43 protein-coding genes and 1 pseudogene (1 of these 44 only partly in view) are annotated in these 57,671 nt (G+C 40.9%); 22 read left to right on the top strand and 22 right to left on the bottom strand.

The window, feature by feature from the left end; translation table 11 throughout:
- Positions 1–149 carry the 5' portion of a glycosyltransferase family 2 protein gene (locus HMPREF0106_RS19650; protein WP_009039129.1) on the bottom strand. 853 nt of this gene lie to the left of the window's left edge, so only the first 149 of its 1,002 coding nucleotides appear in the window; the start codon lies at positions 147–149; the stop codon falls past the left edge of the window.
- 171 nt (positions 150–320) lie between these two features.
- On the opposite strand from HMPREF0106_RS19650, the gene HMPREF0106_RS19655 reads away from it, so the two are divergent.
- Positions 321–1,442, top strand: a complete 1,122-nt coding sequence (locus HMPREF0106_RS19655; RefSeq protein WP_032851059.1) for a glycosyltransferase — start codon at positions 321–323, stop codon at positions 1,440–1,442.
- 7 nt (positions 1,443–1,449) lie between these two features.
- Here the strand turns inward: HMPREF0106_RS19655 and HMPREF0106_RS19660 are convergent, their stop codons facing one another.
- Together HMPREF0106_RS19660 and HMPREF0106_RS19665 are read right to left on the bottom strand one after the other, a co-directional pair.
- Entirely contained in the window at positions 1,450–2,547 is a 1,098-nt protein-coding gene (locus tag HMPREF0106_RS19660) for a glycoside hydrolase family 99-like domain-containing protein (protein WP_009039127.1), read from the bottom strand.
- Between the two features lie 25 nt (positions 2,548–2,572).
- Positions 2,573–3,556, bottom strand: a complete 984-nt coding sequence (locus tag HMPREF0106_RS19665; RefSeq protein ID WP_009039126.1) for a glycosyltransferase family 2 protein — start codon at positions 3,554–3,556, stop codon at positions 2,573–2,575.
- A 196-nt stretch (positions 3,557–3,752) separates the two neighbouring features.
- Between HMPREF0106_RS19665 and HMPREF0106_RS19670 the strand changes: the two genes are divergently transcribed.
- From HMPREF0106_RS19670 to HMPREF0106_RS19695, 6 genes are read left to right on the top strand one after another with little or no spacing between them, the layout of a single operon-like run.
- Entirely contained in the window at positions 3,753–4,562 is an 810-nt protein-coding gene (locus HMPREF0106_RS19670; protein ID WP_009039125.1) for a glycosyltransferase family 2 protein, read from the top strand.
- Between the two features lies 1 nt (position 4,563).
- Entirely contained in the window at positions 4,564–5,613 is a 1,050-nt protein-coding gene (locus HMPREF0106_RS19675) for a pyridoxal phosphate-dependent aminotransferase (RefSeq protein ID WP_004298294.1), read from the top strand.
- The gene (locus HMPREF0106_RS19680) at positions 5,610–6,341 is read left to right on the top strand and encodes an NTP transferase domain-containing protein (protein WP_009039124.1); all 732 of its coding nucleotides are present in this window, start codon (positions 5,610–5,612) and stop codon (positions 6,339–6,341) included. The genes HMPREF0106_RS19675 and HMPREF0106_RS19680 overlap by 4 nt, the downstream gene beginning before the upstream one ends.
- 16 nt (positions 6,342–6,357) lie before the next feature.
- Positions 6,358–7,170, top strand: coding sequence for a phosphorylcholine transferase LicD (locus tag HMPREF0106_RS19685; RefSeq protein WP_009039123.1), 813 nt, complete (start codon positions 6,358–6,360; stop codon positions 7,168–7,170).
- A gap of 29 nt (positions 7,171–7,199) precedes the next feature.
- Complete coding sequence (locus tag HMPREF0106_RS19690) at positions 7,200–8,333, top strand: glycosyltransferase family 4 protein (protein WP_008641786.1); 1,134 nt, start codon at positions 7,200–7,202, stop codon at positions 8,331–8,333.
- Positions 8,330–9,142 carry an FkbM family methyltransferase gene (locus HMPREF0106_RS19695; RefSeq protein WP_009039122.1) on the top strand — a complete coding sequence of 271 codons (813 nt, stop codon included), beginning with the start codon at positions 8,330–8,332 and terminating at the stop codon, positions 9,140–9,142. The genes HMPREF0106_RS19690 and HMPREF0106_RS19695 overlap by 4 nt, the downstream gene beginning before the upstream one ends.
- Here HMPREF0106_RS19695 and HMPREF0106_RS19700 read toward each other — a convergent pair whose 3' ends face one another.
- Positions 9,143–10,054, bottom strand: a complete 912-nt coding sequence (locus HMPREF0106_RS19700; RefSeq protein WP_009039121.1) for a lipopolysaccharide kinase InaA family protein — start codon at positions 10,052–10,054, stop codon at positions 9,143–9,145. It lies immediately after the preceding gene.
- A 231-nt stretch (positions 10,055–10,285) separates the two neighbouring features.
- Between HMPREF0106_RS19700 and HMPREF0106_RS19705 the strand changes: the two genes are divergently transcribed.
- Positions 10,286–11,344, top strand: a complete 1,059-nt coding sequence (locus HMPREF0106_RS19705; RefSeq protein WP_009039120.1) for a glycosyltransferase family 9 protein — start codon at positions 10,286–10,288, stop codon at positions 11,342–11,344.
- On the opposite strand, the gene HMPREF0106_RS19710 is transcribed toward HMPREF0106_RS19705, so the two are convergent.
- The 3 genes from HMPREF0106_RS19710 to HMPREF0106_RS19720 are packed head-to-tail and all read right to left on the bottom strand — an operon-like array spanning position 11,327 to position 14,103.
- Positions 11,327–12,403 (bottom strand): glycosyltransferase family 4 protein, encoded by a 1,077-nt coding sequence (locus tag HMPREF0106_RS19710; RefSeq protein WP_032851058.1) that lies wholly within the window; start codon positions 12,401–12,403, stop codon positions 11,327–11,329. The genes HMPREF0106_RS19705 and HMPREF0106_RS19710 overlap by 18 nt on opposite strands.
- A gap of 59 nt (positions 12,404–12,462) precedes the next feature.
- Positions 12,463–13,494, bottom strand: coding sequence for a glycosyltransferase family 9 protein (locus HMPREF0106_RS19715; RefSeq protein WP_009039118.1), 1,032 nt, complete (start codon positions 13,492–13,494; stop codon positions 12,463–12,465).
- Positions 13,495–13,497: 3 nt separating this feature from the next.
- Entirely contained in the window at positions 13,498–14,103 is a 606-nt protein-coding gene (locus HMPREF0106_RS19720) for a DUF4254 domain-containing protein (protein WP_004315555.1), read from the bottom strand.
- Positions 14,104–14,219: 116 nt separating this feature from the next.
- Here HMPREF0106_RS19720 and pdxB point away from each other — a divergent pair, with 116 nt between their 5' ends.
- A complete protein-coding gene (pdxB, locus tag HMPREF0106_RS19725; protein ID WP_032851051.1) occupies positions 14,220–15,260 on the top strand; it encodes a 4-phosphoerythronate dehydrogenase PdxB in 1,041 nt (346 codons plus the stop codon).
- 108 nt (positions 15,261–15,368) lie between these two features.
- Here pdxB and purN read toward each other — a convergent pair whose 3' ends face one another.
- Positions 15,369–15,995, bottom strand: a complete 627-nt coding sequence (gene purN / locus HMPREF0106_RS19730; protein WP_032851049.1) for a phosphoribosylglycinamide formyltransferase — start codon at positions 15,993–15,995, stop codon at positions 15,369–15,371.
- 98 nt (positions 15,996–16,093) lie between these two features.
- Between purN and HMPREF0106_RS19735 the strand changes: the two genes are divergently transcribed.
- The 3 genes from HMPREF0106_RS19735 to rnc are packed head-to-tail and all read left to right on the top strand — an operon-like array spanning position 16,094 to position 18,641.
- Positions 16,094–16,330: an acyl carrier protein gene (locus HMPREF0106_RS19735; protein ID WP_002558672.1), complete on the top strand. Its 237-nt coding sequence runs from the start codon at positions 16,094–16,096 to the stop codon at positions 16,328–16,330.
- A gap of 15 nt (positions 16,331–16,345) precedes the next feature.
- A complete protein-coding gene (gene fabF / locus HMPREF0106_RS19740) occupies positions 16,346–17,608 on the top strand; it encodes a beta-ketoacyl-ACP synthase II (RefSeq protein WP_004315552.1) in 1,263 nt (420 codons plus the stop codon).
- Positions 17,574–18,641: a ribonuclease III gene (gene rnc / locus HMPREF0106_RS19745; RefSeq protein WP_008997624.1), complete on the top strand. Its 1,068-nt coding sequence runs from the start codon at positions 17,574–17,576 to the stop codon at positions 18,639–18,641. The genes fabF and rnc overlap by 35 nt, the downstream gene beginning before the upstream one ends.
- Here rnc and HMPREF0106_RS19750 read toward each other — a convergent pair.
- On the bottom strand, positions 18,583–19,593 hold the full coding sequence (locus HMPREF0106_RS19750) for an ATP-dependent 6-phosphofructokinase (protein ID WP_004315551.1): 1,011 nt from the start codon (positions 19,591–19,593) through the stop codon (positions 18,583–18,585). The two genes, rnc and HMPREF0106_RS19750, sit on opposite strands and share 59 nt — an antisense overlap.
- 137 nt (positions 19,594–19,730) lie before the next feature.
- Here HMPREF0106_RS19750 and HMPREF0106_RS19755 point away from each other — a divergent pair, with 137 nt between their 5' ends.
- Positions 19,731–21,257, top strand: a complete 1,527-nt coding sequence (locus HMPREF0106_RS19755) for a GH3 auxin-responsive promoter family protein (RefSeq protein WP_009039115.1) — start codon at positions 19,731–19,733, stop codon at positions 21,255–21,257.
- A gap of 243 nt (positions 21,258–21,500) precedes the next feature.
- Here the strand turns inward: HMPREF0106_RS19755 and mnmA are convergent, their stop codons facing one another.
- Positions 21,501–22,640 carry a tRNA 2-thiouridine(34) synthase MnmA gene (gene mnmA / locus HMPREF0106_RS19760; RefSeq protein WP_009039114.1) on the bottom strand — a complete coding sequence of 380 codons (1,140 nt, stop codon included), beginning with the start codon at positions 22,638–22,640 and terminating at the stop codon, positions 21,501–21,503.
- A gap of 53 nt (positions 22,641–22,693) precedes the next feature.
- Here mnmA and HMPREF0106_RS19765 point away from each other — a divergent pair, with 53 nt between their 5' ends.
- The 5 genes from HMPREF0106_RS19765 to cysS all read left to right on the top strand — a co-directional run bounded on the left by HMPREF0106_RS19765 (position 22,694) and on the right by cysS (position 33,162).
- Positions 22,694–25,534, top strand: a complete 2,841-nt coding sequence (locus HMPREF0106_RS19765; protein WP_009039113.1) for a DEAD/DEAH box helicase — start codon at positions 22,694–22,696, stop codon at positions 25,532–25,534.
- A 145-nt stretch (positions 25,535–25,679) separates the two neighbouring features.
- Positions 25,680–28,286, top strand: coding sequence for a DUF4955 domain-containing protein (locus HMPREF0106_RS19770; RefSeq protein WP_008024001.1), 2,607 nt, complete (start codon positions 25,680–25,682; stop codon positions 28,284–28,286).
- A gap of 21 nt (positions 28,287–28,307) precedes the next feature.
- Positions 28,308–30,305: a PL29 family lyase N-terminal domain-containing protein gene (locus HMPREF0106_RS19775; RefSeq protein ID WP_009039112.1), complete on the top strand. Its 1,998-nt coding sequence runs from the start codon at positions 28,308–28,310 to the stop codon at positions 30,303–30,305.
- A 332-nt stretch (positions 30,306–30,637) separates the two neighbouring features.
- The gene (locus tag HMPREF0106_RS19780) at positions 30,638–31,450 is read left to right on the top strand and encodes a Cof-type HAD-IIB family hydrolase (RefSeq protein WP_009039111.1); all 813 of its coding nucleotides are present in this window, start codon (positions 30,638–30,640) and stop codon (positions 31,448–31,450) included.
- 230 nt (positions 31,451–31,680) lie between these two features.
- Positions 31,681–33,162, top strand: coding sequence for a cysteine--tRNA ligase (gene cysS / locus HMPREF0106_RS19785; protein WP_008023995.1), 1,482 nt, complete (start codon positions 31,681–31,683; stop codon positions 33,160–33,162).
- 139 nt (positions 33,163–33,301) lie between these two features.
- Here cysS and HMPREF0106_RS19790 read toward each other — a convergent pair whose 3' ends face one another.
- The 9 genes from HMPREF0106_RS19790 to HMPREF0106_RS19830 form a co-directional block, all read right to left on the bottom strand.
- Entirely contained in the window at positions 33,302–36,163 is a 2,862-nt protein-coding gene (locus HMPREF0106_RS19790; protein WP_009039110.1) for a chondroitinase family polysaccharide lyase, read from the bottom strand.
- A 113-nt stretch (positions 36,164–36,276) separates the two neighbouring features.
- Complete coding sequence (locus HMPREF0106_RS19795; RefSeq protein ID WP_009039109.1) at positions 36,277–37,827, bottom strand: sulfatase; 1,551 nt, start codon at positions 37,825–37,827, stop codon at positions 36,277–36,279.
- Between the two features lie 152 nt (positions 37,828–37,979).
- Complete coding sequence (locus HMPREF0106_RS19800; RefSeq protein ID WP_004308000.1) at positions 37,980–39,182, bottom strand: glycoside hydrolase family 88 protein; 1,203 nt, start codon at positions 39,180–39,182, stop codon at positions 37,980–37,982.
- A 282-nt stretch (positions 39,183–39,464) separates the two neighbouring features.
- Positions 39,465–41,273: a glycoside hydrolase family 2 protein gene (locus HMPREF0106_RS19805; protein ID WP_004307998.1), complete on the bottom strand. Its 1,809-nt coding sequence runs from the start codon at positions 41,271–41,273 to the stop codon at positions 39,465–39,467.
- A 39-nt stretch (positions 41,274–41,312) separates the two neighbouring features.
- A complete protein-coding gene (locus tag HMPREF0106_RS19810) occupies positions 41,313–42,389 on the bottom strand; it encodes a metallophosphoesterase (protein ID WP_008641764.1) in 1,077 nt (358 codons plus the stop codon).
- A 3-nt stretch (positions 42,390–42,392) separates the two neighbouring features.
- Positions 42,393–43,478, bottom strand: coding sequence for a family 43 glycosylhydrolase (locus HMPREF0106_RS19815; RefSeq protein ID WP_004307466.1), 1,086 nt, complete (start codon positions 43,476–43,478; stop codon positions 42,393–42,395).
- Between the two features lie 26 nt (positions 43,479–43,504).
- Positions 43,505–45,337 (bottom strand): RagB/SusD family nutrient uptake outer membrane protein, encoded by a 1,833-nt coding sequence (locus HMPREF0106_RS19820; RefSeq protein WP_009039107.1) that lies wholly within the window; start codon positions 45,335–45,337, stop codon positions 43,505–43,507.
- Between the two features lie 20 nt (positions 45,338–45,357).
- Positions 45,358–48,858, bottom strand: a complete 3,501-nt coding sequence (locus tag HMPREF0106_RS19825) for a TonB-dependent receptor (RefSeq protein ID WP_009039106.1) — start codon at positions 48,856–48,858, stop codon at positions 45,358–45,360.
- Positions 48,859–48,915: 57 nt separating this feature from the next.
- Positions 48,916–50,640 (bottom strand): hypothetical protein, encoded by a 1,725-nt coding sequence (locus HMPREF0106_RS19830; RefSeq protein ID WP_008776096.1) that lies wholly within the window; start codon positions 50,638–50,640, stop codon positions 48,916–48,918.
- Between the two features lie 397 nt (positions 50,641–51,037).
- Here HMPREF0106_RS19830 and HMPREF0106_RS19835 point away from each other — a divergent pair, with 397 nt between their 5' ends.
- The 3 genes from HMPREF0106_RS19835 (at position 51,038) to HMPREF0106_RS19845 (ending at position 53,171) form a co-directional block, all read left to right on the top strand.
- The gene (locus HMPREF0106_RS19835; protein ID WP_004310927.1) at positions 51,038–51,634 is read left to right on the top strand and encodes an RNA polymerase sigma-70 factor; all 597 of its coding nucleotides are present in this window, start codon (positions 51,038–51,040) and stop codon (positions 51,632–51,634) included.
- 101 nt (positions 51,635–51,735) lie between these two features.
- Positions 51,736–52,728, top strand: coding sequence for a FecR family protein (locus HMPREF0106_RS19840; RefSeq protein ID WP_004310926.1), 993 nt, complete (start codon positions 51,736–51,738; stop codon positions 52,726–52,728).
- 32 nt (positions 52,729–52,760) lie between these two features.
- Positions 52,761–53,171 carry a PaaI family thioesterase gene (locus HMPREF0106_RS19845; RefSeq protein ID WP_004298330.1) on the top strand — a complete coding sequence of 137 codons (411 nt, stop codon included), beginning with the start codon at positions 52,761–52,763 and terminating at the stop codon, positions 53,169–53,171.
- Between the two features lie 169 nt (positions 53,172–53,340).
- On the opposite strand, the gene HMPREF0106_RS19850 is transcribed toward HMPREF0106_RS19845, so the two are convergent.
- Together HMPREF0106_RS19850 and HMPREF0106_RS19855 are read right to left on the bottom strand one after the other, a co-directional pair.
- On the bottom strand, positions 53,341–54,216 hold the full coding sequence (locus HMPREF0106_RS19850; protein WP_009039105.1) for a DUF3108 domain-containing protein: 876 nt from the start codon (positions 54,214–54,216) through the stop codon (positions 53,341–53,343).
- The gene (locus tag HMPREF0106_RS19855; protein ID WP_004298332.1) at positions 54,161–56,077 is read right to left on the bottom strand and encodes an Ig-like domain-containing protein; all 1,917 of its coding nucleotides are present in this window, start codon (positions 56,075–56,077) and stop codon (positions 54,161–54,163) included. The genes HMPREF0106_RS19850 and HMPREF0106_RS19855 overlap by 56 nt, the downstream gene beginning before the upstream one ends.
- A gap of 337 nt (positions 56,078–56,414) precedes the next feature.
- On the opposite strand from HMPREF0106_RS19855, the gene HMPREF0106_RS19860 reads away from it, so the two are divergent.
- Positions 56,415–57,026 (top strand): DsbA family protein, encoded by a 612-nt coding sequence (locus tag HMPREF0106_RS19860; protein WP_004324286.1) that lies wholly within the window; start codon positions 56,415–56,417, stop codon positions 57,024–57,026.
- 457 nt (positions 57,027–57,483) lie between these two features.
- Here the strand turns inward: HMPREF0106_RS19860 and HMPREF0106_RS27685 are convergent.
- Positions 57,484–57,671 (bottom strand): annotated as a pseudogene (locus HMPREF0106_RS27685) (IS110 family transposase); the annotation flags it as partial.

The following is a 57,671-nucleotide window of genomic DNA, read 5'->3' as shown; positions in this document are numbered from 1 at the left end:
TCAGCGGAGTTATCTGATGACAAATTCTCCACTAATATGATTTCAATTGATTTTAAAGATTGATTGCGAACAGACTCTACACATTTACGCAAATAGCCTGCAGTATTATGTACAGGAATAATAACACTTATCAAATAATTATTCTCCATGCAAAAATTATCTATTAATGAATACAACAAAGATAGATATAAAATCAGTCTCAATGTACTTTTTTACTAATTTTTATAAAAACGCATCGTCTCCTATTTTTTATGATTATCTTTGTTCTAGAAACGAAAAACTTATTAGAAATATTTCACTTCATAAAAAGCATACCCACAATGACAAAAATTCTATTTGATATCATTTCAATCCAAGGTTGCATAAATGGAGGTGCCGAATTTACCTTTAGAGTACTTGAGGAGCTCATTAAACTAAAAAACATCCAAGTTATAGGTTTATATGATTCAAACCTCTCTTTTATTGAAAGAGAATTCATTTACTATCAGAAAAACCTACATAAAGTTATAAACATCAGAGATTTCAAAGATATAAATAGCATTATAGAGCAAGAACATATAGACTCATTTTTCATCGGTATAGCACAGCGTTATTCCAACTACTCACTCGAAAATATTAAATGCAAAACAACAATTACCATTCATGACATCGGCGATATTGAAAGTTACGACAATAAAATATCATTTATATGGAAAAAGGAAAAACGCTTTTATTTAAAACTATTTCCAAAGAAAGACAAAAAATCACCATTTGATAATTATCATACTTTAATTCACTTCTGCGAACAAAGCAATGTTAATATCATCACAGTTTCCGATTACTCCAAGAACAGTATTTTATATTATTTTCCTCAATTATCATCTAAGAATATAGCTGTCCTATATCCTCCGATGAGAAATATTCCTATCAAAAATAATATAGAAAATGAAGACTTAAAAAAATTTCTACTCACTCATAAGCCTTATTTCCTATTACTAAATATCCATCGTAAAGATAAAAATGCCAAATTCGTATTAGACGTATTCCAACGTTTCCTTATAGATGAGGACTTCCACCTTGTAACCACAGGGGGGGGAGAAAAACTTTTTCCACAGCACATCAATCTTCCACTATTATCCTCATCAGACTTAGGGAACACCTATAAACATGCGTATGCCTTAATATTTCCATCACTCCAAGAAGGATTTGGTTATCCGCCTTTAGAAGCTATGGGGTATCAGGTCCCAGTTCTTTCATCTAATGTATGCTCAATGCCATCGATTTTATCCAATAGCGCATTAATGTTTTCTCCTTTTTATAAAAATGATCTTTTTATGAAACTGAAAAGCCTCAAAGACAATTACCAAGACTACAAAGAACTAGCAATTATTAGATATCAAGCTATCACTCAAAAACAACAATCGGACTTTGAATTACTAATAAATATGATTACAAATATATGATACAATATCATTCATTTGCAATGGTTTGGACTACTTTTTTAGTTTCTTCCAGATAACGAAGTCCCCATTTTAAGTCGGGTTCCAAGTGATTACCTTCTGCCCATTCATTCCAAGCATTAACAAAAACAAAATTTTCGTCTTTACTATAAGGCACAAATTTATTCATAACCGAATATAGCCACTCACCGTATTTCTCTGGAGTACTCTTATCTAAAATAAACATTTTCTGCTTTCTTCGGGAAGTATTATCCCACATCGGAGTAACCCCTGGATACATCTTATAATTAGAGAATGGAGTTTTGCATGCATAATCTACATATTCAGAATAATCAATTTTTTTCTTCTTACATGTATTAAAAAGATGACGATTTATATTATAAGCAAACTTCCTCAATGGGTTCCTCTTCCTTTGAAAATCATTCATTTGATGAGTGAAAGGTTGAAACTCTACAGCAGCATCAAAACCATCTTGAAGATATTCCTCACCATAACAATCCATAGTTTCAACACGACATAAATATAATTCAACTCCTTTATTAGCAGCTTCTTCCCGCCATACCCGAATGGTCTCTTTCATATTTGGGAAAAGCATGGAACGATAAATCAAAAACACAGGCTTACCATCCACTCTTATATACCGAGAATCACTAAAAACATTCTCTAACAGATAACGAATATGTGCACGATCATCCTCTTCTGAGTAATTCTGGGCAATCAAAACATGCCGACTTCCACCATCCCATGCCCTAGTCCAGTTCTCATTAGCCCAACAAAGCATAAATGGGAAATCAGGTTTACCAGAAGATAGTATTTCTTTTAATGGCCTTTCCATTAATTGACGACCATTAAACCAATAATGATAATAACAAAAACCATTAACTCCGTATGTTCTAGCCATATCAGCTTGCTGCTCACGAACTTCTGGAATACGCAAATCATAGAAACCTAAATCTGCGGGTAAATGCGGTTGATAATGACCACGATAAAGAGGTTTAGCCTTAACTACATTTCTCCACTCAGTAAATCCTTTGCCCCACCATTCGTCATTTTCTGAAAATGGATGATATTGCGGCAAATAAAATGCTATAATTCTTTTGTCAACCATATCTTTCTTTACACGTTACAATTAATTACAACCTCTCTCTATCTCTTGTTGGTTGCCATGGATTCAAAAAACTCATGTATTTATTAAACCGTTCCCATCTATATGTCCACACACTTGTTCCAAAACATCCTTTCAGCTTTTCAAACAACAACAATCTCATTTTCGGTTCAACTTTTGCACGCTTTACATTTTTATAAAGCATTCCATGCCGCATCAAACGCTTATAACACTCTATTGGATAAGAAAATGATTCAACATAATGTACTACTTGAATATCTTCAAGAATCGCATTACCTGAAGCGTTACCCTCAACAGTTGTACTTGTTGAATGCAATCGAAACAGGTTTAGCTTTTCATACAACTCAACAACACTCCCTTGTCTCGCCATCTCTATCCAAAAAAGCCAATCACCACTATATCGCATTGAAAAGCAAGACAAGTCTTTTATTTGCTCAAAACATTGTTTACGAAAAACAACGCCACTAGCATTGTAAATATAATTGCGCCAATAAAGATTATGTTTTATATAATCTTCACCATTAAAGACACCCATATTGCAAGGGCGACGCAATTGTTTTGAAGTCCAACGGTCAAAATCTGTAGATAGTTTATTCCCGTTCTCGTCTATACAGTATGAACCTAAAAAACAGAAAGAAGCATGAGGATATTGATTCAAAACAGAAACAGCTTTCTCCAAAAAAGAAGCATCAGCTGCATCATCACTCTCGGCAATCCATATATATTTTCCACGAGACAAACTTATTCCTTTTTGCCATTGAGCAAAAGGACTCCCTGTATTGACTGAATTAATCTCCAAATGAGCAACACGAGAATTTGTTTTATAATGATTTAAAATAGACACACTATCATCGGTTGAAGCATCATCCAATAATATAATCTCATAATCCGTATATGTTTGTGCCAATACCGACTCAATACGTTGTTGTAAAAAACGAGCATAGTTATAATTAGGGATGATTACGCTAACTTCCACCGGATGATTTTCCATTACAAATACACTATTTATCTTAGTTATTATAACAAACTGATAGCAAAGATACAGATATTATTCTTAAAAAAGACGCTAACCCTCTAATGTTTAGCAAAAAAGCCTTTAACGCTTGTCACAACCAAATAAAATGTATACATTTGTAGAATTTTAGTACAAGCCCCCTTAACTATTTAACTAACTTAGTAATAATTATATGAATAAACCAATGGCGAGCAACATAAGTACATCGCTAATTATATCCACCTATAATAGAAGCGACGCATTAGAATTATGCGTTAAAAGCGTGCTACGTCAATCTCTCCTTCCTGATGAAATTATCATTGCTGATGATGGTTCTAAAGAAGACACAAGAGAGCTAATTCATCAATTGGCTGCTTCCTCCGAAGTTCCCATTATTCATGTCTGGCATGAGGATCTAGGCTTCAGACTAGCCTCCATCCGCAACAAAGCTATTGCGAAAGCATCTAAAGAATATATTATACAAATTGACGGAGATATCGTCTTACACAAAGATTTCGTCAAAGATCATGTACGTTTTGCCAAAAGAGGTAGTTTCGTAACTGGTAGCCGTGTATTAATCCGGGAAGGCTTAACGAGAAAAATGTTAGCAGAAAAAAACTGCATCATTTCCATTCACGACAAAGGTACTAAAAATACAATCAACGGAGTACATTTACCTTGGTTGAGTCCACTACTTCAACATTATCGTCAATGGGATGTTTCTTACTCGAGAGGATGCAATATGGCTTTTTGGAAAGAGGATTTGTTAAAAGTCAATGGGTACAATGAAGCTATAACCGGATGGGGAAGTGAAGATCATGAATTAGTATGCCGTCTTATCAACAGCGGTGTACGCAAGCGTACCATCAAATTTGCGGGAATCGTGTTCCATCTTCATCATGAACTACACGGAACAGATAATCTAAACAACAACCGCAGTATTTTGAACGAAACAAAAGTCAGGAAACTAACCTGGTGCGATAAAGGAATCATACAAAACTAATATGGAAAAGAATTTGAACTTTTTAGATCGAAACGAATTTAACTACAGTCCATCAAAAGAAGTAGTAGAAGCTTTAAAAAACTTCGATATAAATAAACTTTGTTTTTATACCCGCATTTATGATGAAGGAAAGAAAAGTATATTATCTGTTTTCTTATCCGAATTATATGATATAGATGAAACACAAGTCCTGCTAGGCTACGGCGGAGAAGATATCCTGAAGCAAGCCGTTCATTACTTCCTGACTCAAGAAGATGGAAACAAAACGATGTTGATTCCCAAGTTCTCATGGTGGTATTATAAATCAATTGCAGATGAGGTGAATGGCCATACTTTGCAATATCCTCTTTACGAAGACGGAAACACTTTTAAATATGACTTTGAGACGCTGAAAGATATGATTCAGAAAGAGAATCCGAAGATTCTTTTACTGGCTTCTCCCAATAACCCTACCGGCAACGGTTTAACTCCGAAAGAACTGGATGAACTGCTTGCAGAAGTACCCAGCCAAACAGTGGTACTGATAGACGAGGCATACGCTTCTTTTGTTTCAACTGATACCAGTTATATCAAAAAACTGGTTAATAAATATCCGAATTTGATTATTTCCCGTACCTTATCTAAATTTTATGGATTGCCCGGTTTACGTATGGGATTCGGATTTATGAGTAAGGAACTGGAAAAATTCAGCAGATATAGCAATAAATATCTGGGATACAACCGAATATCCGAAGATATCGCCATTGCAGCTCTTAAATCGGACGCACACTACCGCAATATCGCCAAACTGATGAACGAAGACCGTGAGCGCTACGAAAAGGAAATCGGCGTGTTACCCGGATTCAAAGTATATGAATCGGTTGCCAATTTCATTTTAATCAAATACCCGATAGAGCTAAAAGAGGCTTTACAAAAGGCTTTTGCCGAACAGAGTTATAAAGTGAAGTTTATGAATGAACCGGATATCAACACTCATTTGCGTATCACATTGGGACGTCCAGAGCAAAACCGGATCGTTATAGATACAATTAAAGAAATCGCCTCCAAATGAAAGCAGTAATATTAGCCGCAGGAATAGCGTCACGCTTACGCCCGCTGACCGATACAACGCCCAAATGCCTCCTCAAGATAGGAGAACGATGCCTACTGGAAAGGGCTTTTGATGCTCTGATACAAAATGGATTCAACGAATTCATTATCGTCACGGGGTATCGCCAGCAACAAATCGTTGATTTTCTGCAGGCACGTTATCCAGTCCAAAATATTACTTTCATCTATAATGACAGATATGAATCAACCAACAATATCTATTCATTATGGCTTACCCGACCGTATACAGACGGGGAAGAAATATTGTTATTAGACAGCGACATTGTTTTTGATCCTCAAATTGTAGAAAAACTGCTTCACTCGGATAAGGACGACATATTGGCACTGAATCGCCATGAGCTTGGAGCGGAAGAAATAAAAGTTATCGTAGACGATGCACAAAAGGTTGTTGAAATCAGCAAAGTCTGTTCTATATCCGATGCTATCGGAGAGTCTATCGGTATCGAAAAGATGTCAGCTGAATACACCAAAGCTCTATTCCGGGAACTGGACATTATGATTACCACTGAAGGACTGGACAATATATTCTACGAACGGGCTTTTGAGCGACTGATTCCGCAAGGATATAGCTTTTACGTCATGGATACCACCGAGTTCTTCTCGGCCGAACTGGACACCGTAGAGGACTTTCAACAGGCACAGAAGCTGATTCCAGCCAGTCTTTATTAATCAAATTCATATAGAAATGGCAAATTACGATATCCGCCCTCTACAGCTTCGCATATTAAAGAATTTATTAGCTGTTGACAAAGTTTGCAAAGAACATAATCTGCGATATTACATCATGGCAGGCACCATGCTGGGAGCCGTCCGCCACAAAGGATTTATCCCTTGGGATGATGATCTGGATATCGGCATGCCAAGAGCCGATTATGATTTATTAATGGCTAATGCCAAAGAATGGTTACCGAAACCATACGAAGCTGTATGTGCTGAAAACGACAAGGAATATCCTCTTCCATTCGCAAAAGTACAGGATGCCGATACCACTCTAATTGAACGTATGCATCTCAAATATTTGGGAGGCGTATATATTGATATATTCCCACTGGACGGAGTTCCGGAGAGCCGCATGGCGCAAAGAATGCATTTTGCAAAGTACGAATTCTACAAACGTGTACTTTATCTGATTCATCGCGATCCATACAAGCATGGAAAAGGCCCCAGTTCATGGATACCGCTATTATGCAGAAAGCTTTTTACCCTTACCGGAGCACAGGAAAGTATCAGGAAAGTAATGAAAAAGTATGATTTCGACCAATCCACATTGGTCTGTGATTATGATGACGGAATGAAAGGAATCATGTCTAAAGATATTCTGGGTACCCCTACTCCAATCTTATTTGAAAATGAAGAAGTATGGGGAGTACAGAAATACGATGTCTATCTGTCACAGAAATACGGAGATTACATGACCATACCTAAACAAAGTGGGCAAAGACAACACAATTTCCATTATTTAGACCTGAATAAACCTTATCGGGAGTTTGAAGTCTAACTATAATCACATAAAGGTAAGAAGTAGAAATGAGAATAGGTTTTGACGGAAAACGTGCAGTACAGAATTTCACCGGTTTGGGTAATTATAGCCGCTATATAGTGGATATTCTATGCCAATTCTATCCGGAGAATGAATATGTATTGTATGCCCCTAAGAAACGGGAAAATAAAAGGCTGAACAAATTAACGAAGCAATATCGGCAACTACAGCTTTCTTACCCCACTACTTCTTTCTGGAAAAAGTTAAGTTCGTTATGGCGAGTGTTGGGAGTCACCCGCCAATTGGAAAAAGAAAGAATTGATATTTTTCACGGACTTAGCAATGAATTACCCCTGAATATCCATAAAAGTAAGGTAAAAAGTATCGTAACAATCCACGATTTGATATTTCTGCGATACCCACAATACTATCATTCGATCGACAGGAATATATATACATACAAATTCCGCAAAGCCTGCGAAAATGCGGATAGAATCATTGCTATCAGCGAATGTACCAAACGTGATATTATTGAGTATTTCGGGATTCCTGCCGATAAGATAGAAGTTGTTTATCAGGGATGTGATACTTCATTCACGCACCCTGTAACAGAAGAGAAAAAAAGAGAAGTCCGAGCTAAATATCAGCTACCGGAACACTATATCCTCAACGTAGGAAGTATTGAAGAACGAAAGAATGCCCTTTCGGCGGTACAAGCACTGACGATGCTTCCTGAACAAATTCATCTTGTCATTGTAGGACGCCATACAGAATACACTGATAAGATTGAACGTTTTATTAAGGAGAATAAGCTGGAAGAAAGAGTGCACATCATCAGCAATGTTCCTTTTGATGATCTGCCGACTTTTTATCAGCTAGCTGAAATTTTTGTATATCCTTCACGCTTTGAAGGCTTTGGCATCCCCATTATAGAAGCTTTATACTCCGGAATTCCGGTAGTAGCCGCAACAGGTTCTTGCCTGGAAGAAGCCGGAGGTCCCGACTCAATCTATATACATCCCGACGATATCAAAGGAATGGCCAATGCTTTCAAACAGATATACTCTGACCCTGAAAGAAAGAAAGTAATGATTGAAAAAGGGCAAATATTTGCCAAAAGATTCTCTGAAGAAAAGCAAGCGGAAGAGATCTTAAACATCTACAAGAAATTAATGAGATGAACATACTTAAACACACAATAAAGAAATTTATATATGGCACTCTCCCATATTATTTCATGAAAGGATATAAGCCCGGCTCTCCTTATCTGAAATACTATGAATATATTAAAGAACATGGATATTCAAGACACCTGTATGAATTCAAAGATGAATATGCAAATATGCCCGTTGACGTACAGAAAGACGAGGAGAAAGGTTTATACTATGTTCAAAAAGAAGAGAAACGGCTCTATTTCAGAAAGAGCACTCCGGCCAGGAAAATTCAAAAATATTACAGGGCTTTGAGCATGGAACAAGACAGGCGTTCACCGCACCATTACTTCAACAGCGTTAAAGAAGTGACAGGAAAGGTATTTGTGGATGTTGGTTGCGCCGAAGGATATTCTTCATTGGAAATCATCGAAGAAGCTAAACATGTTTACCTGTTTGAACAGGACGAACAATGGTTGGAGGCCATCAGAGCGACCTTTGAGCCATGGCAAGATAAAGTTACGATTGTCCAAAAGTATGTAAGCGACCATAACTCTTCAAGAGAACAAACCCTGGATGACTTCTTCAACAATCAAACGGATGAGCATCTATTTCTAAAAATGGATATCGAAGGAGCTGAACGGCATGCATTGGCCGGATGCAAGAACTTATTTCAGAATTGCCAGAAGTTGGATTTTGCAATTTGCACATACCATCTACATGATGACGAAGCAGTCATTTCTGCATTTTTGGATAAGCATAACTGCACATATACCAATCAGAAAGGTTTTTTCAGGCATAAAATCCGCAGTGTAGTCATGCGCGGAAGTAAGAGTTAATCATTGATAATCAGCAGAAAGCAATTCGCAATAGTCATACTTACACAAGTATGTATCATAAATGCGCTTTTCTTTTTTCAATAAGAAACGTGAGATATGCGGTTCCCAGGAAAAGAACTTACGTACGGAACGGTACAAACGGAAGAATAAAATCAGGGATACGATATGCCTTTCTTGTTCTTTTCGCGCCGCACGACGATAAATATAATGAGTAAAGAACTGATCGCTATAACGAAGAGCCAGACTGACAGTAGATTCTACATCCCATCCCCTCAAAGAAGCGTATTCTGTCATTATATAAGTCAGCACTTCACGAGAGATGCATAAACGACACATATTACGGCACACAGTATCACAATCAATATCCGATAGTAACTGCATGCGATTCACGTCGACCAGGGAAAAACTATATTCATTCGCATCATTCTGATGGATCAATATATTGCCGGGCGAATAGTCCAAATGCAGGATACCTGCCTGATGCAAAGCAGCCGTGTAGCGCGCAAAAGCAGAAAGTTTATCTTCATTTCCTTCCACTTTCCCATCCATCAGGGAACGGACTGTTTCGCCACCATCATAACAACAAATGTAATAGCTATGTGAAAGAAGGCCACTCTGGAATTGTTCGATCATAGCAACTGGCTCCGGAGTGTCAAAGCCATGTTGTTGAATTTCCATAGAGTAAATATAGGAACGCTCTGCTTTTGATTGCCGGAAAAACGAATATACAACACGATTGATGATGTGAGGCTTCTTAAAGCTCTTCACCACAACATCAATGCTGCCTAAGCCAATTCGTTTTAAAACATTACGCCCATCGTACACCACATCTCCTTTTTCCTGGAAGGACCTTGGAATTTCTTCTATCTCCTTCTGCAGATGCGCGTACTTGGGATTTACAATCACTCTCATTACACTCTCCTATATAATACTAATTACAAAGATGGAGCAAAGATAAAGAAATTAAGGCATATTCCGACTATATTTTTTTCTTTTCTCACAAAGATTGGCTAACTCTCTATACATATAAGTACTGTTGCGAACAACTTTAGTCGTTTTTTCTTTTTTCTTTTCATTTATATTTAGACATAAATGCTTTTTTTTAGCTATGTTTGCACGATAAAAAGCATAAAGAAGTCAAGCATGAAACCAATCAAAAAAATTCTGATTATTCGATTTAGACAAATAGGGGACTCTATTCTGGCTGTTGCATTGTGCAGTACGCTGAAAAAAAGTTTTCCCGATGCAGAAATACACTTTGTGCTGAATAAAAATATAGCATCGCTCTATGAGGGTCACCCGGACATAGATAAGGTTATTACATTTGACAAGAATGAGAATAAACCATTCACTGCTTATATAAAAAAAGTATGGCAAGTGACGCATCAAAACAAATACGATGTCATCATCGATATGCGTTCTACGATCCGGACTCTTTTTTTCTCTCTTTTTTCATTAAAAACCCCTTTCCGGATAGGGCGTATCAAGGGATACACACGGTTTCTATTAAATTATCGGACAGACACTTACAGCAATAGTCTAACAACTGATATGGTAGAACGCAACCTATTGCTTGCAGCGCCATTAGAGAAAATCAAGCCTATTCAATATACAAAAGAATTCAGGTTATACCTCACTGACCAGGAGAAAAAAGACTTTCGATATTATATGGAAAAGGAGGGGATAGATTTCGCGCGCCCTGTATTCCTAATAGGAGTCACCACCAAGCTCCTCCATAAAAAATGGAATACGGAGTTTATGATAACCACACTTAAAAGAATATTGGAAGAATACAAGGACATACAAATGATCTTCAACTATGCACCGGGGTATGAAGAAGAAGATGCAAGAAATATCTACAAGGAATTGGGATGTCCGGAACGCATCAAGATTGATATACAAGCCTCTTCATTACGACAACTGGCAGCACTTTGCGCCAACTGCTCGTTTTATTTCGGAAACGAAGGAGGAGCCCGACACATTGCGCAAGCCCTCGAAATTCCTTCATTCGCTATTTATTCGCCAAGCGCCTCTAAATCAATGTGGTTACCTACAAATTCCGTACTTGCCCGAGGTATTAGTCCCGACGATATTCTTCCGCCGGAACAACAAGCAACATTAACTTATGAAGAACGTTTTGCATTAATTACCCCGGAAAAGGTATACAATCAATTAACTTCGACATTAAGACAATTGGGCTAACTCGTGATATAAATCAAGATAAGCTTGTATATGCTTCTCATAACTGAATGAAGCTGCATGTTCTTTCATTCTGGCCAAGCGTTCCTCATCTTTATAGAAATCAGGCAAATGCTCCCGGATACTTTGCACCATAGATTCTGTATCCAAATGCTCCCACATGATGGCGTGTCCATTACAAACTTCCGGCAAACTAGTGCGATTAGCTGCAAATACAGCCTTTCCAAACTGCATAGCTTCCACCACAGGGAGTCCAAAACCTTCTCCTTCACTAGGAAACAGGAACGCCTCACAGTTCCGATACAACCATATCTTTTCACTTTGAGTGATTACATCTGTCAAAAACACATTAGTGACTTGCTTCTCACGAATCAGATTACGCACTTCTTCAGCATAAGCGAAATGGGCATCTCCACAAATATACAAATCATATTCCGGGAAATGGCGCATTACGTCAACCAAGAGATGGAAATTCTTTTTCCTACGGATCTGTCCAATCGTAAAAAAGAAAGGACGTCCCGTCGCAAAAGACGGCTGGGTGCCTTCCAACATATCGATCCTCTCCACCCCATTATAGATGACCCGGATCTCTTTCCCCTTCAAATCTATATGTTGACGAATGACATCTGCGACATAATGAGAAATCGTTGTGACTACTGCTGCCTTATTGACCTTATTCTGCATCCGACGAAGATACATTTTAGCCTTCCAAGGCTTTTTCTCCGTTAAGAAATTAAAGTCATGTATAGTAAAGATAAACTTTGTACCACCGGCAATACGCAACAACTTCCGCTGCTGATTCACCGCATGCCATACATCTACTTTAGGAAGGGTAAAAGGAAAAAACTTATTGATACGACGTACCGGAACAGAAGTCACATTCGGGCCAAATTCCTGCATATATTTCTGTCTCAACAAATATACAAAATGAAGATCCTCTATCGGCATAGACGAAAAAGCGGCCGCATAGTTGGCCGCAATCTGTCCGAAACCAGCTGTTAGACTACCATAATTCGTAAGATCTATCAGTACCTTTTTCTTTCGTTGTATCTCTTTTTCCATCATTATTTGATTCTACACTCTTTCGGCTCAAAAACAACTAAATTGAATTCCTGCAAATATCAACCTACAATCCCTTCTATTTTTGCAATAACCTGTTCCGGCTTTATATCTCTTAAACAGGCATAATCACCACGCCAACAAGGCTTCTGTCCATATACAGAGCAGGGACGGCATGACAAATCAAGTTGCACGGTATTAACCGGCAATTGCTTCCAGCCCATAAAACCGGCATAAGGATGAGTGGCCCCCCAAATAGAAACAACCGGAATATTGACCAAGGACGCCAAATGCATATTGGCAGAATCCATTGAAAGCATCACATCTAAATGGCTCATCAGATTCAGCTCGGTACGCATATTCAGTTTACCGATCATTGAAACAACAGAAGGATATTTAGCAATCCATGCGTCAAACACTTCCTGCTCGCTTTTACCACCTCCAAAAAGAAAAACTTTCACTTGTGGGTTAGCCGCAAAATGTGCTATAACCTGCTCCTGCAACTCTAACGGATAAATCTTACCTCTGTGTTTGGCAAAAGGGGCTATACCAATCCATTTTTGACCTTCCTTAGGTCCTGTGACTGGCTCTATCTCTGCAAAGTTGCCTTTTCCTTCGCCATAAATAGAAGAGAAATTTAATAAAACCGGCAAACCGAGCTTCTCAAGCACATCGGCATAACGGCGAAAAGAACTCTTCTGATTCTCCATCACCTTATCGTGACGACGAACCAGTTTCTTTTTACCGGCCCTTCCCTTACATATGGAAGCTACCGGTTTATTGGCAAGACGAAATCGCAGACATAAATATTTGGAACGAAGCACATGATGAAAATCAGCAATGTAATCAAAATGCATCGCTTTCAACTCCGAATAGAGGCTATTCAAGCCCCAAAGCCCCTTGTGTTTGCCTGTTAAGTCAGCTCCGACAAAACCTACATTCGTAGGCAGCCCCTGAAAGAGCGGCTGCCATACAGCACGACTTAACACTGTTATTTCGTGCTGCGGGTATTGCACAGCCAGCGAATGTATTACCGGTATTGTCATGGCTACATCGCCAAGAGCTGAAAAACGAATAATGAGAATACGCGCCATTCGTTATTTTTTTGCATAAAGCACCGGATTCAATGCCGGGTCATTATACATTTTCATCTGTTTATATACTTTCATATATTTTCTCCCGGCTTCGATATCAGCCAATAACTGCTCAATAGCCGCAGAGAGGTCTTTACGTTGTTCCAGCAGGATATTCAGCTTAGTCTGACATTGAAGACGGTGTTCCTCTGTAGTATCCGTACGTTCCACTTCCTGCTGCATGTGGTAAATTTTCAATGCAAGAATTGACAAGCGGTCAATAGCCCATGCAGGACTTTCCGTATTGATCGTTGCGTCAGAAAGAGGTTTTACTTCTTTGTATTTGTCTAAGAAGTAGCTATCAATTAGTTCCACCAAGTCTGTACGATCCTGATTTGATTTATCAATTCTTCTTTTCAAAGCCAATGCTTCTACCGGATCAATCTGCGGGTCACGGATAATATCCTCAAAATGCCATTGCACAGCATCAATCCAGTTCTTTAGATATAAATAATACTCAATAGTTTTCAACTCGTAAGGATTGTTCATCGGAGCATCCACACTATCCGTTACATGGTAATCTGTTGTCGATTTCCAAAAAATCTCGTTGCAAAGGTTACTAAATGTCATAATCTTAACTAGCTATAGATATATAATAGGGCAAATCTATGTAATATTTTTCAGACAAGCAACCGTTTCTTACTTTTTTATTTGTTACCTTTGTGGGTATTAAAGATGAATTGTATATGAAAATTATTATCGACAATAAAATACCATTTATAAAAGAGGCGATTCAGAGAATAGCCGATGAGGTGGTTTATGTACCGGGGAAAGATTTTACTCCGGAGCTCGTACGGGATGCAGACGCACTTATCGTCCGTACCCGCACACACTGCAACCGGAATTTATTGGAAGGTAGTCGAGTGAAATTCATAGCAACGGCAACCATAGGTTTCGATCACATTGATACAGAGTATTGCAAACAGGCAGGCATAGAATGGACAAATGCTCCGGGATGCAATTCTGCTTCTGTCGCCCAATATATACAGTCATCGCTTCTGGTGTGGAAATCTTGCAGAAACAAAAAGTTAAACGAACTGACGATTGGCATCATAGGAGTGGGAAACGTAGGGAGTAAGGTAGCTAAAGTTGCCCGGGATTTTGGCATGCGCGTTTTACTGAATGATTTGCCACGGGAGGAAAAAGAAGGAACAGAGCTATTTGCCTCACTAAAAAAAATTGCAGAAGAATGTGATATCATAACCTTTCACGTACCTTTATATAAGGAAGGGAAATATAAAACCTTCCACCTGGCAGATGAGAACTTCTTCCAATCACTCAAACGAAAACCGGCTATCATTAATACCTCCCGAGGAGAGGTTATTGACACTGATGCTCTTTTAAAAGCCTTGGACAGCCGGATCATTTCGGATGCTATCATTGATGTGTGGGAGCATGAGCCGGAAATTAACCGTGAACTACTGGAAAAAGCATTCATCGGTACCCCCCACATTGCGGGTTACTCTGCCGATGGAAAAGCAAACGCCACACGCATGTCACTGGATGCCATTTGCAAATTCTTCCAAATAGAAGCTGATTATAAAATAAACGCACCGGCACCCGCCTCTCCTATTATACATGCCAAAAACCATGAAGAAGCAATCCTCCAAATATATAATCCAGTCGAAGATAGCACCCGATTGAAAAATCAACCGGAACAATTCGAAACCTTACGCGGGGATTATCCTTTGCGGCGAGAAGAGACAGCTTATTTAATCAAGTATTAAGAAATAAGTATTAAGTATTAGGTATTAAGTATTAACCGTAGCGACCGAGAACTTCATGAAATTCCGTCAAACGATTATCTGCATGGAGTAATACTTAATACTTAATACCTAATACTTATTTCTTAATACTTGTTCTATGACTTGCGGGAAGTGTTCATATTCCAAGGCATGCACTTTTTTGGCTACATCATCCGGAGAATCTGTCGGAAGAACAGGACAAGTAGCCTGGAAGATTGCATTTCCTTCGTCATAATGCTCATTTATATAATGTATAGTGATACCGCTTTCCTTTTCACCGGCAGCCACTACCGCTTCATGAACCCGGTCTCCATACATTCCTTTGCCTCCGAACCTCGGCAGAAGAGCAGGATGTATATTTATAATTTTATCGGGATAAGCATGCAAAAGCAAGTCAGGCACACGAACCAGAAAGCCAGCCAGTACGACAAAGTCGATGCGGTACTCCTGCAAAATAGCCAAAATTTCATCTCCGGCTATCCAGTCCTCCTTTGGAAACACGTTACAGGGCACTCCCAAACGATGCGCACGTTCCAAAACGTATGCATCACTTTTATTAGAAAGTACCAACGAAACCTGAACGGAATCGTTTTTTTGGAAATACCGGATAATATTCTCGGCATTTGAACCGGAACCGGAAGCAAAAATTGCGATGTTTTTCTTCATAACTCTCAAATTCGATGCACAAAACAGTGAAAAATGTGCAAAACTTTGCATTTATTTAGTCAAATATTTGCGCAAAACGATAAATATTCATTCCTTTGCACCGCAAATTTAAAGAAATAAAACTAATTATTAATTAAAAACTTAAAGTTATGTCTGAAATTGCATCAAGAGTAAAAGCGATTATCGTTGATAAATTAGGCGTAGAAGAATCAGAAGTTACAACCGAAGCAAGCTTCACTAACGACCTGGGAGCAGATTCTCTTGACACTGTAGAACTTATCATGGAATTCGAAAAAGAATTCGGTATCTCTATTCCTGATGACCAAGCAGAAAAGATTGGTACTGTAGGTGATGCTGTATCTTATATCGAAGAACACGCTAAGTAATTCGATTTCATCAATATGGAATTAAAAAGAGTGGTAGTAACAGGCCTTGGCGCCATTACTCCCGTTGGCAACAGCGTTCCCGAATTTTGGGAAAACCTTGTGAACGGGGTTAGTGGAGCAGGGCCTATTACTCATTTTGATGCGTCGTTATTCAAGACCCAATTCGCATGCGAAGTGAAAAACTTCGATGCAACGAAATACATAGACCGTAAAGAAGCAAGAAAGATGGACCTGTATACTCAATATGCCATCGCTGTTGCCAAAGAAGCGGTAAGTGATTCCGGTCTTGATGTCGAGAAAGAAGACTTGAACAAAATCGGTGTTATTTTCGGCGCCGGTATTGGTGGTATACATACATTTGAAGAAGAGGTAGGCAACTACTACACTCGTCAGGAAATGGGTCCGAAGTTTAATCCGTTCTTCATTCCAAAGATGATTTCGGATATTGCAGCCGGACAGATTTCTATCATGTATGGTTTCCATGGTCCTAACTACGCGACTTGTTCAGCATGTGCTACTTCAACCAACGCTATTGCAGATGCCTTCAACCTGATTCGTCTGGGTAAAGCAAACGTAATTGTATCCGGTGGTTCGGAAGCAGCTATCTTCCCGGCAGGTGTGGGCGGTTTCAACGCTATGCACGCACTGTCAACACGCAACGACGAAGCTTCTAAAGCTTCACGTCCGTTTAGCGCAAGCCGTGATGGTTTCGTTATGGGCGAAGGTGGCGGTTGCCTGATCCTGGAAGAACTGGAACACGCTAAAGCTCGCGGTGCAAAAATCTATGCAGAAGTTGCCGGTGTAGGTATGTCTGCAGATGCACATCACCTGACAGCTTCTCATCCAGAAGGTCTGGGAGCGAAATTGGTGATGAAAAATGCACTGGAAGATGCAGAAATGGATCCGAAAGAAGTAGATTATATCAATGTACACGGTACATCTACTCCGGTTGGTGACATTTCAGAAGCAAAAGCAATCAAGGAAGTATTCGGTGATCATGCGTTCGAGTTGAACATCAGTTCAACAAAATCTATGACAGGTCACTTGCTGGGAGCTGCCGGTGCGGTAGAATCTATTGCAAGTATCCTTGCTATCAAGAACGGCATTGTTCCTCCGACTATCAACCACGAAGAAGGTGACAACGACGAGAACATCGACTATAACCTTAATTTCACGTTCAATAAAGCACAGAAACGCGAAGTTAATGTTGCCTTGTCCAATACATTTGGATTTGGTGGTCACAATGCGTGCGTTATCTTCAAGAAATACGCAGAGTAATATCGTGTTACGTAACGAAATAGATAAGATAAGGCTCTTGTTCCGCAAGGATAGAGAGTCTTATCTTTGTTTTTACCGGATACTCGGGTTCTACCCGCGCAATATCCAACTTTATGAGCAGGCTCTCCTGCACAAATCAACTTCTGTCCGCTCCGACAAGGGACGTCCCCTCAACAATGAACGGCTGGAGTTTTTAGGTGACGCCATCCTCGACGCCATCGTAGGAGATATTGTCTATAAACGTTTTGAAGGGAAACGGGAAGGTTTCCTGACCAACACACGTTCTAAGATCGTACAACGGGAGACTTTGAATAAGTTGGCCGTTGAAATCGGTTTGGATAAACTCATAAAGTATTCCACCCGCTCTTCTTCTCACAACAGTTATATGTACGGAAATGCTTTTGAGGCATTTATCGGAGCTATTTATCTGGATCAGGGGTATGAACGCTGCAAACAGTTTATGGAGCAACGGATCATCAACCGTTATATCGACCTGGATAAAATATCCCGAAAAGAGGTTAACTTCAAATCCAAACTTATTGAGTGGAGCCAAAAAAATAAGATGGAGGTTTCCTTTGAGTTAATCGAGCAATTTCTCGATCACGACAGCAACCCTGTTTTCCAAACTGAAGTACGCATTGAAGGACTTCCGGCAGGAACAGGTACGGGATATTCCAAAAAAGAGTCTCAACAGAATGCTGCCCAAATGGCTATAAAGAAAGTAAAGGAACCCGTATTTATGTCAACTGTCGAAGAGATCAAAGCACAACATTCAGCAACTACAACAGAACCGGAGGTTGAACTTGCAACTAACTCTGAAACTGAATTGGCAACTGAACTTGAGAATGAATTTGAGAATGAACTTGAAGCCGAACTGAATGTAATTCCCGAGACAAAACCGGAGAATGTTTTAGAAGAAAACACCTCCGATAATGAAATTTCTACGGTACAACCTACTATGGAAGCCGAGGAGACTAGCCAAAGCAAATCCCCATGCGACGCCCCTGAATCACCAAATCGTGATCTTCAGTAACTAATTTCAGTTTTCCTGCAACTTCTTCAAGAGGGATAGATGCAATATCGTCTCCTTTTAAAGCTACCATACGCCCGAATTCACCCTTGGCGATCAATTCTGTCGCGTGGCCGCCCATACGGGTAGAAAGATTGCGGTCGAAAGGAGTAGGCGAACCACCACGCTGAATATACCCCAGAACTGTTTCGCGAGTTTCTATACCAGTTTCATATTCAATCTCCTGCGCAATATATTCAGCAGCCCGTTTGCGTCCGTCTGTCCTAATACCTTCTGCTACCACTACAATAGAATAAGGCTTGCCCTTTTTCAGTCTTTCCAGAATCGTATTACCAATATTTTTAATGTCATAAGCAATTTCAGGGAGAAGAATCACATCCCCTCCTCCTGCCATACCGGAATACAAGGCAATCCAACCCGCCTTGTGCCCCATCACTTCAATCACCATCACCCTTTTGTGAGAACTTGCGGTGGAATGTAAACGGTCGATGGCATCGGTAGCAATACTTACTGCCGAGTCAAAACCGAAAGAAATATCTGTGCCCCAAATATCATTATCAATGGTTTTAGGAACAGATACGATATTCACTCCCATCGCAGCAAACTTCGCCGCTGTCTTCTGTGTTCCATTTCCGCCGATACAAACGACACAGTCGAGTTCCATTTCCCGGATATTCTGAAGGATTAAAGACGGTTTGTCAACATCAGAAACAACGCCTCCTTTTTTGAAAGGCTTCTCACGAGAGGTTCCTAACATCGTTCCACCCAGATTGAGCAAACCGGAGAGCGACTTGTCTGTAATAGATTCGACATCTTTAGTCAGCAAGCCCTGAAAACCGCTGTGAATACCTACTACTTCCATCCCGTAATAATTGATGGCAGTTTTGCACACGCCACGAATCGTGGCATTAATACCGGGACAGTCCCCGCCGGATGTTAAGATTCCAATTCTCATTGTCGCATTTTTTAGTCTAAAACTCGGGATTTATATGGAAGTCGTCAATTTTTAACGATTATTTCCGTGGTAAAGATAGAAAAAAAAGATAAATAAGTTACTTTTGCACGACTAAACATTATTATGTTAAAGCAGAAATGAATATTACAAAAATTATTAGTAAGACTTTCGATTCCCGTTTAAAACAGATAGACCTATATGCTAGTCAGGCTAGTGAGATACAGCATCGTGTGTTAAGCCGCTTAACACGCCAGGCCGCTCAAACAGAATGGGGAAGAAAGTACGATTATTCCTCTATCCGTAACTATGAAGATTTCCGTAAACGTGTTCCTATCCAGACATACGAAGAAATTAAGCCTTATGTAGAACGTTTGCGAGCTGGGGAACAGAATCTGCTTTGGCCATCGGAGATACGCTGGTTTGCAAAATCTTCCGGAACGACTAATGATAAAAGTAAATTCCTTCCTGTCAGCAAGGAAGCGCTGGAAGATATTCATTACAGAGGAGGAAAAGACGCAGCAGCTCTTTATTTCCGCATCAATCCGGATAGCCATTTTTTCTCCGGCAAGGGACTGATTCTAGGAGGGAGCCATAGCCCGAACCTCAATTCCAATCATAGTTTAGTAGGAGATTTATCCGCTATTCTGATTCAAAACGTAAATCCGCTTATCAATTTCATTCGCGTACCAAGCAAGAAAATTGCATTGATGAGCGAATGGGAAACCAAGATAGAAGCAATCGCCAACAGCACTATTCCGGTAAATGTGACAAGCCTATCCGGTGTGCCGTCGTGGATGCTGGTACTTATCAAACGTATCCTTGAAAAGACAGGAAAGCAGGCACTGGAAGAAGTATGGCCCAATCTGGAAGTTTTCTTCCATGGCGGAGTGGCTTTCACACCGTATCGTGAGCAATATAAACAGGTGATTACAACACCTAAAATGCATTATGTAGAGACCTACAATGCTTCGGAAGGATATTTCGGAACCCAGAACGACCTTTCCGATCCTGCCATGTTATTAATGATCGACTATGGAATTTTCTACGAATTTGTTCCGTTGGAGGAAGTGGGAAAAGAAAATCCACGGGCTTATTGTCTTGAAGAAGTCGAGCTCAACAAGAACTATGCAATGGTTATTTCTACTTCCTGTGGTCTGTGGAGATACATGATTGGTGATACTGTGAAGTTTACCAGCAAGAATCCCTATAAGTTTGTCATCACGGGAAGAACGAAGCATTTCATCAATGCATTTGGTGAAGAGCTGATTATCGATAATGCTGAAAAAGGATTGGCAAAAGCTTGCGCCGAGACCGGAGCACAAGTTTGCGAATACTCTGCAGCACCGGTGTTTATGGATGAGAACGCAAAATGCAGGCACCAGTGGCTAATAGAATTTGCCAAAATGCCGGATTCCGTAGAAAAGTTCGCTTCGATACTTGACGCTACGCTGAAAGAGGTTAACTCTGACTATGAAGCCAAACGATGGAAAGATATCGCTTTGCAACCATTGGAAGTGATCGTAGCCCGTCAGGGATTGTTCCATGACTGGCTGGCACAGAAAGGAAAACTGGGAGGACAACACAAAGTACCCAGATTAAGCAATACACGCGAATATATAGAAGCAATGCTGGTGCTGAATAATAGCGCTCATCCGGAAGAATAACCAAAAACCAAAACATAACCACTACAAGTTTTTTTTTTCCATTACAGAGGTTACTTGTATAAGGAGAGAGCGTCAAAACAACTCTCCGATTTCTTTCAGGCACGGATTACACGAATTACATGGATAAGTTTATTCTCTTTCCTTGTTTATTCGTGTAATCCGTGCCTTAGTTATGTCGATTAGCAAGCTAAGTTTTGTTTTAAAAAACTTGCGTCAGAGCGTTCATCTTCCCAATATGTAAGATTAACGGGCGTTGACTATGATTCCTCCTCCTAGTAGCAATCCGTCTCCATAGAATGCAGCAGCCTGTCCGGGAGCAATGGCTGTTAATGGTTCATGAAGCTGCACGTGCAATAAATGATCCGATGTGACGGTAATCGTGCCATGGTTTTCCTGCTTGCGATAGCGTATCTTCACAATTATGTCAGAGCGATCTAAAGTACGCTCCTGATTTACAAGATTCCAATCTTTCAACCACATTTCTGTTTTTTCCAACGATGAAAGAGAAGCCAACATCACTTCATTCTTTTCAGGATCAATCTCTTTCACAAATACAGGACGATTCAGATGAATGCCCAAACCGCGTCTCTGCCCAATAGTATAAAAGGGATAGCCTTCATGCCAGGCAATAAAATTTCCCTTTTCATCGACAAATCTTCCTCTTCTGATTCTGTCAGACCAGGTCTGTTTATCGCTGCCCGATGTCTGACTATTGTTGATTGATGCCTCACTATTACTGACCGACATCTGACCATTTCTGACCAACCAGTCTTTTAAAAAGGTCCGATAGTCCATCGGGCAAAAACAGACACCAATACTATCCTTTTTGGTTGCCACCTTTCGAAAACCATGTTCAGCAGCCCAGGCACGGGCTTCAGCTTTCGTAATATCGCCCATCGGCAACAGCATCCTATTAAGAATATCCTGTTTCAATCCCCATAAGAAGAAGGTTTGATCCTTATCCGAATCGGCGGCGTACGTTATATAAAAGGTTTCATTTAGTTGTATATTCTGCGCATAGTGTCCGGTAGCAATATAAAAAATTCCCATTTCATCGGCAATCTTAGCAAGCAAAGGCCATTTCAGATAATTATTGCACAAGGTACAGGGGACCGGAGTACGTCCTGCCAGGTATTCCTGCACAAAATATTCAATAATCTGCCGGGCAAATATTTCACGGGCATCGTATGTTATATGCCGTATTCCTAAACGTTCTGCCAAATTACGAGCATCTTCTAGGTATTCTGTCGAACCATTCAATTCATAAAAACGAAAGGTTACCCCGATTACTTCATAACCGGCTTCCAGCAATCGCATAGCAGCAACAGAGCTATCTGTACCGCCACTCATTCCAAGCAATACGCGTTTGTTTTCCTCTATCATGCTGCAAAATTAAGTATTTTCCCGTATCTTTGTCAGTTAAAGCCTAAAAGAGAATGAAAGAGAGACCAACTAACGGACAAGTTATAATCGTTTTCACAGAGCATCCGATACTCGGCATATTACTGATTCCGTATATTGCGGAAAGGCTGAACGATGGCACCTTGCAATTAGTGGAGCAAGCGTTTCACGCCTCTCCGGAAGCTATGAGCATAATGAGCGAAGCGGAAAGACAAGCTATCGATATCGCTTCATACTATACAGAAAAGTATCTGATGGGCCTCTACTCCCGTGAAAAAACAGTATCACGCTTTCTACATAAGCTATCCGAAGATCCGGAACGAATTAAAAATAATATTCGCCCGTTCATCGAAAAGAAGCTGTTGGAGATGCTGGCGTTGATACGGGAAAACGGACTGCCTTTTTATCAGAAACAAGCCGGTAGCAAAATCTTATACGCCCATCATATTTATCATATCAACCCTCACGACGTAGAAATTCGCGTAACGTTTCATGTTGACAGTAAAACGTTCCGTTATCAGTTGCAGTGTTATTATGAAGGGCAACCGTTCTCTTTGAGTGAGTTAAAACCGGTAGTTGTACTGACCTCCTCGCCGGCCACTCTATTATTGGGAATGGAGTTATATTTTTTTCCACACATTGAAAGCGCACGTATCTTACCTTTCACAAAGAAAAGATCGATTAGCGTAGACGCTTTGCAGATTGAAAAATACATAGACAACATCGTTATTCCAATTGCACGTTATCACGATATCGAGACTCACGGTTTGAATATTACTGAAGAAGAATGTGCCTGTGAAGCTGTTCTCTCATTCGAAGATGCCACATACAACGGACAAGCATTGCAACTTGTCTTCCGCTATGGAGACCAGACATTTGCACCAGATAGTGCTAATGAAATGAAGAAAATCATTTATCGGAAAACATCCGGTGAAATCGGCTTTTTCCCGCGTAATATTACAGTGGAAGAACAAGCAGTCCAACTCTTAACGAATGCCGGTCTGCAACAACTCAATGCCACACACTTCCAACTATCCGCCAAAGCTCCGGAAAAGACAATTGTCGAATGGATCAACAATCATCGGGAGATGTTGCAGCAATCCTTTCACCTTACCAGTAATGTAGGGAATGCATTATATTGTCTGGATGAGATACGCATCGAGCAAAGCTGCGACGATGAGGTTGACTGGTTCGAACTGCACATCACTGTTGTTATCGGTAATCTGCGCATTCCTTTTTCACGTTTCCGCAAACATATCCTCGAAGAAAAGCGGGAATATCTGCTACCTGACGGGCGTATGATTCTCCTGCCTGAAGAGTGGTTCAGCAAATATGCGAACTTACTGGAGATGGGAGTACAAACAGAAAAAGGAATTCGGTTGAAACATGCATTTATAGGTGCCGTACAGACAGCTTTGGGTGAGGATGGAGTGAAAAAATTCCCCGTGAAGCAGCAAATACATAACGTTGCCGTACCAAGAACGCTTAAAGCAACGTTACGCCCCTATCAGCAGAAAGGATTCTCGTGGATGGTACACCTCCATAAACAAGGATTTGGCGGATGCCTGGCAGATGACATGGGACTCGGGAAGACTCTTCAGACTCTTACCCTGCTACAGTACATATATAAGCCATCCGCTCCCAAACAACCCGCTACCCTAATTGTAGTCCCCACATCGCTACTTCACAACTGGCGACGGGAAGCCAAGCGCTTTACAGGGCTCTCAATGATGGAATACAACAACACCGTGGCTATAGACAAGAAACGTCCGGAAAAATTCTTCGGTCATTTTCACTTGATCTTTACTACGTATGGCATGATGAGAAATAACATTGATATACTCTCTTCCTACCGTTTCGAATATGTCGTGCTCGATGAAAGCCAGAATATCAAGAATAGCGAATCGCTCACCTTCCGGTCGGCAATTCAACTGCAAAGCAAACACCGACTCGCACTAACAGGTACTCCTATCGAAAACTCATTAAAGGACCTGTGGGCTCAATTTCATTTTATACAACCGGACTTACTGGGCACGGAAAGTGCTTTCCAAAAGCAGTTCATAATGCCGATTCGCCAGGGAAACGAACGCGTACGAGTGCAGTTGCAACAACTGACTGCCCCATTCATCCTCCGCAGAAGCAAGAAAGAGGTAGCTCCGGAACTTCCTGAACTTACGGAAGAAACAATCTACTGCGACATGACTGAAGAGCAGAACACGTGTTACGAACAGGAGAAAAACAGCCTGCGAAACATACTTCTCCAGCACCCTCAAAGTACGAACAGGCTCCATTCATTTAGTGTACTAAATGGCATTTTGCGTTTACGACAACTCTCTTGTCATCCGCAACTCATTCTTCCTGATTATACCGGAACATCCGGAAAAACCGCACAGATAATCGAAACATTCGATACATTACAAAGCGAAGGACACAAAGTCCTAATTTTCTCTTCATTCGTCAAACATCTGGAGGTCTTGGCTGAAGCTTTCCGAGAACGAGGCTGGAAATATGCCCTATTAACAGGAGCAACCAACAACCGGCCTTCCGAAATCGCCCATTTCACCGAGCAAAAAGATGTTCAGGCATTCCTTATTTCACTAAAAGCAGGGGGTGTGGGACTCAATCTTACACAAGCCGACTATGTATTTATCATAGATCCCTGGTGGAATCCTGCCGCCGAATCGCAAGCCATCGCCCGTGCCCATCGTATCGGTCAGGATAAGCAGGTGATTGCCTATCGCTTCATTACACAAAACAGCATTGAGGAAAAGATTCTGCATCTGCAAGATGAGAAACGAAAACTGGCGGAAACATTTGTTGCCGACAGTGAGTCATTGCCTATATTAAGCAATGAGCAATGGGTAGACCTGCTCTAATAATACATAAAGCCTCAATCTATCACAGAGGTGTGTAAAATGTATTATTTCATCGTATTCCTGAATTTTTTTATCCATATACTCTTATTTTATCCGGTTATCTTTGCCACTGTGAAAATTATAAATAACCCGAAATAATAAATGTATGAAAAACAGGAGCATTACCTACCTATTACTATTTGGTATTTGCAGCATGTTGGCAATCATGCAATCATGCCAAAAAACAGACGACCTGGAAGCAGACATCAATTCTCTGAAAGACCGTGTCGCTGCTTTGGAAAAAGCAACGGAAGGACTGAATACTTCATTTGCCAGTCTGCAAGCCCTTATGCAAAAAAACAAAATCATTATCGGAATTACTCCGACTAAAGATGGCTTAGGATATTTGCTGGAACTTAGTGACGGAACAAGCATTAAAGTCATGGAGAGTGAAGCAGTACAAGCGTCTGTCCCTGAATTTTCCGTAGACGAAGAAGGCTACTGGATATATAAAACAAGTAATGATACAGATTTCAAATATCTGCCAGGAGCCGATGGAGAGAAAATATCAGCCTGGCCCCGTGATGGAGAAGGCAATGTGGTGGCAACTCCATTAATCAGCGTATCTTCCAGTGGATATTGGCAAGTGAGCTACGATAATGGACAAACATATACAAGCTTAGGAACTAAGGCCGAAGGTGGAAGTCAGGGAGGAACCAGCATATTCAGCAAGGTAGAATATAATGAAGCAAACCATACTTTCTCATTCACCCTGGCTGATGGTGAAAAAACATATACTTTCCCAGTAGACGACAGCTTCGGACTGATCATTTATGGTCTCAATGACGCTGAAAGTGAACAAGCTGTGCAAGTTTTTGCCCCCAATGAAAGCCATAAAGAGTATAAAGTAGAACAGAATGACGTGCAACAAGCTGCAATACAAGCTCCTAAAGGATGGGATGTTCTTTTATCCGAGAACTTATTAACTATCACACCACAAGCAACTGTTGTAAAAGACGTAGAAGAAACAATTAAGATTGTACTTACTTCATCAAAGAATTATATCCGTATTGTTTCTATTGAAGTGAAACAACTTTCCAATGAAACCGGAGCAAAAGCCTGGCAACAATTTGTAAACGCAGATCAACAAAATGTATTATTGGACTTTTCATACGCCGGATATAAACATGGTGAAATAGCTCCTCCTGAAATAGAAACATTAATAGCACAAGGATATAAAGTATACGATGTTACAGATCCCCAATATGGGGCTATCCCCAACGACGGCAAATCTGACAGAGCAGCTTTCATGAAGGTACTGGAAGAAATAGCAAGAGAAACAAAGCAAGAAGATCTCAATAATATGACAGATCGATATATTAAGGAAAACGCTAAAGCTATTATCTACTTCCCAGAAGGGAATTATATTCTACAAGATGAGGATTCTAAGGATCGCAGGATTCGTATATCGATGAGTGATATTGTTTTAAAAGGAGCCGGAAGAAACAAAACAACACTCGAAATGACTGCTGCAAATAATTCTCCCAAACCTACTGAGGAAATGTGGAATGCTCCTGTTATGATGGAGTTCAAACATAATACAGGATTAGGAGAATCAATTGGTGCTATCACTGAAGACGCTCCCATAGGCAGCAAAACCATAACGGCCAGTTTAACAGGAGTAAGTGCGGGCAGTTGGGTATGTCTCGTACTGGGAACCCCCAAGTTGGGAAACACGGATAATGATGTTATTAATTCCGAACTATCGCCTTATCAATGGCAAGATATTAAGGTACAACAAGGCATTACTCCCAATATCAAAACAAATGGTATTCAAATATTCGAATACCATCAGATTGAAAAGATTAGTGGTAACAGTATTACCTTTAAAGAACCCATCATGCATGCTATTAATAAAGATTGGGGATGGAATGTACATAAATTCGCCAATTATGCCAATGTTGGCGTAGAAGACCTTACATTTAAAGGACATGCCAAAGAGAAGTTTATTCATCACGGCTCTGACATAGATGACGGTGGTTTTAAGCTTATCGATTTTGTACGTCTGACCAATTCATGGATGCGCCGGGTTAATTTTGAAAGTGTTAGTGAAGCCATGTCAATCACAAGTTCTGCCAATTGTTCTGCTTATGACATCACTATTGGTGGTAATCGTGGACATGCTTCTATCCGCTCGCAAGCTTCTTCCCGTATCTTTATTGGAAAAGTAACTGAAAGCAGCAATGGCTACACACTTAGAAAAGGAGAAGGTGAAAGCACATTGATGGAATATAAAACAAACGTTGGTCAATATCACGCTTGCGGTGTTTCAAAGCAAAGCATGGGTGCTGTAATATGGAATGTGAAATGGGGAGATGATTCTTGCTTTGAATCACATGCCACACAGCCACGTGCAACATTAATTGACTGCTGTACTGGCGGTTTCATGCATTGGAGACAAGGAGGAGACTCTGCTCAAATGCCAAATCACATGGAGAATCTGACAATATGGAATTTCTATGCAACAAATGTACAAACAGATCAGGACATCGATACAGAAGGTAAATTTACCTGGTGGGATAGTAACGGCTTTTGGTGGAAATTTATGCCTCCTATCATTGTCGGTTTCCACGGAAGTCCTTTAGATTTTGATGCTACTCAAATGAAGCGACTCGAAAGTAACGGAACTGCTGTGGAACCATATTCACTCTATGAGGCTCAATTACGTAAACGTTTGGGATATGTTCCTTCCTGGCTATCCTCTTTAAAATAATAACTTTAAAACAATATAATCATGAAAAAAGTATGGAGTATGTTCATGTTATTGGCTGTATGCCTGGTAGCATGTACCAACATTGACGATTTGGAAGATGATGTAGACGCACTGAAAAAGCGCGTTACCGCACTCGAGACACAAGTACGTGATATAAATAGTAACACAGAAGCTCTTCGCGAACTTTATAATGAAGGAACATTTATTACTAATATAGAGGAAAAGTCTGATTCCTACACACTCACTTTGAGCAATGGAAAAACAGTAAATCTATATATGAAAAACGATAATAACCTGTTATGCCCTATTATCGGTATCGATTCAGAAGGCTACTGGACTGTTCTTTACAACAAAAATGAAACTCCGGAGCGTCTGACTGTAAACGGACAACCTGTGAAAGCTAATGGAGAGAGTGGCAAGACTCCTACATTTAATGTAGATAGTGAAGGCTACTGGCAGGTTAGCTATGATGAAGGAAAAAACTATGAATATATATACAAAGAAGGAACTACTGACAAAGTCAGCGCAACTGGTGACGGTTCCGCTCCGGCAGAAGACAAAAACTTCAAGAGTGTAACAGTAGAAAACAACGAACTGGTCTTAGTACTTGCGGGTGAGGATGCTCCAACCATACGTATCCCTATCATCAGCGACTTTGAATGTAGTTTTGCGGCTGAAGATTTAGAACAAATACAAGAGTTTTCTGCAGGTGAAACGAAAGAATTTACCATGACCATGAGAGGAGTAAAAAATACAATGATTACTGCTCCAGAAGGATGGAGTGCTAAATTCTCTAAGGAAGCTGGAAAAGAAAATATATTGATTGTTACTGCCCCTGCATCAAGCGCAAAGATGATGACTCGTGCAACAGCTGATAACAGTACTGATATTGCGATATTGGCAACAAGTGGAAAGTATGCTATGATTGCAAAGATTCAGGTTAGTATTAAGAATCGTACGGATTATAAAGCCGATTTTGATCATGGTAAAGACATTACTATCGGCGGCATCACCATCAACAACCAAATTTATTCAGATGCTGACATACAAATATTGGATGCAACAGATGCCGATGTGGCACTTGACACTTACTTTAGTGCTACAATGAGTAAACCTGTTATACTGTTCCTCACAGGTACAGCACACAATTTTACCACAACCGGAGTAAAATCAATCAGCAATGATGTTATTATCATCGGTCGATATGATGACGAGCAAGTAACACTTCGTCCTATTAATTGCTGGAAATCATGCAAAGGAAAGCTACTTTTTAAGAATATAAAAATAGATTTAAGTGATCTCAATGGAGGTAGCAATGCTGGTTATTTTATAAATAATGCAGGCGTTATCAGCAAGGGAGACTTTACTGACATCTGCATTGACAACTGTCTGATTGCGAATGTCTTGAAACCAATTTATTACGATGCAGCACAAAAGACTTACTTTGGTATAGACAACATCTCTGTTCAAGACACTCGTATTGAAGTTAATGCTATCAAAATTGCCTTGATAAATATATATAAAGGCTTCAATTTAGGAGATTATAAAACTTTCAACTTCAAGAACAATATAGTGTATAGCCAGACACCTCAAGAAGGCGTGCAAATATTAAACTGGGCTACTGGTAATATACCTTTATCAGATGGTGTACTTTCTGCCGAAATTATAAATAATACTTTTGTCAACATGATAGGTAGCAATATATTCTTCAGATATCAAAAAGGAACATCATTGACTATAAGCAAGAATATCTTTGACGTAAGTCCGGAAGCAGAATTCGGTTCCTACTATTATTCTTTCTTAGAAAGTTGCACACCTCAAATAGATGTAACCGACAATATCGTATATGGCTTAACCAAAAATTGGAATTATTATCATACAAGTTCTTTAGTTAAAGAACCAACAAGCGGTAATAACATAACCAAGCACGCAACAGCTCCTATTACTCAATATGATTATGTAAATGGTATATTTACATTAGCTAGCGATGTAGCTGGTTATGGAGCAACAATTGAATAAAACTCTTTTACCAGTTTAATAATAAAAGCCGCATAACGAAAGTTATGCGGCTTTTATTTATCTAAATGTCATATCATCAATCAAGAAATCAGAAACAGGAGAAGCTACTACATCCGAAAAATACGAGTCTGGTTCAAAAAGAAAGTCCCTGCATCTGATGCATGACAGCACGACGACTCAGATCTGAAGCTCCTTTATTAATATTCAATACTTTACAAAAACATCTGCCAAGTTGAACAAACGATGGCTGGCTTAGCTAAAGCCACATCTTTTCCCCCACCACCTTGCGGAAAAACTTTTTTAATCTATCTTTGCACCCAAAACAACGCTACATGAAATACAAACTTATCGTGCTCGACCTTGACGGCACACTCACCAATTCTAAAAAAGAAATCACTCCCCGCAACAGGGAAACTCTAATACGTATACAAGAGCAAGGAATACGACTCGTATTAGCTTCCGGACGACCTACTTATGGTATTGTACCATTAGCCAACGAATTACGGATGAATGAATTCGGAGGTTTCATCCTCTCCTATAACGGAGGTGAAATTATCAATTGGGAAACAAAAGAGATGGTATATGAAAATGTGTTACCTAATGAAGTTGTTCCGATGCTCTATGAATGTGCCCGTACCCACCAACTAAGTATATTAACCTATGACGGAGCAGATATAATAACAGAAAACTCTCAAGACCCATACGTACAGAAAGAGGCCTTTCTCAATAAAATGGCAGTACGGGAAACAAACGACTTCCTCACAGAGATCACGCTTCCTGTAGCCAAATGCCTCATCGTGGGAGACGCAGATAAACTCATTCCGCTTGAAGCAGAACTTAGTCTCCGGCTACAAGGACATATTAACGTTTTCCGTTCAGAACCCTATTTCCTCGAATTAGTTCCGCAAGGAATTGACAAAGCTCTTTCTCTTGCTGTCTTATTGAAAGAAATAGGAGTAGCACGAGAAGAACTCATAGCAATGGGAGATGGCTATAATGACTTATCCATGATTAAGTTTGCAGGACTGGGAATTGCTATGGGAAATGCACAAGAACCTGTAAAAAAAGCAGCAAATTACATCACTCTAAGCAACGAAGAAGACGGTGTAGCAGAAGCTATTGATAAGTTTTGCAGTCAACAATAACCAAACATTTACTTTCATGCCGACAAAATTTTAGTTTCTCGGTGAGAAACCTTTGGTTTCCCGTAATGAAACCATTGGTTCCCCGGTGTGAAACTTTTAGTTTCATACCGGGAAACTAATAATATTACCAGTAAAACAGCTCAAGAGCTAAAATCAACTCATCAAAGATAGAGCGCATATTCAGATTTTATACTAACTTTGCAGTTCCAATAAAACAAATATAAAATGTTATGGAACATCAACTTACCATTTACAACACCTTAGATAGAAAGAAAGAGTTGTTCGTACCGCTTCATGCACCTCATGTAGGCATGTATGTGTGCGGACCGACTGTTTACGGAGATGCCCATTTAGGACACGCCCGCCCGTCTATAACCTTCGATGTGTTATTCCGCTATCTCACCCACCTAGGATATAAAGTACGCTACGTACGAAATATTACCGATGTAGGTCATCTGGAACATGATGCCGATGACGGAGAAGACAAGATTGCCAAGAAAGCACGTCTGGAAGAGTTGGAACCAATGGAGGTTGTTCAATATTTCCTGAACCGCTATCATAAAGCAATGGAAGCACTGAATGTACTTTCTCCGAGCATCGAACCACATGCTTCAGGACATATCATTGAACAAATCCAACTGGTACAGAAGATTTTGGATGCCGGATACGCCTATGAAAGCGAAGGCTCCGTTTATTTCGATGTAGCCAAATACAACAAAGATCACCATTACGGAAAACTTTCCGGACGTAATTTGGACGACGTATTGAATACCACCCGTGACCTCGACGGACAAAGCGAAAAACGCAATCCCGCCGACTTCGCCCTTTGGAAAAAGGCACAACCTGAACATATCATGCGCTGGCCGTCTCCATGGAGCGACGGTTTCCCCGGATGGCACGCCGAATGTACCGCTATGGGACGCAAATACCTAGGCGAACACTTCGATATTCACGGAGGAGGAATGGACTTGATTTTCCCTCACCACGAATGTGAAATCGCACAATCGGTAGCCTCACAAGGTGATGACATGGTTCACTACTGGATGCACAACAACATGATTACCATCAACGGAACCAAGATGGGTAAATCACTCGGCAACTTCATCACTTTGGACGAATTCTTCAACGGTACTCATAAGCTGCTGGCACAAGCCTACACACCAATGACAATCCGTTTCTTCATCCTGCAAGCTCATTACCGCAGCACGGTAGACTTTAGCAATGAAGCACTGCAAGCATCCGAAAAAGGGCTGCAACGTCTGATGGAAGCCATTGACGCATTGGATAAGATTACTCCCGCACCGGCAACTTCAGAGGGAATCAACGTGAAAGAACTGCGCGCTAAGTGCTATGAAGCAATGAATGACGACTTGAATACACCGATTGTCATCGCACAGCTTTTCGAAGGTGCCCGCATTATTAACAATATCATTGCCGGCAATGCCACCATATCCGCCGAAGACCTGAAAGAGTTGAAAGAAACATTCCATCTGTTCAGCTTCGACATCATGGGATTGAAAGAAGAAAAAGGTTCTTCTGATGGCCGTGAAGCAGCCTACGGTAAGGTAGTAGATATGCTACTGGAACAACGTATGAAAGCGAAAGCCAACAAAGACTGGGCTACTTCCGATGAAATCCGCAACACACTGACAGCACTCGGATTTGAAATCAAAGATACTAAAGACGGTTTCGAATGGAGGCTGAATAAGTAATAAGAAAAGAAAGTGCTCAACGCACCATGCAAATACAAAGAAGACCGGCTCACCACGAACCGGTCTTCTCTTTTTTCATAGAAACATGATAACTAATACCTCTCTTTAAATTCTTGTTTTCTCTTATCTTATTCACTAATTATTTATTTTCCATGAGCATTTCAACCGGCTGTCCATGCTGACAGGTTACCGTCAGTACGGTCTGGTCTCCCTGCTGTTCCAACCGGACATTTTCCATCGGGCTTGTCAATCTCCAATGTCCTTTAAGCCGTATCTCCTTAGTAATAGGACGACTGGGCTCTTTCGTTGTATACGTCTTCTCTTCTATATTCAGATTCGGATCACAGACGCTTAAACGGATACCCTTATCAGATTCCTTTGCATACATCACCATTGTTTCCGCAGGAATAGCCACGAACACTTTATCAGCGGCAGGCTGATAAGCTTCAAAAGCAGCATACGCCGTGATACCTGTCTTTTTATCATAAACAACGTGAGCAGTCTGATCGCGTTGCAACACCTCGTATGCAGGAGTTTTACGCAGCTCGTCGAGATCAGAAGCAGAAGGCTGTATCAATACCATATATTCATAAGTCCCCTCTTTCGGTGCCTTGCCATATTCTATCCAGGCAGAAGAGAATTTTCCCTTAGTAACTTCACGCGTCTTTTCGTGCCGTGATTCCTGTTCTGCCACCTGTGAGCGAACGGTTCCGTCCACTACATGATAATAATTGTCATAACCATCATGAAGCCAATAGTTATCCTCTCCTACCTTGGGCTCCTTACCATTATATTTTGTCTGGAAAAGAGTTGTTTCCGTAGGATAATCTACATTGGAGTTCGAAATACCTGTTCCCAGGCAAACCATCCGGTTATCAAAACAGAAAACGGATTTACGGGCCACAAAGTCTGGTGTGAAGTTCTCATAATCCCGTTCTGCCAATTTCATAGCGAACATTCCATTTTTACCATCTAAAGAACTGCTTCCGGAGAAATTCTCTTTGGAGCGTGCCATAGTCGTTCCTTTCAATGGGCTATCAAGCAAGTCGAAAGGCAAATGAATGGTAGTTGTACCCGGCAAACGATTCCAGTCCCATCCCTCCTGCACAAAGCCGCTTCCGGCACGTGACACGGGATTTCCTTTCCCCATAATCTGCACGGAGCCATAACTTTGATAACGTCCGTAACGGTTATCTTTCGTATAAATTTCAGAGCCCCATACGTCAGTGGTATACCCTTTCAATGTCACCATCCAGTCCGCACGACGGAAAATGCCTGCCGAACCATAGTTGTAAACGAAGAATCCCTGTGGAGCCTGTGCCGGTTGAATACCTTCCTTCTTGAAGAAACGCGCATTCGGAGTATCACTATTGCGTATCAGACGTAAATAGTCGGCAGCCAGACCACGATCAAACGTATTTCCCTGACCGGACAAATCGCCGGATAAAGCGATATTGGCAAATGCTTCGATATCATCGCTTCCCATCTTCCCTCCAAAAGGATGACGGCCACTGATTCCGATGCCCCATTCATAGAAATTGCAATAATTGCGCATAGCAATAAAGGCTGATTTCATGTGTTTGCGCGCATCTTCTGTCAGTTCAAAGCTTGTACCATTGGTAAATGCAATATATTCTCCTACAGTCGCAAGTACTCCAGTGGTATATCCCGGATAGAAACCGCCATGATGGAAAGTCGTACCGTCTACCTTTATACCACCGATCGTTCCCGGAGTATAACGCAAAGAAGAAGATAGCCAACGTGACAAGCCGCTCAAAGCTTGCGCCTGTTCCCTTGCATCGGGAAACATCATAGCGGAAATAAATTTCGCCATCAATAACGTATGCCAGGAATCCAACAATTCATCACGTGTTGGAGAACATGGCTGACGAGTTTCTTGCAGAGCCGCCCAAAAACGCAATGTGGAGAGATAAGCATCCCGATGAGGATGTTTATAGATAGCATCACGCATCAGCCAGGCAGTTGTATATATCTTACGTACCTGATAACCATAATGATGATTGGTACCCATACCGCTACCGTATGCAAATCCCTGATCGATAGCATAGTCGAATACAGTAAAGTAGTTTTTCTTTGATGTTTCGTTCTGGTTATAATAAGCATCATAGGCAAAGCCGGAAAGCATCGTTTCAATATCGTTCCATGACATTTCTCCTTTCTTCTTGCCCTGTTCATCAGGAGCAACAATAGGAGTTCCTATAAATCCCGTTCCGGCGATGGATGGACTGATAGCCGCTTTCTCAAATGTTTTATAGGCAGCATTAATCGGTCCTTGCGGAGCCTTTTTCACTTCCAGAAAGTCAGTCAAACGTTGTTCGATAGTCTTCAATTCTTTCTTTTGTTCGCTTGACAATTTAGAAGGCAGAGGGATATCATACGACTGTTGTTCCCATTTCCACACGAGACACCAATGCCATAGGTCACGATTAGACAATCCATTATTGGCAGGCAACTGCTGGTCGGGAGTAGTACGAAGATTCATTTTCTTTTCGGGGAAAGTCAAACGATCAAGAAAGATACGTCCTTTCCGTTGCGGGGCAACCAGTCGATAGGCTACGATTTTCTTATCTTTCTTATCTCCTTGCATATACTCAAAAGAGATCCAACAAGCCCGCCAACCTGCTGCCTGTAAACGATAAGAGAACCAATAAGAGACTTCTCCTGCCTTATTCAGAAACTCAAAACGAATAGAATCCTGCTGCGGTTTCTCATTATAAATCCACAAGGTAATGCCGAATTGCTTCTCATTTCTCGCATTCAACGATAAAGGAGCAATTTGAATGTCCAGCGTAGAACCAGGCTGAAAGTCCCATTCCAGACTACTTTCACCCTCCTTGTAAAAAAGAGAAGAGATTTTCACTTCTCCCTTTCCGGAAACTGTAAATGCTTCGGGCACTTCTTCTTCAAATCCGATGAGTTGAGCGAAAGCTGAAGGAATGATTCCCAAAAGGAATAATACTATAAAACAACTGTTTTTCATTACTATTTTCAATTTAAACGCGGATGCGGATTAACACCTATTATTGTCGCAGAGATTTACTCCTAAAATTGGCACTTATTTGAGTTAATCAGCGTTTTATAAATTACTAATCGCTAATAAGGAATCCGATCCGACAGAATCTTTTCCGTATACCAAGGATCGTTAATCTCCTTCAACATAGCTCCCATTTCACCGCAAAGTTGTGCCACAATCTCCTTATTTTCTTCCAAAGGCAGGTTATGCAGTTGATATGGATCTTTTACATCATCGAATAAGAGGCTTTTTTTCAATTGCTTCGTATCACGGTCGATATATAACGCCAATGTATATTGAGCCGTCTTGATACCTCTTGAAGAAGGGAAGTAAGTCTGCACCAATCCATTTTCATCTTTATCACCATCTACATTCTGAATATACAGTGCACCTGTAGGACGAACAATTTCAGCCTTTTCATCGAAGAAAAGAGGAGCGAAATTACGTCCCTGCACTTCCGCCGGAATAGAATCACCCAATCCGCACAAGCCAAGCACCGTAGGCATAATATCAGAAGCGGAGAGCAATAAATCATCTACCCTCGGATGAATCTTACCGGGAAAACGAACCAGGAACGGAATATTCATGGATTCAGAATAAGGGGAATTCTTCGGATCATCAGTGCGCTGGCTACACATCGTCTCACCATGATCGGAAGCAAAGATTACGACTGTATTCTTATCCAATCCCAATTCTTTCAATGTCGTCAAAATCTGTCCGAAAGCACGGTCTACTCCGGTAACGGAAGCGAAATAATAACGTGCAGACTCCGCTTTCTTCATCTTCAAATCGACATTCGGACGAATCAACAGACTATCCAGAGGCTGATCTTTATAAAGATTAAAATCCTGCTCTTCACAGTCATTCAAGGAGCGATACGGGCTGTGAGGAGGATTCATGCCCACCATTATGAAGAAAGGTTTCTTGGTATCACGTACGTTACCGTCATTTTTCAGATAAGAAATGACTTTGCCTGATTCGTGTAAAGGTGACCATTCCTTCGGATCGTGTCTCTTACCATCCGTATCCCAATAATGCGGGTTCTTGTGTTCGTCAAATGTTCCGTAAGAATACCAGTAGTTAAAGCCGTGCCGGCGTTCTTTCGGTGTATAGGCATCCCATGCCGGACGTTTTTCTTCCACATACTGTCCCGGATGTTCGGGATCGTTCGGAGTCGGGAAGTCAGCGTGAAGTTTACCAAAATAAGCACAGTCATAACCTGCTTTGCTGAACACATCGCCGATACATTCCGCATCCTCGCGTAAGGAACTGATCGGACGTGTAGAATTGCAATTCAATGGTACACCGCTTTTGTTCGGATACATACCGGTCAGTAACATTCCACGATGAGGGCTGCTCAACGGACAGTTACTCTGTGCAGACGACAAGACCATAGATTCACGTGCAAAGGCATCCAGATTAGGAGTATGCACGGGGTCTCCTTCAAAGTTTACTTTATCCCGAAATCCGTCCTGGCTCCAGAAGCCCATCGCCTGGTTACGGTATTGATCGGGAAATACATAGATTATATTAGGATGCTCCGCTTGTTGGGACGCTTGCTTCGGAGCCTTGCAACCTTGTGCGACAAACAGCGTCAAGCCTCCTACAAGAAGGTTTATAGGTTTATTCATGATGGTTTATGATAAATGATTAAAAACAGGTAAATGACAAACGGTCAATAGAAAGTTATAGACAGCAAGTAGCGAATGATAAACGGTAAACATGTTCCGTCAGAATCCGCTAAGCATTCACCGTTCACTGTTTACCGTTCATTGTCTATTTCTTATTTCTTTTCCAAATCTCTTTTACGCATCAGTCCTTCCAAGAAATAATAGTCAGCATAGTTCAGAGGAACGTCAATTTCCTGACCGTGAGGAATACTGCCAACCGAATGCATCAGGATAAAGTTTCCATTTGTTCCAACTTCTGCGCGATAAGCAGGTGAGCCCAAACTTTCCATTATCTTATCAGCCGTTTCTTTGTAGTGGTTGCCCGGCAGATAGCCATCCAGTTCGTAAAGGGCAGAGGCTGTACAAGCTGCTGCAGAAGCATCACGCGGTTCGTTCGGAATATTCGGAGCATCATAATCCCAGTATGGTACGAGGTCTTCCGGCAGGTTCTTATTATTAAAGATGAAGTTATAGACTTTTTGTGCCTGGTCGAGATATTTCTTGTCTTTCGTGTAACGATAGCAAGTAGTGTATCCGTAGAGTGCCCAAGCTTGTCCACGGGCCCAAGAAGATTCATCCGCATATCCCTGTGCAGTTTGTCTCTTACGCACTTCTCCTGTCTCCGGATCGTAATCTACCACATGGTAGCAGCTGTTGTCCGGACGGAAGTGGTGAGCCATTGTTGTATCAGCATGTTTCACTGCAATATTGTAGAAAGTAGAATCTCCGGAAAGAGCTGTTGCTTCAAATAAGAGTTCGAGATTCATCATATTATCAATAATCACCGGACATTTCCATCCCCGTGTTCCCTGCCAACCTTTATCGGCATCCCATGACTGGATAACGCCTGCATTCGGACGAAAACGAGTGGACAATGATTTGGCAGCTTCTATAATGACGTCTTTGTACTCTTTCTTATCTGCCATGCGATAGCCGTTCAGATAACTGCAACCAATCATGAAACCTACATCATGATGCCATTTCAGATATTTCACAGAATCAAGAGCTTCTGTGTATTTCTCAGCCAGCGGCAACCATTTCTTATCACCCGTCAGGTTATAAGTCAACCATATACTACCGGGAAAGAATCCGGAGCACCAGTCTTCCATCGGTATGTAAGAGATACTCCCATCTTCGTTGATTGTTCTCGGATTCAAGATTTTACCGGACTTCTCGATAATGTCCGTCTGGATTGTGTTCTGTGCCACAGCGTTGTCGATGTTGTCCTGAATAAAGTCTACTTCAACCTTTTTTTGTCCACCGCAACTCGTAAAGATCAATAGGGAAAGTCCTAATGCGCTAAGAATTGTTTTCATAATACAAGGATTATTTGTTAAGTGATTAATTTTCCTGATGGCAAAAGTAGTGCATTTAAATAGAATTGACCGACCTAAATAATCCAAATGAAGGACAATTTTGGTACATTTCACTGAAAAATGAAGGAATGGATAGAATTATATATTCAAAAAAACAGAGTCCAGATACAAAGAAAGTATCTGAATTCTGTTTTCTCAATTATATAATATTGCAAACTATATCTATAATTCGAATGGCTACAGATGAGTTGCCTTGTTCAGCCAAATGGCTAATCCGGCTTCTTACTTTAAACTTTCACAAATTTCCGTATTTACCCTCTTCAAATTCTGTTCATCCAGTTTTATTACTTTGCGGTCGTATGTCATCAATCCGTTCACTTCGATCTCAACATCTGTAGTCTGTGTATAAACAGCAGCCGAGAATCCACGTGCAATCATATCCTTCAGCATATTAGCATACTTCAGATACTCATCAGTAGCTTCTTTGGAAGTACTAAACTGAACATACCCCCAATTACGATTCGGCTCCCAAAGATGCTCCTTCAGCACTAAACCAATTCCTCCATACTCTCCGAGTACAGTTGCACGCTGTGCGTCATATAAATACATCTCCGGACCGGGATAATTATGCAAATCGAGCATATCACCACAGGTATAATGATTACCTCCACTGGCAGGATTCACTAAACGGGAAGGATCATATTGCTTTGTCCATTCTGCTATTTCAGGGGTTTTAAACTGCCCCCAAGCCTCATTGAAAGGTACCCATGTGCCAATACAAGGATAAGAGTAAAGGCAGTCGATAATTTCTTTCCATTCTTTACGATAAATAGCCTCTGATTCAGCAGACCGTTTAAATTCTGTTCCCTCAAAATACTTCCGATTCTGCCACTCGGGATTCTTATCGCCACTCGGCATGTCCTGCCACACAATAACCCCTAAACGATCACAATACGTATACCAACGGGCAGGCTCTACTTTTATATGTTTGCGAATCATATTATATCCAAAATCTTTTGTCTTTTGAATATCATATACTAAAGCCTCATCCGAAGGTGCCGTATACAAGCCATCCGGCCACCAGCCCTGATCTAAAAGACCAAATTGAAACAAGTCCTTATTATTCAATTGTAGACGTACAATTCCATTTTTATCGCGTTTCGTTGAATATTTACGCATGGCAGTATAGCTCTTAACCTTATCGATCAACTTATTTTCTGAATACAGACAAATTTCCATATCATATAAAAACGGAGAATCCGGTGACCACCACTTTACATCAGACGGCATAGCAATTTCAACCGGAATACCATTTACGGAACTTCCTACAGCCACCAACTGCTTTCCTTCTAATACCTTCACCTCCAATTTATCTGAAAGCATCTGATGATCTGTCATAACCTCTACTGTCAACTTATTCCTGTCAATATCAGGAGTCGTTTTGATATTGACAATCGACCGGATTGGCACGGGTTCTAGCCAAACTGTTTGCCAAATACCACTGACAGGAGTATACCAGATACCTCCCGGCTTACTAACCTGTTTTCCTCTAGGCTGAGGACCTTTATCAGTCGGGTCCCACACTTTCACGATCAATTCATTTTCCCCATTCAGCAAGGCAGGCGTGATATCAAAAGAAAAAGGAGTAAATCCTCCTGTATGTTGTCCCACCTTTACCTTATTTACCCAAACATCCGCTTTCCAGTCAACAGCCCCAAAATGCAATAAGATCCTATGTCCTTTCCATTTGGAGGGAACCGAGAATTGACGCTGATACCAAAGTTCATTCTTCTCCCCAAGACTTTTCCCCACTCCGGACAAGCTTGATTCTACAGCAAAAGGAACTAAAATCCGACCATCATAACTTTGTGGCATAGCTTGACCTACCGGAGAAATAGCATAATTCCACAATCCGTTCAGATTTATCCAGTCAGCACGTTCCATAATTGGGCGGGGATATTCGGGCAACACGTTTTCAACATCTATTTTCGCCGCCCATTCCGTCATAATTCGACCGCCAACCGGTTTCCACTGTGCAAATAGATAAACACTATTAATAAGTATCACTAAAGAACATACAACTTTTCTCATCTACATTATTTCTATTAAGAGTATTTTTACTAGGTCAAGTTATTCCAATATAATATCAAACTGATCGTAAGGTGCCGTACGATGTGCCAGATGCCTGGTCAATTTTGAAATCCCAAACAAGGGAGAATAAGTACGTACTTTGATCGTTTTACCATCCGGCATAAATTCCAGAATGCGAAGCCAACCATCCCCTCCGTTCCCTTCCGGACCGCCTCCTACATATTGTACATTAAACGTCATTTGTGATACATCTTTCCCGGCACTGTTCTTATCCACCCGATAAGCCACATTATTCTCATATTCACCGGTGCCTCTTCCCACATGTCCGCAAAGTACGAGACGGATATTGGAAGAAGGATAAATAAGTTTCTCCCAAATAGCCTGCCCCGAGTTTTGTGGAGAAATCTTATACCCATCTTTCGTAACGCGCTTATTACCTATATCAAGATAAGAATGAGTGATAAAAATCACCTTATAATTCTTGTATCTCGGCTTGTTTACCAAATCTTTCGCCCATTGCAGAACTTCATCACGAGGCACAAACTCTACTGCTATAACCAAAATCTTTCCCCATCCCGGCTCATCAAACTCAAAAGCCGAATTCTCTAAAGACGCCCTGCCTTCACGATTAGGAAATTCACTGACACAGATATTCCGCCAGGTAGAATTTCGTTCAAAAGGAATATAATCAGGAAAATAAGTACGACCGTTTTCTGCGGCTTTGTATCCATAATCATGATTGCCTGCGGCAATAATATAAGGTACTTTGTTATCCAGTCTTTTCAAAGCCTGCGATGCTGCCTCCCACATTTCACGACTGGTCTGGTTCAGCATCTTACGGTTTAATACATTATTATCATTCTGCTCCACCAAATCGCCTGTACAAAGGACAGCTTTAATTTTAAGCGACTCTATATTGTCCGCAATCCATGCGGTACAAAGATCAAAAAGCGGCTGGTTAATATCATACTTGGTATATCCCTGTGGATCACCGAGCAAAATCATAGAAAAGGATTCCGGATTGACCAATTTCTGGGGATCAGCCCGATGCTGCGCCGGGAGACAAGTGACAGAAGCACACAATATCCCGGCCAATAAATAGTTGAATAGTTTCATAGATTACTCTTTTTCTTCTTCGTTTTTAAATACAGGTGCACGAGATACGGATGCCGGTGTGCCATTAGTAATATAAGGCCAGCCATCACTGCTCCATTGTATGCGGTCACACATCAATTGACGACCATTATCTATTTTCGCTTTCTGCCAGGCATGATAGAAGAACCAGTCATTACCCTCATCATCCGTGATAATTTCGGAATTGTGTCCGGTTCCGGCAAACAGGTTATTACCCTGTAGAATTACTTCATTATAACTACTATTTTCTTTCATCACAGTACCGTTTTTACCCACATAAGGACCTTCGATATTTTTAGAACGCCCCACCACTACACGATACGTACTTCTTTCCTCTTCACAACAACTACCCGTAGAGCCAAATAGATAATAATAATTCCCGCGTTTATGAACCATGATGCCTTCTATTGAAGGACCCGCTATCTTTTCGGAAACAGCCCCTTTAATGGATAGACCGTCAGCACTTAACTCTACATAACGGATACCTCCTTCATAGCCTTTAGAAGTACTATTATAACTTCCCCAGAAAAGATACTTCTTACCATTATCTTCAAAATAACAAGGGTCGATGCACTGCATAGTACCAGAATTGTAGTCAAGAAGTTTTCCGTGATCCGTAAAAGGCCCTACAGGAGAGTCGCTGACCGCCACCCCGATACAACTATTCTTAGGCAAGTCCCAGTGCCCGAGAGTATAATAGAGCACATATTTACCATTGATATAGTTAATGTCCGGAGCCCATAAGCGAGTGTCCGGCTGCCAGTTCGGTTTTTGCAGAAAGGCTGCCCCAGCATAAGTCCACTGTGTCATATTAGTAGATTTGTAAATCGGAATATAGATATTATCCTGTTGGGTAACATACAAATAAAAGTTCCCGTCTGCCGCATGGATTATAGTCGGATCAGGCAACTGTTTGCCGACTATAGGATTGGAGAATGAAACAGGATTAGGGGTACTCCCCCCACCCCCATTTCCATTACCGTTACCCGGCCCATCCGGTTGTTCGTCAGAGCCACCGGAACATGCCATGATACACAATGCTGTTGCAATTAAAAAAGATAATTTTTTCATATATACTTTATTAGTTAAAACTAAGATTAATTTATCCAACCTTCATTCTGTTCCAAATTCGAGTTCATTTCCATTTCTTTAGCAGGAATAGGCCAACTCCAGCACTGATCTCCCAACCAGTACCAGGTATAAGTCGTTTCACCCCACATCTGCATCAGACCGTTACGATTATTATCAAACTTCTTATCTTTCCACGTTCCCCAACGCAATTCATGGAAATACATGGAATCTTCGCCACCGATTTCCCAGTAATACTCATTCCGGATACGTTCACGCAAATCACTCTGCCCGTTAACTTTCGTAGCAGGATAAGTTGCATTATTCAATTCGACATGCCCTGCACGACGTCTTACTTCATTAACACATCTGATTGCTTCGCTTTCATGGGTACTTCCCCATTCATTTAGCGCTTCTGCTTTCAGGAGCAATACTTCCGCATAGCGTATTAATGGAATATCCAATCCATAAGTATCACGCTCTGTCTGTTCCAGACCTTCAGGTACAAACTTTCTCCATAGGTAGTAAAACTTATCGTTTGTATCAGTACGGATATCAAAAGGCTCTGCACTGTCGGAGCCACGATAAGGCCAACGCAATGTATAAGTATGAGCTATTCCAGAAGAAGCACCATTGTATTGTGCGTAAGGGGTAATGATAGCCATTTGCAGACGTGGATCACGGCTCTCGTAAGCTTTTTTGATACGTGCTTCATTGCCACTATCCAGATATTTGCTCATATCGGCCCCATAGGCAGTCATACGTTCCTTTTCCGCCGCAGACAGTCCATCGCGTAGAAAAAACACCACACGTTCTTTTTCTTTCATCGCACTATAGCCCGGCAAGTAGTTATCCCAATTAAACTTTTCTCCGGTCGCCGTCTCAAAAGATTCTACAAAATGCGGATTAGGCAAATAGTTATTCCACATAGAACCTGCTGTACAACGGTTGCCGTAAGTGATGTTCCTTGTATTGGAGTAGCCGTATTGCTTGATGCATTGCACAGAGAATATCATTTCTTCACATTGTTCATTTGCTATTTTCAACAACTGCTTATAACTGGTAGCACCGGCCTTAGTATATAACCCGAAGCCACAGTCAGCCACAGAATTAAAATCATCAACCGCCGCCTCCCAATTCTTCTGCCACATATATACTTGTCCGCGTAATGCATAAGCAGCTCCTTTGGTTACCCGTCCATAGTTAGAGTCACCCGAATTATATTTACCCGGTAGATTGGGTTCATTCACACAATCTGTCAGATCCTGGAGTACAGCCGCCCAAACATCCGCTTCTGAAGAACGGGCTTTGTTACCGTTTTCAGGACTCGTGATTGCATTCATATATAACGGCACTCCTTTATACAAGATATTCAAGCGCATATAAGCAAATGCACGCAAGAATTTACATTCGGCGATAGCCCGTTGCTTCTCTCCGGTCGACATATCAGGAACCTGACCAATATTATCTATCACATCATTAGCACGATAGATAAAAGTATAAAAACGTTTATAAATATCACTGAACAGGCCACTTGAGGGAGTAGCTGCTCCTGTACAATTAGGCATTCGCTTAATCCAGTTCTTGTCTGTATCCATCACAGAAGAATAAGCATCCCATGGAATCCGGTGCGAATCCAAAATGCCGGAGTTAGGACAATATTGATCCAGAAAGACATTATATACGCCGATAACAGCCTGTTCGGCCAAAGTTGCTTTCGTCCAGATACTACTACCGCTTATGTTATTGGTAGGAGTAGTATCTAAAAAGTCCGCACCGCATCCAGCCATAGAGAAAGACAGCAAGGCAATAGATGCACATCTTACTAATTTCCGAAATATTTTTATTTTGTTTTTCATCATAAAATCGTTTTAGAGTAAGTTTAGAAAGTGATATTTACACCGAATGCATATTGTCTCATAGTAGAATATCCCACTGCGGTACGCATTTCCGGATCCATTCCTTCATACCCGGTAATGGTAAATAAATTTTCACCGGAAGCAAAGAAACGGATATTCTGTGCATATACTTTTTTCGACAGGACAGCAGGCAATGTATATCCGATAGTCAGGTTCTTCAGTTTAATATAATCCCCTTTTTGCAAATGTACTGATGACTGTGTCATACCACTTTGGTCGTTACCGGAGTTATTTGTCAAACGAGGATTCTTTGAACTCAAGTTCGTGCGCGGATCATTGGGATTTTTGGGATCAAAGAAATAGTGATCGTTTGCTATTGCTTCCCCAATAGCATATCCTTTGATGGTAGCACTGCTGTTCAATGCCAAACGATAGTAGTAAATCTTGAAACCTGCCGCACCGGACCAGTTCATGGAGAAATCGAAGCCTTTCCAATTAGCGCTTGCCTGCAGACCGAAGTTATACTTGGGCACATTGGAGCATCCCTGAAACTCATTATCAGCGTCATTACCATATACACCGTCGCCATTTAAGTCAGCATAGATGTAATCACCATACCAAATGCCACTCTTACTGACGTTCTGACGCGGATAGAACTTATACCCTGCCCCTACCATAGCATTCAGCCATTTCATGTCGTCTACTGTACGGATCATTCCGTCTCTCGGACCACCGTTGATATTGACTGTTCCATCTGCGTTAAAACCGTTTCCACTGCCTTTATATGGTTGCAACATATAGTATTCATTAATCATTTTACCCTCTATTACACGGGTAGATCCTCCGGTAGAGACATCGCCGATATTGGTTTGATAAACACGGTTCCCGTTTTCATCTGTCACCCAGCCACGCTGCAACTCTCCTTTGTATTTACTGACCTTGTTCTGGTTATAGGCAAAGTTACCGGATACACGATATTCTACTTTACCGATACGGTCTTGCCAATTCAGGGTCATTTCAATACCGCGGTTAGTCACTTCCGCAATGTTCTGACGAGGGCCACTGGCTGTCCCGAGAGACATATACATATCAGGGCGATATAAGATTCCATCCGTTACTTTATTATAAAATTCAGCCTCAAACGTCAGACGGTTTCTTAAAGTTGCAAAGTCGATACCAATATTCGTAATGGCAGTACTTTCCCACTCCAACAGGTTGTTGGAAATAGAAGTAATTGCCAAACCATTATTAAGGCTACCTCCAAACGCGTACTTTGCCGAGTTGTACACAGCCTGCCATTCATAGTTACCAATCGCATTGTTCCCTAACTTACCCCACGAAGCACGTAATTTCAGATTGTCGATAGGAAGTCTTTTCATAAATCTCTCTTCACAGATTCTCCACCCGGCAGAGAAAGATGGAAAAAGCCCCCAGCGATTATCCGGAGCAAAACGGGAGGAACCGTCATAACGCATATTAACCTCGAATAAATAACGGCTGTCGAAAGCATAGTTAATACGACCGAAGTAAGAACGGGATGTAAATTCCTCACCTGTACCACCTATGGAAGAAGGAGTAGTAGCAGAACTTGAATCACCCACAGACGAATCTATTAATCCAAGTTTGGCAGTGTCGGTAGTCCGTTTGACAAAACGTTCTTCTTCAAAGCCCAATAACATACCAATATCATGCTTATAAAAAGTCTGGTTATAATTGAGCAAGTGCGTTAATTTCCAGTGGTTCTCACGGACATACGCCATACGGGTATACAAATCGGCAGGATCTTTGGGGGCAGCTATCCACTGATCTGTACTAAAACTATATTTCCCATAATCCGTATTTACGGACATCGATTCATAACGATAATCCTTATAGTTCAGATTAACATCGTATGAGAAGTGTTTCAGAAACTTCACGTTGGCATAGAAAGTAGTGAAGAACTGCGTGTTCTTGATATGCCCTTCCGATTGCGCCATGTCCCACAGAGGATTGTGAGATTGCGGATCTTCCTCGTTCGCTTCCGGCGCACCATATTTTCCGTCATAATATGGATATACGCCCGGTATCATCTTTTGAGTATTAATATTGGTGAGTGAACCGGTATCGCTTTTCTTCTGGTCAGTGTGATACCCCCATACGCGAGTACCAATACGTAACCACTTAGTAATATCCGAATAAACATTGGCACGCAAAAAATAGCGTTGGTATCCGGTATCCTTGATTAATCCCGGATTGTCAGTATAAGATATAGAAAGATTATATCCGGTACGTCCCTCCTGTCCAGTGACGGAAAGCGAATGTTTCATCATCCAGTCGTTACTATATATCTCATCGTACCAATCTGTATTAGGATAAGCTACATAATTAGGATAGCCGGAAGCCGAAATGCCATTCGGATCTTTTTCCGCCTCACGCCATTGATTGATGGTAATGTCGCTGAAAGGAGCAGATTCTCCTATATTAGTAGCAGCTTCGTTCATCAATTCCATATACTTGGCGTAGTTAGATACCGTTTTTATCAGTTTGGTAGGTTGATTCAGTGAAAAAGTAGCATTGTAAGATACGCTGACCTTTCCTGTTTGTCCGGTTTTGGTAGTAACCAGAATAACCCCATTTGCCCCTCGGTTACCATAAATAGCACACGAGGCCGCATCTTTCAGGATGGAAATAGAAGCAATATCGTTGGGATCTACATTATTCAGACTTTGTTCCATCCCATCCACCAACACGAGTGGTGAAGAACTGTTCAGGGTACCTACTCCCCGAATATTGAAAGAAAAGCCTTCATTATATGGAGTCCCGGAGCTTTGCATCACCTGCAAACCGGCTGTCATACCGCTCAACGCCTGCGAAGCACTGACCAAAGGACGGGAAAGTGATTCCTTTTCCAAATTTACCGTAGCAACCGAACCGGTCAGGTTCACCTTCTTTTGCGTGCCATAACCAACCACTACTACTTCTGAAAGCATTTTCACATTCTCTCCCATTACAATGTTGAATGTCGTCTTGCCAGGCGACAATGAAATTTCCTGCGTGTCAAAACCGATATAAGACACTTGCAATTTCTTAGCGTCCTCCGGTATTTCCAGTTCAAATTTCCCTTCCATATTACTCACCGTGCCAATATTAGTACCGGGAATTGATACCGATACTCCAATTAACAATTCATCATTGACATCGCTGATGACACCATTGATACGCCGTTTCTTATCCGATTTCTGAACGACAGGCCGGGTGATAATAATATGATTATCTTTTATTTTATAAATCAACTCCTGCCCTTTCAGAATCTGATCCAGTGCCTTGCTTATCGGTTGATTATCTACCTTTACAGTTACCTTACGGGTCAGGTCCACATCATTTTTCTCATATACTAAGGATACATTTCCTTTGACCTCCAACTCCCGGAACGCTTTGCGCACCGTTACGTCCTGCAAATGTAAGGTCACCTGTTGTGCATGAACCGACAGTGGAAGAACTGCAGCTAATAGCACGAAGAACATGCATTTGATGATTTTACTCATTGATTTAAGTTTTTATGTGTATATCTTTTGTTACTAACTCATTGTTTTACAATATTCTTATTTAAACATTATCCAGGATTGCGAACTAGCCTCATTATCCGCATTTTTAACATTGCCGTTCGTTTCCCAGTCGTATCTACCGGCTACCTTTCCTAAAGGCACCCCTCTACTATCATCCCGAATAACAACAGGACTATGATAGTTCTCACCAAACACAATGGCATCCGTACAACCCACTTCCTGCAATGCCACAGCAACTTCCCGTAAAGAAGAGCCATCACTAAAGACATTCCAAGCTGCTTTTACCGAGTTATAAGAATTCGTAAAACGATTACTTACAAAAATGACCAAGTCTCCTTCTTCCGTGATACCGACAGCCCGGCGTCCTACAGGCTTGCCATCAAAAGTCCAAATGCTTACCGGATTAGCAGCCCATGAATTACTTCCTGACAATGCTCCATCCATTCCTCTGTTACGGGTCGAAGTATTTCTTCCTTCATTAGTAGCAAATGTCTTGTAAAGTTCTGCATTTTCTCCGGCAATCATGATCTGCCCTTTTTGCAACGGATAGGAATATCCACTGACAGCACTGGTTGGGGACCACTGTACTCCATTGGCAGCTTGTTTGCCGGCTCCGCCGCTGGTAAACTTATACAAGTTATTATCTATCACTTCTGCATACGAAATCTCCGCTTTTCCATCAGCTGTAATTCCCAGAGTTCCCGGACAATACTTCAAAGAAGTAGATAGGTTATATCCGAGACGCGGTGCGGATAGCAGCCCACTATCATTCCACCCGAGGCTATAAAATATCGGTACCCAGAATTGCCCGGACAATCCCGGAACAAACAATGAATAATCCATATTATCATTCATGATAGCTGTTGTACGATGTTGAGCAGTGGGTTCAGCCCATGTTACATTGTCTTTATTCATATCCCAGCTAACCTTCATATTTATTCTACCGGCAGGAATAGTTATCAACCATCCCGTATTACCGCTCCTTCCATGCAAGTTTTTATTTTCATAGACAATCATGAAATCAGGAATACAAATACTACTGTGTTGGCTTTTTAGATCAGCAGTAATATTTTTCCAGTTTACCCCTGCGTCAATAATTCCATTTACAGCACTCAACTGATATTTTTTAGTCATGTTGTTCGTATTGTCTTTTACAGTAATAGTAAGTGTGCTACTTAGGTCAACAATCAGGTTTCCGTTTTCATCCTTTTGACTGACGGGATCCGTAGAGATGATTTCTGCGTTATCTGCCAAAGTCGGCATCAACACAACGTTTGCAAATGCAGTGTTTTGTTTGAAACGTAACGAAGCGATGCCATTAATAAAGTTAGCACTAACCTGCTCTGTGTTACAAGTAGCCGTTACGCCTCGAAGTAGCTGAGTAGAAGTGCTGAAAATGGTATATTCGATATCATCTGCTCCATCATTCACTTTAATACGGGTGATACCGCTGCTCAAGTCCAGTACAGCATCAGTAGTAAGCGGATCAATGGGCTTTGCCCATTCATCCGCCAGTTTGAGTTTCACATTCACCGCACTTTGGTCGTCCAAAATGCGAAAATCTAAGGCTATGACCCTACTGTTCTGGTCAATAAGACCATTTATCCAGTTCCCTGTGCCATCTTCTGCCTGTATGGCTACCAATGGTTCTTTTACGTACCCCGGATCTTCGGATAAGACAACACCTTTCAGTTCATCTTCTCCGCATGACGTGAATATAAACACAAGGAATGTGCTTAATAGAAAATGTAGTTTCTTCATACAATATTATTTAAATAAGAAATAGCTTATTTTCTGTTATTCCTGAAAACAATCTTTATCCTGCATGACTAAACTAAAACAGCTGTTTGTATACCTTATAACTTAAAAAAGAGTGTCGCGCTATGCTCTTTTACAATCCTTCTTTTTACCATTCATAGAGATTCAGGTTAAAATATGCTTTATTGGCCTATTCATTAATATGACAGCCAGATTAATAAAAAGTATAGTGAGAAATGATTTTTTTATTCGTTCAGCCCTTCAACTCATCTTTTTATTAGTGAGTTTGGTCATCTTACATTTTTTCAATACCTTGCCCCCGAATTATCCATCGGAGAAACAGAACCTGTGAGTATTCACCTTAATATATTAACTAATAATACGATTTCTGAAAGACATAATGGAAAAAAACCTGGAAACAGAGATTATCGAGGCCCTGAAATCGGGTAAAGAGGAGGCATTCCGATACATCTATAAAACTTACTATACAGATCTTTGCCGGATAGCGAGAGGGTATTTGACAGACTCTTATCTATCAGAATCTATAGTAGAAGATTTGGTGTATAGTCTATGGGAAAACCGCTCTAAAATAACAATTAACACCTCATTGAAGAACTACCTTTTCAGAAGTGTAGCCAATAAGTGTATCAATTATCTTCAGCTTGAATATGTGAGAAGGGAAACGGCCTGCTCGTCAGAAGACCTGGTCATTTACAGCGATTTATGGTCCTTGGGCGAAAATCCGGTTGAGCATTTAGAGGGTAAAGAGCTACATTCTATTATTCAGAAGACGATTGACGGCTTATCTCCGGAAACCCGGAAGGTATTTTTATTGAGTCGTTTTGAGAACAAAAGACAAGAAGAAATTGCCGAAATCATGGGAATCACTATTCATACAGTGAAATATCACATGCGAAGTGCACTGGATAAACTGAAGGAAGCAGCAAGATCTTATCTTGCCCTGATTGTAATGTTTATTACGAATATATTTAATTAATATTAAAAAGCAAAGTAATTCACTATACTTCTTCTATTGACAAACTGTCCTGATGATAGCGCAGGTATATGATTTTCAATAGATATTAAGTTTAAGATGGTATGAAAGAAGAATTTGATAAACTGATATATGATTTCCTCTCGGGAAGTATCGCTAAAGAGGACTTACATAAGTTGAACGAATGGATATACTCCGATCCGGAGAATCAGAAATATTTTGAACAGCAGAAACGAATCTGGCTTCTGTCTGCCGAGTATAAAAATGTATCTGTACACGAAGAACAAGCCTATAACAGATTTGCGAAACGAATCCGCAAACATAAGAGTGCTCCGGCAGGAAAGATGAGAAGAGCCTTATTTGTGAAGTATGCAGGTTACGCAGCGGCAATCATTATATTACTGTTTACCACTCCTTTTATAATTTATAATTTTACAACACCTGATGATTCTTTGATTTCCGAAGTATACGCTCCAAGAAAATCGAAATTAAAAATGAAGCTTCCTGACGGTTCTATAGTGTGGTTAAACGCAGATTCCAAGCTTTCTTACTCCGAGAGTTTTAGTCGAAAGAATCGCAATGTCCGGCTGGAAGGCGAAGGGTATTTTGAGGTAGAGCATGGAGAGCATCCATTTGTTATACAAACAGACTCCGCACAGATCAAGGTACTGGGTACTAAGTTTAACGTTAAAAATTATGGTGATGAGAATTATATAAAGGTATCACTCCTAGAAGGTTCCATTGTCTTATTGTGCATCAACCAAGAGTTTATAATGAAGCCTAATCAAACGATGACAGTTAATAAGCTTGACCAAACTTATAAGCTGACCGAGAGTGCTGACTATGCTGAACAGTGGATCAACTGCAAAGTATTCTGGGATGAAGTTCCTATGTCGATCATTTCTAAAGAGTTGGAGCGCCAGTTTGATGTGACATTCGCATTTGAGTCAGAGCAACTCAAGAATTTGATTTTCCATGGAAGTTTTATTATAGAAACAAATAATTTGGAGAAAATATTGGATATTATGTCTGAAACAAATAAATTTAGCTACTCAATTGAAAAAGATAAGGTATATATCCATTCATTGAAAAAATAAGAAACGATTAAAGAATCTTCAAAAATAATATCATGACCGCACAAGAGTTTTTTAAGAACGATCTGTTTGCCGAAAATGCAGGAGTAGTACTGCTGGAAGTACGCAAAGGTTACAGTAAAGCCAAATTAGAAATAAAACCCGAACATCTTAACGCAGGTGCCCGCACACAAGGAGGAGCGATCTTTACGCTGGCAGACCTTGCGCTTGCCGCAGCTGCCAACTCGCACGGCACACTAGCTTTCTCTCTCTCGTCCACTATTACTTTTCTGCGTGCCAGCGGCCCCGGAGATACTCTCTTTGCCGAAGCACGCGAACGCTATATCGGTCGAAGTACAGGTTGCTATCAGGTAGATATAACAAACCAAGACGGAGAGTTGATTGCAACTTTTGAATCTAGCGTATTCCGAAAGGATCAGAAAGTGCCTTTCGAAGTTCAGGAATAAAACAGGAAAGCGCATCAACACTTTTAAAAGTATACCTTTTAGAAACAGATAACGCGGATGATACGGATAAAAAGATAATAAATCCGTGTCATCCGCGTTATCCGCGTCTAAAAAATAACAGGTTGGCAGGGCCATTTACTTCTGATATGCCTTCGTTTTTTCTCTATATCTATTTAACGATAGAAGTCAGCGGATGCCGGTTACCCGTCACATTATTCAGGAATGCTTTTGCCGAACCGAAGTTCAGGAATAAATCCAGACGGACAGGAAGATGGTTCAAATCGTCTGTCACAAAGAAAGTAATCACCTCCTTTTCTTTTCCTTTCTTATCATATTCTACCAATGAGAAGATCAGGCAACGGTAAGTAACTCCATTCTCCGCTTTCACATTTTCTTTTCCACGGTAGATAAGCGTTTGCTCTTCCACTTTACGGCCCGTAGCCATCGGGAACTTGATTTTGTCTCCCACCTTATAATCTGCAGGGTCGTAAGAACGTGCCTGCGCCAAGATGCTTAACATATCGTATATACAACGGCTATCGCTAGCTTCAGATTCATCAAACGCTCCATCCCGATAAGTACGTTTCTGGTTTACGAGGCAAAGAGCGTCCTTATAAGAAAACCAAGCCTCATCAACCGTGTAACGTTTTCCCTCTTCAGCACCTTTGCGGAAATAGCGCGGTTCCAGTTTTTCACCGATCACACAAGTCAGCGTATCGCGCATCTTGAAAAAGAAGTCTGCCCGTTTACTGCCCAAAGCAAGCAGATTGATCCGGTAGGCAGGTTGTGAATGATAAGTAGTAGCATTCGTCGTCAGACTGGCAAGTCCGGCTTTCACCCAGACAAACTTCCAGTTAAAATATAAATCATACATTACGTGTTCGCCGGATTGAAACGCATCATTCTTCGCTTCACATTGAGCACTGGCTGGGAGGGCGAAAGCTCCCATCAGTAAGGCCACTAATCCGATAATAAAATTGCGTCGAACGCTAACGACGGCGGTTCTGACTATTTCGTTCCCGATCCTTTTTCTTCTTGTCTTCATCTGGTTTTTGTTTTTTAAGTTCATCCAGCTTTTGCTTATCCAGCGGAACTGCATGAATATCCCAACTTTGTTCTAGATCCCAGTTGGCTTTCGGCTCTAAAATCTGATTATAATAATACACCTCTTCGGGCTGCACCCCTTTTTCAAAATTGCCGGTATCCCATTCACCGTTTCCATTCCGGTCGTTAATCAACCGGGCGGAGTACTTACCGGGATTTAAGTAATAAAAGTCGGCATAACCTCCTTCCTCTACTCTTCTTCGGCGTACCACTTTATCCTGCGCATCCAACAGTTCAACGAAAGCATTAGGTTCCGCTCCCGTCACCACAAACGTGATTTTGGCATATTCTTCCAAACTACGCACCTTGAACCCTTGTTTTATTTTGTCTGTAAACAATCCGTATATACCATGAAATGCGGTCGAATCCACCGAAAATTCATATTCCAGCGTCGGTTCCCAATCATAATACACATTAAACTTCTTCAGATTTACGGAATCCTGCTCAAATTCAAACGGTATATCCTTCCAGAGCGTATCCACCTTTTGCCGCAGATGTATGGCGGCAGTGTCGTAGCTGGCTATCGGTTCTTCAAAATTCAAAGAAATATATCCATATACATCCATTGACGAAGGGGCACTAACATTCACCGGCAAGAATTTCGTCGGTTCGGGTTCATCCTCTTCCCCTTTCTTTTTCTTCTTTTTCTTTTTGTCCTTATCCGACTCCTCTTTCTTATATTTCTGCTTCGAAACAAGATTCAGCGTATCTGTACGGGGTACTAATTGGTTTAAAGTATCTGTATAAAGATAAGTCAGACTCATGGCAAGAGTATCCTGTTTGAAGAGCAAAGAATCTTTCACCCAATAATGGATTGTATCGTTCCGCTGATTCTTTTCGATGACAAAAGCATCCTTTTCATCGAAGTTTAAGCCTTTCAAGACTGGCAAAGTGTCCGCCTTACCGGCAAAATAAAAAGTGAACTTATGAGGAACCAGTCTTTCCGACTTGATAAGATATTGCGAATAATTAAGCTCTTTAAAGGCACGGAGGATGACATCATCCGGCAAATAATGCATATATTTCTTCTCAACAATCGTGTCGTAGGTCAATGAGTCCACCCAAGCAGTATCCATGCGGATACGTTCTTCCATGCGGGGGATAATCAACGAATCATGGAAAGCGATCATCTCGCTCTTCTGATTAAAAGTAAAGTTTTGGTCGGCATCCATCAATCCATAGATGCGATATTTGCCGGGAGCTACACCACGGATGGAGAAACGTCCACGGCTGTCTGTACGTGCCACACGGTCGAAAGGCAATTTGTTGAAAGCCGAATCATTCAGGTTGGAATGTAGTCCGACAAGCATACCTTTAATAGGTTCCAGGTTAGAGGCGTCGAGCATTGTTCCTGCTACTTCCATCGTATCGATTTCCGTACCGGTAGAAAACGTAAATGCAAAATTCCCTAGCGGGTTACCTTCATTATTGTCGACAATTGCATCCGAGAAGTCAATCGTATAGGTCGTGTTAGGCTTCAAAGAGTCGAGTAGGTTGACTTGTATTCTCTTGCCGGAAGCCTTGATTTCCGGTTGCTGTATCTGGGGAGGAGAAACAACGACTTTTTCGGTTGCTTTCTCCAGCTTAATAAACTCATCAAACATCAAAGAAATTTTAGTCCTTTCATTATTCAGAGCGCCCGCAGCAGGAGTACTACCGATGAAACGGGGCGGCGTCTCATCATAAGGGCCTCCGTCCGGCCGTCCAATACTGGCGCAGGAATATAACATAGCTCCCAGCGTTACTACCGGAAGCACCTTGCGAACTATTTGCTTTATCTTTTGATTCTCAAATTGTAACATGCTGCAAAAATAAGGGTTCTTATTCAATAAACACCACACTTTCTAGCTAATTTATTAAAAAAGGAAAGGGTGACTTAAGGTAATAAACAATATTTGCGACGTTTTTATTTCTTTCCTGCTAATATAATTAGTTTTATTGCCTAAAGAGATTACCTTTGTTGCCTAATCTTTTTTCGTTCCACTATAGTGTTCCGCAAAGAACACTATAGTTTCCCTTGCGGAGCACTATAGTGGGACGAAAGAGAAACTATAGTGGAACGAAATAAAAGTAGCAAGTGAAGTAAATCCGGATAGGCAAACGGATTTATCAATGTGCCTACACTAAATAAAAACGAATATGAGTATACAATATGACCTTTACGACACACCTGACATTCAACAAACAGGCGACGCACAACCGCTTCATCCCCGCGTAGTATTCAAAGGAACCGTCGATCAGGAAGAATTTCTAGACCGTGTACACAAATTCACAGGAATAAGCCGCAGTTTACTGGCGGGCGCCATGCAGTCTTTCCAAAACGAGTTGAGAGACCTGATTGCCAACGGATGGATTGTGGAACTGGGAGATATCGGATATTTTTCAGTGTCTTTGAAGGGACCTCGTGTAATGAAGAAAAAAGATGTACACGCACAATCCATAGAACTGAAAAATGTCAATTTCCGGGTAAGTAGCCAGTTTAAGAAAGAAGTAGGCCAGCAAATGAGACTGGAACGTGGAGAATCGATGACTCGTCACCACAGAAAAGGGCACAGCGAAGAAGAATGTTTGACAATAATCAACCAGCATCTGAACAAATATCCCTGCCTGACCCGCACCGACTATAGCCGATTGACAGGACACGACAAAAAACGTGCTTTGAAAGAACTGAATGCTTTTATCGAACGTGGACTCTTAATCCGTTATGGAACAGGCAAACAGGTGGTTTATGCAAAGAAAACAGAAAGTTAAGTTAAAATCATCTAGCAGAATTACCTAGAATTCCAATTCTGAACTGAACAAAAAAAACAATAATTCAGTGTAGGGTTCTTTTTATATTAATCATATTTATACTGACTTTTAGTAAATCAGAACTATCTATGAAATTATAAAACAAGATTACTTGCTTTATCAATATTTATTGCTACTTTTGTAGCGGTTTCCTTTCATACGTAGAGAGGAACATTTTATTTTTTTATAGAGAACGATTATTTATTGCATTCAACCATAAATTCGGCAAAAATTTACCGCGAATGGCAATAAGTGATGTCAGGTCTCGCGCACACTTCTGTATATATAATTTGTTTATATACCCAATGGGCGTGGGACTATCACTTATGTCGCGGAGGGTCTTTGCCGAGCCTATGGTTGGCGTACAGTTGGTAGTTTCCCACGTATTCTATGCTAATATCCTAATCTCTTATTCCGTTTAACAATAAATTAACTTCTCGTTCTTTTTCCTTTCTATAACTTCTCGTTCTTCATAATATTTGTATGTATTTTGATCATATGGTACTTTCTTCCTGACTAATGCCACTATGATTCTTATGAGTTTGTTCTTGACATTATTTAAAGCCACTTGAGGCTTCTTTCCCTTACTAATCAGTCTTTGATAGT

It is taken from the genome of Bacteroides sp. D22, assembly GCF_000163675.1.
Classification (GTDB): Bacteria; Bacteroidota; Bacteroidia; order Bacteroidales; family Bacteroidaceae; genus Bacteroides; species Bacteroides xylanisolvens.
Note: the sequence above shows the minus strand (reverse complement) of the source record. Positions and strands in the feature narration are given on the sequence as shown.

Bases quoted from the DNA above. Each gene is read 5' to 3' on its own strand.
- HMPREF0106_RS19670 (WP_009039125.1), top strand. From the start codon at position 3,753: ATGAATAAACCAATGGCGAGCAACATAAGTACATCGCTAATTATATCC.
- HMPREF0106_RS19710 (WP_032851058.1), bottom strand. From the start codon at position 12,403: ATGGAAAAAGAGATACAACGAAAGAAAAAGGTACTGATAGATCTTACG.
- HMPREF0106_RS19845 (WP_004298330.1), top strand. From the start codon at position 52,761: ATGACCGCACAAGAGTTTTTTAAGAACGATCTGTTTGCCGAAAATGCA.
- HMPREF0106_RS19655 (WP_032851059.1), top strand. From the start codon at position 321: ATGACAAAAATTCTATTTGATATCATTTCAATCCAAGGTTGCATAAAT.
- HMPREF0106_RS19775 (WP_009039112.1), top strand. From the start codon at position 28,308: ATGAAAAAAGTATGGAGTATGTTCATGTTATTGGCTGTATGCCTGGTA.
- HMPREF0106_RS19735 (WP_002558672.1), top strand. From the start codon at position 16,094: ATGTCTGAAATTGCATCAAGAGTAAAAGCGATTATCGTTGATAAATTA.
- HMPREF0106_RS19680 (WP_009039124.1), top strand. From the start codon at position 5,610: ATGAAAGCAGTAATATTAGCCGCAGGAATAGCGTCACGCTTACGCCCG.
- HMPREF0106_RS19800 (WP_004308000.1), bottom strand. From the start codon at position 39,182: ATGAAAACAATTCTTAGCGCATTAGGACTTTCCCTATTGATCTTTACG.
- HMPREF0106_RS19685 (WP_009039123.1), top strand. From the start codon at position 6,358: ATGGCAAATTACGATATCCGCCCTCTACAGCTTCGCATATTAAAGAAT.
- HMPREF0106_RS19675 (WP_004298294.1), top strand. From the start codon at position 4,564: ATGGAAAAGAATTTGAACTTTTTAGATCGAAACGAATTTAACTACAGT.
- HMPREF0106_RS19840 (WP_004310926.1), top strand. From the start codon at position 51,736: ATGAAAGAAGAATTTGATAAACTGATATATGATTTCCTCTCGGGAAGT.
- mnmA (WP_009039114.1), bottom strand. From the start codon at position 22,640: ATGATAGAGGAAAACAAACGCGTATTGCTTGGAATGAGTGGCGGTACA.
- HMPREF0106_RS19770 (WP_008024001.1), top strand. From the start codon at position 25,680: ATGAAAAACAGGAGCATTACCTACCTATTACTATTTGGTATTTGCAGC.
- HMPREF0106_RS19780 (WP_009039111.1), top strand. From the start codon at position 30,638: ATGAAATACAAACTTATCGTGCTCGACCTTGACGGCACACTCACCAAT.
- HMPREF0106_RS19660 (WP_009039127.1), bottom strand. From the start codon at position 2,547: ATGGTTGACAAAAGAATTATAGCATTTTATTTGCCGCAATATCATCCA.
- HMPREF0106_RS19815 (WP_004307466.1), bottom strand. From the start codon at position 43,478: ATGAAAAAATTATCTTTTTTAATTGCAACAGCATTGTGTATCATGGCA.
- HMPREF0106_RS19700 (WP_009039121.1), bottom strand. From the start codon at position 10,054: ATGAGAGTGATTGTAAATCCCAAGTACGCGCATCTGCAGAAGGAGATA.
- HMPREF0106_RS19835 (WP_004310927.1), top strand. From the start codon at position 51,038: ATGGAAAAAAACCTGGAAACAGAGATTATCGAGGCCCTGAAATCGGGT.
- HMPREF0106_RS19665 (WP_009039126.1), bottom strand. From the start codon at position 3,556: ATGGAAAATCATCCGGTGGAAGTTAGCGTAATCATCCCTAATTATAAC.
- HMPREF0106_RS19755 (WP_009039115.1), top strand. From the start codon at position 19,731: ATGAATATTACAAAAATTATTAGTAAGACTTTCGATTCCCGTTTAAAA.
- HMPREF0106_RS19805 (WP_004307998.1), bottom strand. From the start codon at position 41,273: ATGAGAAAAGTTGTATGTTCTTTAGTGATACTTATTAATAGTGTTTAT.
- HMPREF0106_RS19820 (WP_009039107.1), bottom strand. From the start codon at position 45,337: ATGATGAAAAACAAAATAAAAATATTTCGGAAATTAGTAAGATGTGCA.
- HMPREF0106_RS19765 (WP_009039113.1), top strand. From the start codon at position 22,694: ATGAAAGAGAGACCAACTAACGGACAAGTTATAATCGTTTTCACAGAG.
- HMPREF0106_RS19850 (WP_009039105.1), bottom strand. From the start codon at position 54,216: ATGAAGACAAGAAGAAAAAGGATCGGGAACGAAATAGTCAGAACCGCC.
- HMPREF0106_RS19790 (WP_009039110.1), bottom strand. From the start codon at position 36,163: ATGAAAAACAGTTGTTTTATAGTATTATTCCTTTTGGGAATCATTCCT.
- HMPREF0106_RS19690 (WP_008641786.1), top strand. From the start codon at position 7,200: ATGAGAATAGGTTTTGACGGAAAACGTGCAGTACAGAATTTCACCGGT.
- HMPREF0106_RS19720 (WP_004315555.1), bottom strand. From the start codon at position 14,103: ATGACATTTAGTAACCTTTGCAACGAGATTTTTTGGAAATCGACAACA.
- HMPREF0106_RS19695 (WP_009039122.1), top strand. From the start codon at position 8,330: ATGAACATACTTAAACACACAATAAAGAAATTTATATATGGCACTCTC.
- HMPREF0106_RS19830 (WP_008776096.1), bottom strand. From the start codon at position 50,640: ATGAAGAAACTACATTTTCTATTAAGCACATTCCTTGTGTTTATATTC.
- HMPREF0106_RS19795 (WP_009039109.1), bottom strand. From the start codon at position 37,827: ATGAATAAACCTATAAACCTTCTTGTAGGAGGCTTGACGCTGTTTGTC.
- HMPREF0106_RS19855 (WP_004298332.1), bottom strand. From the start codon at position 56,077: ATGTTACAATTTGAGAATCAAAAGATAAAGCAAATAGTTCGCAAGGTG.
- HMPREF0106_RS19715 (WP_009039118.1), bottom strand. From the start codon at position 13,494: ATGGCGCGTATTCTCATTATTCGTTTTTCAGCTCTTGGCGATGTAGCC.
- pdxB (WP_032851051.1), top strand. From the start codon at position 14,220: ATGAAAATTATTATCGACAATAAAATACCATTTATAAAAGAGGCGATT.
- cysS (WP_008023995.1), top strand. From the start codon at position 31,681: ATGGAACATCAACTTACCATTTACAACACCTTAGATAGAAAGAAAGAG.
- HMPREF0106_RS19810 (WP_008641764.1), bottom strand. From the start codon at position 42,389: ATGAAACTATTCAACTATTTATTGGCCGGGATATTGTGTGCTTCTGTC.
- HMPREF0106_RS19860 (WP_004324286.1), top strand. From the start codon at position 56,415: ATGAGTATACAATATGACCTTTACGACACACCTGACATTCAACAAACA.
- fabF (WP_004315552.1), top strand. From the start codon at position 16,346: ATGGAATTAAAAAGAGTGGTAGTAACAGGCCTTGGCGCCATTACTCCC.
- HMPREF0106_RS19825 (WP_009039106.1), bottom strand. From the start codon at position 48,858: ATGAGTAAAATCATCAAATGCATGTTCTTCGTGCTATTAGCTGCAGTT.
- purN (WP_032851049.1), bottom strand. From the start codon at position 15,995: ATGCAAAGTTTTGCACATTTTTCACTGTTTTGTGCATCGAATTTGAGA.
- HMPREF0106_RS19750 (WP_004315551.1), bottom strand. From the start codon at position 19,593: ATGAGAATTGGAATCTTAACATCCGGCGGGGACTGTCCCGGTATTAAT.
- rnc (WP_008997624.1), top strand. From the start codon at position 17,574: ATGCGTGCGTTATCTTCAAGAAATACGCAGAGTAATATCGTGTTACGT.
- HMPREF0106_RS19705 (WP_009039120.1), top strand. From the start codon at position 10,286: ATGAAACCAATCAAAAAAATTCTGATTATTCGATTTAGACAAATAGGG.